The sequence below is a fragment of the Cellulomonas olei genome (assembly GCF_039548315.1).
In the GTDB taxonomy this organism is placed as follows: Bacteria; Actinomycetota; Actinomycetes; order Actinomycetales; family Cellulomonadaceae; genus Cellulomonas.
The window spans coordinates 55,365-102,460 of the sequence record NZ_JBCLVN010000024.1; the positions used below are offsets into that span (position 1 = coordinate 55,365).

At 75.2% G+C, this 47,096-nt stretch carries 36 protein-coding genes and 2 rRNA genes (1 of these 38 only partly in view); 12 read left to right on the plus strand and 26 right to left on the minus strand.

From position 1 onward, the window contains the following. Positions 1 to 1,498, minus strand: partial view of an acetolactate synthase large subunit gene (locus tag AAHH18_RS09195; protein WP_343301417.1) — the 5' portion only. Its footprint begins 383 nt before the window's first position; 1,498 of the gene's 1,881 nt are visible here — the first part of the coding sequence; its start codon is at positions 1,496 to 1,498; the stop codon falls past the left edge of the window. Positions 1,499 to 1,843: 345 nt separating this feature from the next. Between AAHH18_RS09195 and AAHH18_RS09200 the strand changes: the two genes are divergently transcribed. Next, positions 1,844 to 2,485: an AMIN-like domain-containing (lipo)protein gene (locus AAHH18_RS09200; RefSeq protein WP_343301402.1), complete on the plus strand. Its 642-nt coding sequence runs from the start codon at positions 1,844 to 1,846 to the stop codon at positions 2,483 to 2,485. Position 2,486: 1 nt separating this feature from the next. Here AAHH18_RS09200 and AAHH18_RS09205 read toward each other — a convergent pair whose 3' ends face one another. Genes AAHH18_RS09205 through AAHH18_RS09215 form a run of 3 tightly spaced genes read right to left on the minus strand, consistent with a single transcriptional unit; the run spans position 2,487 to position 6,247 of the window. Further along, entirely contained in the window at positions 2,487 to 4,208 is a 1,722-nt protein-coding gene (locus AAHH18_RS09205; RefSeq protein WP_343301403.1) for a glycoside hydrolase family 13 protein, read from the minus strand. Positions 4,209 to 4,241: 33 nt separating this feature from the next. Further along, positions 4,242 to 5,237 (minus strand): ABC transporter permease subunit, encoded by a 996-nt coding sequence (locus AAHH18_RS09210; protein WP_283320969.1) that lies wholly within the window; start codon positions 5,235 to 5,237, stop codon positions 4,242 to 4,244. Beyond that, positions 5,234 to 6,247 (minus strand): ABC transporter ATP-binding protein, encoded by a 1,014-nt coding sequence (locus AAHH18_RS09215; RefSeq protein ID WP_283320970.1) that lies wholly within the window; start codon positions 6,245 to 6,247, stop codon positions 5,234 to 5,236. The genes AAHH18_RS09210 and AAHH18_RS09215 overlap by 4 nt, the downstream gene beginning before the upstream one ends. Before the next feature lie 148 nt (positions 6,248 to 6,395). On the opposite strand from AAHH18_RS09215, the gene AAHH18_RS09220 reads away from it, so the two are divergent. Further along, positions 6,396 to 7,688 (plus strand): S1 family peptidase, encoded by a 1,293-nt coding sequence (locus tag AAHH18_RS09220; RefSeq protein ID WP_343301404.1) that lies wholly within the window; start codon positions 6,396 to 6,398, stop codon positions 7,686 to 7,688. A gap of 49 nt (positions 7,689 to 7,737) precedes the next feature. On the opposite strand, the gene ilvD (AAHH18_RS09225) is transcribed toward AAHH18_RS09220, so the two are convergent. From ilvD (AAHH18_RS09225) to AAHH18_RS09235, 3 genes are all read right to left on the minus strand, one after another. Continuing rightward, positions 7,738 to 9,453 (minus strand): dihydroxy-acid dehydratase, encoded by a 1,716-nt coding sequence (ilvD, locus tag AAHH18_RS09225; protein ID WP_283320972.1) that lies wholly within the window; start codon positions 9,451 to 9,453, stop codon positions 7,738 to 7,740. A 107-nt stretch (positions 9,454 to 9,560) separates the two neighbouring features. Next, positions 9,561 to 11,378 (minus strand): dihydroxy-acid dehydratase, encoded by a 1,818-nt coding sequence (gene ilvD / locus AAHH18_RS09230; protein WP_459349108.1) that lies wholly within the window; start codon positions 11,376 to 11,378, stop codon positions 9,561 to 9,563. Positions 11,379 to 11,590: 212 nt separating this feature from the next. Next, positions 11,591 to 12,316 (minus strand): VOC family protein, encoded by a 726-nt coding sequence (locus tag AAHH18_RS09235; RefSeq protein ID WP_343301406.1) that lies wholly within the window; start codon positions 12,314 to 12,316, stop codon positions 11,591 to 11,593. Positions 12,317 to 12,440: 124 nt separating this feature from the next. Here AAHH18_RS09235 and AAHH18_RS09240 point away from each other — a divergent pair, with 124 nt between their 5' ends. The 4 genes from AAHH18_RS09240 to AAHH18_RS09255 all read left to right on the plus strand — a co-directional run bounded on the left by AAHH18_RS09240 (position 12,441) and on the right by AAHH18_RS09255 (position 16,696). Further along, entirely contained in the window at positions 12,441 to 13,220 is a 780-nt protein-coding gene (locus AAHH18_RS09240; protein ID WP_283320975.1) for a MerR family transcriptional regulator, read from the plus strand. Positions 13,221 to 13,591: 371 nt separating this feature from the next. After that, on the plus strand, positions 13,592 to 14,953 hold the full coding sequence (locus AAHH18_RS09245; protein ID WP_343301407.1) for a cryptochrome/photolyase family protein: 1,362 nt from the start codon (positions 13,592 to 13,594) through the stop codon (positions 14,951 to 14,953). Positions 14,954 to 15,221: 268 nt separating this feature from the next. After that, the gene (locus AAHH18_RS09250; RefSeq protein ID WP_343301408.1) at positions 15,222 to 15,791 is read left to right on the plus strand and encodes a DoxX family protein; all 570 of its coding nucleotides are present in this window, start codon (positions 15,222 to 15,224) and stop codon (positions 15,789 to 15,791) included. A gap of 341 nt (positions 15,792 to 16,132) precedes the next feature. Further along, entirely contained in the window at positions 16,133 to 16,696 is a 564-nt protein-coding gene (locus tag AAHH18_RS09255; protein WP_343301409.1) for a DoxX family protein, read from the plus strand. Between the two features lie 103 nt (positions 16,697 to 16,799). Here AAHH18_RS09255 and AAHH18_RS09260 read toward each other — a convergent pair whose 3' ends face one another. From AAHH18_RS09260 to AAHH18_RS09325, 14 genes are all read right to left on the minus strand, one after another. After that, complete coding sequence (locus AAHH18_RS09260; RefSeq protein ID WP_283320979.1) at positions 16,800 to 17,345, minus strand: GNAT family N-acetyltransferase; 546 nt, start codon at positions 17,343 to 17,345, stop codon at positions 16,800 to 16,802. Positions 17,346 to 17,593: 248 nt separating this feature from the next. Further along, a complete protein-coding gene (gatB, locus tag AAHH18_RS09265; RefSeq protein WP_283320980.1) occupies positions 17,594 to 19,105 on the minus strand; it encodes an Asp-tRNA(Asn)/Glu-tRNA(Gln) amidotransferase subunit GatB in 1,512 nt (503 codons plus the stop codon). Beyond that, on the minus strand, positions 19,102 to 20,616 hold the full coding sequence (gene gatA, locus AAHH18_RS09270; protein ID WP_283320981.1) for an Asp-tRNA(Asn)/Glu-tRNA(Gln) amidotransferase subunit GatA: 1,515 nt from the start codon (positions 20,614 to 20,616) through the stop codon (positions 19,102 to 19,104). Before gatA ends, gatB begins: the two co-directional genes overlap by 4 nt. 1 nt (position 20,617) lies before the next feature. Continuing rightward, positions 20,618 to 20,914: an Asp-tRNA(Asn)/Glu-tRNA(Gln) amidotransferase subunit GatC gene (gatC, locus tag AAHH18_RS09275; RefSeq protein ID WP_283320982.1), complete on the minus strand. Its 297-nt coding sequence runs from the start codon at positions 20,912 to 20,914 to the stop codon at positions 20,618 to 20,620. A gap of 79 nt (positions 20,915 to 20,993) precedes the next feature. Beyond that, complete coding sequence (locus AAHH18_RS09280; protein ID WP_283320983.1) at positions 20,994 to 21,407, minus strand: pilus assembly protein CpaE; 414 nt, start codon at positions 21,405 to 21,407, stop codon at positions 20,994 to 20,996. Positions 21,408 to 21,511: 104 nt separating this feature from the next. Beyond that, positions 21,512 to 22,753, minus strand: a complete 1,242-nt coding sequence (locus AAHH18_RS09285; RefSeq protein ID WP_343301410.1) for a GNAT family N-acetyltransferase — start codon at positions 22,751 to 22,753, stop codon at positions 21,512 to 21,514. Beyond that, complete coding sequence (gene ligA / locus AAHH18_RS09290) at positions 22,750 to 25,251, minus strand: NAD-dependent DNA ligase LigA (RefSeq protein ID WP_459349107.1); 2,502 nt, start codon at positions 25,249 to 25,251, stop codon at positions 22,750 to 22,752. Before ligA ends, AAHH18_RS09285 begins: the two co-directional genes overlap by 4 nt. Further along, complete coding sequence (locus tag AAHH18_RS09295; protein WP_283320985.1) at positions 25,251 to 25,625, minus strand: DUF6907 domain-containing protein; 375 nt, start codon at positions 25,623 to 25,625, stop codon at positions 25,251 to 25,253. The genes ligA and AAHH18_RS09295 overlap by 1 nt, the downstream gene beginning before the upstream one ends. A 114-nt stretch (positions 25,626 to 25,739) precedes the next feature. After that, a complete protein-coding gene (locus tag AAHH18_RS09300) occupies positions 25,740 to 25,961 on the minus strand; it encodes a helix-turn-helix transcriptional regulator (RefSeq protein WP_283320986.1) in 222 nt (73 codons plus the stop codon). A gap of 254 nt (positions 25,962 to 26,215) precedes the next feature. Next, complete coding sequence (locus tag AAHH18_RS09305) at positions 26,216 to 26,440, minus strand: helix-turn-helix domain-containing protein (protein WP_222171732.1); 225 nt, start codon at positions 26,438 to 26,440, stop codon at positions 26,216 to 26,218. 243 nt (positions 26,441 to 26,683) lie between these two features. After that, positions 26,684 to 27,064 carry a hypothetical protein gene (locus AAHH18_RS09310; RefSeq protein WP_343301411.1) on the minus strand — a complete coding sequence of 127 codons (381 nt, stop codon included), beginning with the start codon at positions 27,062 to 27,064 and terminating at the stop codon, positions 26,684 to 26,686. Next, complete coding sequence (locus tag AAHH18_RS09315; RefSeq protein WP_343301412.1) at positions 27,061 to 28,098, minus strand: uroporphyrinogen decarboxylase/cobalamine-independent methonine synthase family protein; 1,038 nt, start codon at positions 28,096 to 28,098, stop codon at positions 27,061 to 27,063. Before AAHH18_RS09315 ends, AAHH18_RS09310 begins: the two co-directional genes overlap by 4 nt. Beyond that, positions 28,095 to 29,222, minus strand: coding sequence for a tRNA 2-thiouridine(34) synthase MnmA (mnmA, locus tag AAHH18_RS09320; protein WP_343301413.1), 1,128 nt, complete (start codon positions 29,220 to 29,222; stop codon positions 28,095 to 28,097). The genes AAHH18_RS09315 and mnmA overlap by 4 nt, the downstream gene beginning before the upstream one ends. Continuing rightward, a complete protein-coding gene (locus tag AAHH18_RS09325; protein ID WP_343301414.1) occupies positions 29,222 to 30,418 on the minus strand; it encodes a cysteine desulfurase family protein in 1,197 nt (398 codons plus the stop codon). Before AAHH18_RS09325 ends, mnmA begins: the two co-directional genes overlap by 1 nt. A gap of 38 nt (positions 30,419 to 30,456) precedes the next feature. Here AAHH18_RS09325 and AAHH18_RS09330 point away from each other — a divergent pair, with 38 nt between their 5' ends. Next, a complete protein-coding gene (locus tag AAHH18_RS09330) occupies positions 30,457 to 31,449 on the plus strand; it encodes a phosphotransferase family protein (RefSeq protein ID WP_343301415.1) in 993 nt (330 codons plus the stop codon). Positions 31,450 to 31,459: 10 nt separating this feature from the next. On the opposite strand, the gene AAHH18_RS09335 is transcribed toward AAHH18_RS09330, so the two are convergent. Further along, the gene (locus AAHH18_RS09335; protein ID WP_283320992.1) at positions 31,460 to 32,452 is read right to left on the minus strand and encodes an electron transfer flavoprotein subunit alpha/FixB family protein; all 993 of its coding nucleotides are present in this window, start codon (positions 32,450 to 32,452) and stop codon (positions 31,460 to 31,462) included. Beyond that, positions 32,452 to 33,276, minus strand: a complete 825-nt coding sequence (locus tag AAHH18_RS09340) for an electron transfer flavoprotein subunit beta/FixA family protein (RefSeq protein WP_283320993.1) — start codon at positions 33,274 to 33,276, stop codon at positions 32,452 to 32,454. The genes AAHH18_RS09335 and AAHH18_RS09340 overlap by 1 nt, the downstream gene beginning before the upstream one ends. A gap of 126 nt (positions 33,277 to 33,402) precedes the next feature. Between AAHH18_RS09340 and glgX the strand changes: the two genes are divergently transcribed. Further along, positions 33,403 to 35,619: a glycogen debranching protein GlgX gene (gene glgX / locus AAHH18_RS09345; protein ID WP_283320994.1), complete on the plus strand. Its 2,217-nt coding sequence runs from the start codon at positions 33,403 to 33,405 to the stop codon at positions 35,617 to 35,619. Between the two features lie 64 nt (positions 35,620 to 35,683). Here glgX and glgP read toward each other — a convergent pair whose 3' ends face one another. Then, positions 35,684 to 38,263: an alpha-glucan family phosphorylase gene (gene glgP / locus AAHH18_RS09350; protein WP_283320995.1), complete on the minus strand. Its 2,580-nt coding sequence runs from the start codon at positions 38,261 to 38,263 to the stop codon at positions 35,684 to 35,686. Positions 38,264 to 38,569: 306 nt separating this feature from the next. Between glgP and AAHH18_RS09355 the strand changes: the two genes are divergently transcribed. From AAHH18_RS09355 to glgB, 4 genes are all read left to right on the plus strand, one after another. Beyond that, on the plus strand, positions 38,570 to 40,579 hold the full coding sequence (locus tag AAHH18_RS09355; protein ID WP_343301419.1) for an alpha-1,4-glucan--maltose-1-phosphate maltosyltransferase: 2,010 nt from the start codon (positions 38,570 to 38,572) through the stop codon (positions 40,577 to 40,579). Positions 40,580 to 40,716: 137 nt separating this feature from the next. Then, on the plus strand, positions 40,717 to 42,387 hold the full coding sequence (gene treS / locus AAHH18_RS09360; RefSeq protein ID WP_343301420.1) for a maltose alpha-D-glucosyltransferase: 1,671 nt from the start codon (positions 40,717 to 40,719) through the stop codon (positions 42,385 to 42,387). Positions 42,388 to 42,398: 11 nt separating this feature from the next. After that, a complete protein-coding gene (locus tag AAHH18_RS09365; RefSeq protein WP_343301416.1) occupies positions 42,399 to 43,772 on the plus strand; it encodes a maltokinase N-terminal cap-like domain-containing protein in 1,374 nt (457 codons plus the stop codon). A gap of 67 nt (positions 43,773 to 43,839) precedes the next feature. Further along, positions 43,840 to 46,026, plus strand: coding sequence for a 1,4-alpha-glucan branching protein GlgB (gene glgB / locus AAHH18_RS09370; RefSeq protein WP_283320997.1), 2,187 nt, complete (start codon positions 43,840 to 43,842; stop codon positions 46,024 to 46,026). A gap of 684 nt (positions 46,027 to 46,710) precedes the next feature. Here the strand turns inward: glgB and rrf are convergent. Together rrf and AAHH18_RS09380 are read right to left on the minus strand one after the other, a co-directional pair. Beyond that, positions 46,711 to 46,827, minus strand: a 5S ribosomal RNA gene (rrf, locus tag AAHH18_RS09375). 102 nt (positions 46,828 to 46,929) lie between these two features. Beyond that, positions 46,930 to 47,096: ribosomal RNA gene (locus AAHH18_RS09380) — 23S ribosomal RNA — on the minus strand; the annotation flags it as partial.

Consider the following 47,096-nt stretch of genomic DNA (forward strand, 5'->3'; position numbering starts at 1 on the left):
GCTCCTGGTTGGTCATCTGGAAGCAGCCGTCGCCGTCGATGGCCCAGACCGTGCGGTCCGGGTCGCCGACCTTCGCCCCCATGGCCGCGGGCACCGAGAAGCCCATGGTCCCGAGCCCGCCGGAGTTCAGCCACGAGTTGGGCCGCTGGTACTTGATGAACTGCGCGGCCCACATCTGGTGCTGCCCGACGCCGGCCACGAAGATCGACTCCGGGCCGGAGATCTCCCCGATGCGGGAGATGACGTGCTGCGGGGCGAGGTGGCCGTCGCTCGGCTCGTCGTAGCCGAGCGGGAACGTCTCGCGCCAGGCGTCGATCTGCCGCCACCACGCCTCGAGGTCCGGCTTGCCGTGGTGCGCCTGCTCCTTGGCGAGCTCCGGCAGCAGGTCGGTGATGACCTCCCGCAGGTCGCCGACGATCGGCACGTCCGCCGCGCGGTTCTTGCCGATCTCCGCGGGGTCGATGTCGGCGTGCACGATGGTCGCGGACGGCGCGAACGAGGAGAGCTTGCCGGTGACGCGGTCGTCGAACCGCGCGCCGAGCGCCACGACGAGGTCGGCCTTCTGCAGCGCCGCGACGGCGGCGACCGTGCCGTGCATGCCGGGCATCCCGAGGTGCTGCGGGTGGGTGTCGGGCAGGGCGCCGCGGGCCATGAGGGTCGTCACGACGGCGGCACCGGAGGCGTCGACCAGTCGACGCAGCTCCGCGGAGGCGCCGGAGCGGATGACGCCGCCGCCGACCATGAGCACCGGGCGGCGGGCGGTGGCCAGCAGGCGGGCGGCCTCGCGGATCTGCTTGCCGTGCGGCTTGGTCACCGGGTGGTAGCCCGGCAGGTCCATCTGCTGCGGCCAGCTGAACGTGGTGTCCGTCTGCATGGCCGACTTGGCGATGTCGACCAGCACCGGTCCCGGGCGGCCGGTCGAGGCGATGTGGAACGCCTCGGCGATGGTGCGCGGGATGTCGGCGGGGTCGGTCACGAGGTAGTTGTGCTTCGTGATCGGCAGCGTGATGCCGACGATGTCGGCCTCCTGGAACGCGTCCGTGCCGATCAGCGAGGCGCCCACCTGGCCGGTGATGGCCACCATGGGGATGGAGTCCATGTTCGCGTCGGCGATCGGCGTGACGAGGTTCGTCGCGCCCGGCCCGGAGGTCGCCATGCAGACGCCGACCCTGCCGGTGGCGTGGGCGTACCCGGCGGCCGCGTGGCCGCCGCCCTGCTCGTGCCGCACGAGGATGTGCCGCAGGCGGGTGGAGTCCATGAGCGGGTCGTAGGTCGGCAGGATCGCGCCGCCGGGGATGCCGAAGACGACCTCGGCGCCGGCCTCCTCGAGCGAGCGGACGATCGACTTCGCGCCGGTCACCTGCTCGGTGACGACGGGACGCGGCCGGATCGCGGTGGGCTCGGCGAGCCGCGCGCCGTCGCGCGGCTCGGGTGCGGCGGCCGCGGGTGCGGACGGGGCCGGCCTGCGGGGAGGTGCCGGGTGGGGGCCCTGGACCATCGGTGTCTCCTGGCGTCGGTGCTGGTGGAGCGTGGTGCGGGTGGTGCGGGTGGTGCCGCCGGTGGCGTCCGTCGGCACGAAAAAACCCCTCGAGCCCCCGGATGGGGCGGGTCGAGGGGTGCGCGCGCTGACGAGGCCTTCCGTGCGTGGCCTCAGCCGGCGCGCCCGGGAAGTACTACGAGGAGGTTCGTCCGCATGTCCGTGACCCTACGCCTGTCGCCGACGGGCTGTCACGCCACCGCGGCGCCGTCTCACATCGTGGTGCACGAGTCCACCTGATGGGCGGTCGCGCCGGGCACCGGCTCCCGCGCGCGCGGACGACCGACGCCCTCCTAGCCTGAGGCGATGATGACGGTCGCCCGAGGTCCTCTGCTCGCCGTCCTCGTCCCGGCGGCGCTGCTGCTGGCCGCGTGCGGCCGGGGCGCCGCGCCCGACGCGGGACCGGACGACGCGTCCGCCCCGCCGTCGGCGAGCGCGCCCGCCGCCACGCCCTCCCCCGGGACGGACCGCCCCGCGCCCGCGCCCTCCGGCACCGCCACCCGGACCCCCGCCGGGGACAGCGGCACCGACGCCGAGCCCTCCGACGACGCGCAGCTCACGGTCACCGGGCTGCGGTCCGGCACCCACCCCGGCTTCGACCGGGTCGTCGTGGACCTCACGGGCACCGGCACCCCGGGATGGCACGTCGAGCGGCAGCACGAGGCCGTGACCGACCCGACCGGCGAGGTGGTCGACCTCACCGGTGACGGCGTGCTCGCGCTCACCGTCACCGGCCTCGGCTACCCGCACGAGACGGGCGCCACCCAGCTCGCGCCCGGCAGCCGCGCCCCGGGCGGCACCGTGGTGACCGGGGCCGAGTTCACCGGCATGTTCGAGGGCCAGGCGCAGGTGTTCCTCGGGCTGACCGACCCGTCGGCGCCGTACGAGGTCTCCCTGCTCGACGACCCGCTGCGGATCGTCGTGGACGTCCAGCGGTCGGTGAGCTGACTCACCGCCGCCGCACCACCCGCGCCTCCCACGGGCGCAGCACCGTCGGCTCCCCCGGCTCGTCGTGGGTGCCGAGCACCAGCTCGCCCCAGGTGCCGTCCGGCGCGGCCGGCCAGTCGTCGCCGAGGTCCACGGACGCGTCCCGCCCCGAGACGTTGACCACCACCAGCAGCGCGTCGTCCCCCAGGGTCCGCGTGAACGCGTAGACCTGCTCGTCCTGCGGCAGCAGCATCGTGAAGTCGCCGAGCGCGACCACGGGGTCGCTGTGCCGCAGCGCGATCAGTCGCCGGTAGTGGTGCAGCACCGACGCGGGGTCGGCGTGCTCGGCGGCGGCGTTGACCTCGACGTGGTTGGGGTTCACCGCCAGCCAGGGCGTGCCGGTCGTGAACCCGGCCTGCGGCGAGGCGTCCCACTGCACGGGCGTGCGCGCGTTGTCCCGGCTCATCGCGGCCAGCCCCGCGAGGAGCTGCTCGTCGGTGGCGGTGCCCAGCGCCCGGGACTGCGCGACGTGGTTCAGCGACTCGATGTCCCGGTACTGGTCGAACCGCGTGAAGTGCGCGTTCGTCATCCCGAGCTCCTCACCCTGGTAGACGTACGGCGTCCCGCGGTGCAGGTGCAGCAGGGTCGCGAGCGCCTTCGCGGACTCCCGCCGGTACCGGCCGTCGTCCCCGAACCGCGACACGACGCGCGGCTGGTCGTGGTTGTCCCAGTACAGGCTGTTCCAGCCGGCGTCCGCGAGCCCGGCCTGCCAGCGCCCGAACGTCGCCTTGAGGTCGGTGAGCCGCAGCGGCCGCGGGTCGAACTTGCCGCCCGGTCCGTGGTCCAGGCCGACGTGCTCGAACTGGAACACCATGTCGACCTCGCGCCGCGCCGGGTCGGTGTACCGCAGCGCCTCCTCCAGCGTGACGCCGGGCGTCTCGCCCACGGTGAGCAGGGCGCCCTCCCGGCCGTCGAACACCTCGCGGTGCATCTCCTGCAGGAACTCGTGCACCCGCGGGCCGTCGGTGTAGTGCGCGCTGCCGTCGCCCCACACGCCCGCCACGACGGGGCCGTCGGGCAGCGAGGTGTCCTTGGAGATGAGGTTGATGACGTCCATGCGGAAGCCGTCGACCCCGCGGTCCAGCCACCACCGCATCATGGCGTACACGGCCTGCCGGACCTCCGGGTTCTCCCAGTTGAGGTCGGGCTGCTTGCGACTGAACAGGTGCAGGTAGTACTCGCCCGACGCCTCGTCGAGCTCCCACGTGGAGCCGGAGAAGAACGAGTGCCAGTTGGTCGGCTCCGCGCCCGGCTGCCCCGGCGCCATTCCCTCGCGGGGCGGGCGCCACCAGTACCAGTCGCGCTTCGGCGAGTCGACGGACGACCGGCTCTCGACGAACCACGGGTGCTCGTCCGACGTGTGGTTCACGACCAGGTCCATGACGAGCCTCATCCCGCGGGCGTGCATCGCCGCGATCAGCTCGTCCAGGTCCGCCAGCGTGCCGAACACCGGGTCGACGTCCTGGTAGTCGCTGATGTCGTACCCGTTGTCGTCCTGCGGCGAGCGATAGATCGGCGACAGCCACACGACGTCGACGCCCAGCGCCTCCAGGTGGTCCAGCCGCGACGCGATGCCGCGGAGGTCGCCGACGCCGTCGCCGTCGGAGTCCTGGAACGAGCGCGGGTAGACCTGGTACACGGTGGCGCGGGTCCACCACGGCGCGTCCTCGACGGTGAAAGCCATGCCGCGACCCTCTCACGCGGGCGGGCGCCGAGGTCAGTCGACGTCGCGCCTGCGCAGCACCACCGCCCCGAGCGCGACCAGCGCCGCGGCCACGACGGCGAGCAGCACCCCGCCGTGCAGCATCGAGAGCGTCCGCTCGACGGTGCACGACCCCGCCTGCGGGGCGCCGTCGAGCGGCGGGCACGGCTCCTCGACCCAGTACGACGTGCCTCCGGCCAGCCACGCCTGGAGGGAGGCGCGCAGCGTCCACGGGGTGAGCGCCGGGACGATGCCGGCCAGCACGCTGTCGACGAGCAGCAGCCAGCCGATGCCCACCCCCAGGGCGCCGGCCGCGCTGCGCACGAGGAAGCCGAGCGCGGCACCGACCGCGCCGAGCACCGCCGCCGCCGCGAGCGTCCGCGCCGCCTGGTCGCCGAGCGCGCGCCACACCTCGGCCGTCGTGCCGCCGAGCGTGTCGTACAGCGCCGCGGCCGCCCACGACCCGGCCACGGTGACCGCGAGCGCCGCCGCGGCCGGCACGAGCGCGCCCACGGCCGCGACGACCACCTTGCTCGCGTAGACGCGGCCGCGCTGCGGCACGAACGTCAACCAGGTGCCCAGCGAGCCGGCCGCGATCTCCGCGGTCACGAACGTCACGCCCGAGGCGAAGGCGAGCAGGAGCACGAGCACCGAGGCCCCCGTGAGCCAGCCGCGGGCGCCGTCCGCGAAGGTCGGCTGCCCCGGCAGGTACTGCTCGAGCCGCGGCTCCAGGCTGTCGCACCCCCAGTCGACGTCCGGGTTCGTGGCGCGCTCCTGCTCCTCGCCGCTGCGGCAGTCCTCGAGGTACTGCTCGCCGTGGGCCTCCCAGTCCTCCTGCGCGAGGGCGAGCTGCTGCTCGGCGCTCGCCACCGCCTCCGCCGACGGCGGCCGGACCGAGACCAGCACGCCCGCGACGACCGCGAGCGCCGCCACCACGGACAGCACCGCGAGCCAGCGGATCGCCGCGCGGTACCGGAACCGCCGCGCCTCGACGCGCACGAGCCCGGTCACGAGCGGGCCCGCCGTCCGTGCGGGGCCGGTCGGCCCTGGTACGGCGCGGGGCCGGCGCCCTGCCCGGGGGCTCCCGGCGCGGCGGCCGTGCCCGTCAGGGCGAGGAACACCTGCTCGAGGTCGGCCCGCGCCGGGACGAGCTCGTGCAGGAACAGCCCCTGCTCGGCGAGCGCCCGCGTGATCTCGGCCGGTGCGGCGCCGCCCACGACGAGCGCGCCGGCGCCGTCCGGACGCACCGACCAGCCCCGGGCGGACAGCACCGCGGCCGCCCGCTCCGGCTCCTCCACACCGACCCGCGCCTCCTGCGTGCCGGCACCGGCGACCAGGTCCTCGACCCGCCCGCTCGCGACCAGCCGGCCCTGCGTGACGATCGAGACGGTGTCCGCCACCTGCTGCACCTCGGCCAGGATGTGGCTCGACACCAGCACGGTGCGGCCGGCGTCCGCGAGCGAGCGCATCGTCTGGCGCACCTCCCGGATGCCCGCCGGGTCCAGCCCGTTGGTCGGCTCGTCGAAGATCACCAGCTCCGGATCCTTCAGCAGCGTCGCCGCGATCGCGAGGCGCTGCTTCATGCCCAGGGAGTAGGTGCGGAACGGGCTGCCGGCGCGGTCGGCCAGCCCCACGTCCGCGAGCACCCGGTCGACCCGCGCCGGCGGGGTGCCGATCGCCGCGGCGAGCAGCTCCAGGTTGCGGCGACCCGAGAACGCCGGGAAGAACCGCGGCGACTCCACGATGGCGCCCACGCGCCGGACGACGTCGGGCAGCGCCGCCGGGACGGGCCGGTCCAGCACGTGCACGCTGCCCGCGTCGGGGCGCACCAGGCCGAGCAGCATCCGGATGGTCGTGGTCTTGCCGGCGCCGTTCGGGCCGAGGAACCCGTGCACGCCGCCGAGCGGCACGTCGAGGTCCAGGCCGCCGACGGCGACGACCCGGCGGCCGCGGTGACGGTACGTCTTGCGCAGGCCGCGGGTGCTGACCGCGGTCGTGCCGGGCGGGGCCAGGTCGGTCATCGTCCTCCGTCGGTGCCGCGGACGCCGCGTGGCCGGTGCCCGCGGCCGACCCTAGCGGCGGCACCGGCCGCCGCGTGGCCGAACCGGCGGACGGCGCGCAGCGGCACGCTCTAGGGTCGGGAGGGACAGGACGAGCGAGGGGGTCGACGTGCGTCGAGCGAGGGCCGCGGTCACCGCGGCGACGGTGCTGGCGGTGCTCGGGGCGGGGCTCGCCGGCCCCGCGTCCGCGACAGCACCGCACGAGGTCCGTCCGACCGGCGACCCGGCGTCCACCGTGGTGCACGGGCGCGGCACGGCGACCCTCACGGCGGCCGAGGAGCAGGACCTGTCCGCCTACCTCGCCGGCGGGGGTGCCGGGGCGACGGAGCAGCAGGTCGCCGCGCTGCGCGCCCAGGGGCGGTTCGCGGAGCTCGTGGCGTCCCTCGCCGCGGAGCACGCCGACGTGTACGCCGGGGCCGCGCTCGAGCCGACGGCGCAGGCCGACGCGTGGATCCTGTTCACCGACCAGCCCTCCCCCGACGTGCTGGAGCAGGTCGCCGGGCTGCCCCTGACCGTCGAGGTGCGGTGGGGCGCCCCGGCGACGCAGGCCGAGCTGGAGGACGTCACGGCGACCGCCCTGCAGGCGGTGACCGCCGCGCAGCCCGACGCGGCCGTCGTCGCGTTCGCCGAGCCCGGCGGCGAGGGCGTCACCGTGCAGTACGGCGACGGCCGCACGGAGGACCCCTCGCTGACCGCGGGGCTCGAGGCGGTCGCGGCCGACGCGGTGGCGGACGAGGCGGCGGGTGGCGTCCTCCCCGTCCCCGTCGAGGTGCAGTTCGACCCCGCCGCCGACTCCGACACCCTCGCCCGGGACATCTTCGGCGGCGCCGTGCTGCGCCTCGCCTCCGACCACCGGCCCGAGTGCACCGCGGGCTTCACCGTGCGGCGCGGGGCCGAGCGGGGCCTCATCACCGCCCGGCACTGCGCGAACAAGCTGCACTTCGGCTCCACCTCGAGCCTCCTGCAGTTCGCGGGCGTCGCGCGCACCACGCCCGCGGGCAACGCCATCGACCTGCAGCTCCACCGCCTGATCGGGACCGCCCGGCCCACCGCGCAGTTCCGCGCGACCGCCGTCTCCGACTTCCGCGTGGCCACGGGCGCGAGCGACCCGGTGGTCGGTCAGAGCGTGTGCAAGTGGGGCATGACGTCCGGCTACACCTGCGACACCGTGTACCTGACGAACGTCTGCTACCAGCCGCTCGGCCTCCTGTACTGCGGGCTGTTCGCCACGCAGACCGACACCGCGCTGCCCGGGGACAGCGGCGGCCCGTGGTTCACCGGGACGGAGGCGAACGGGCTCACCTCGGGCGCCGCCGTGATCGACGGCTCGTGGCGGACGCTCGCCACGAAGATCTCCATGTCGCAGAAGTACCTCGGCGCGCAGGTGCTCACCGGCGGCTGACGGCGCGCGGGCCGACGGCGCGCGGGCCCCGGGTCGGGGTCCGCCCGCGTCAGATCAGCACGGCCCCCGTCGACGCGGACTGGACGAGCTTGGCGTACTTCGCCAGCACGCCGCGGGTGTAGCGGGGCGGCAGCGGCGCCCAACCGACGCGGCGGGCGGCGAGCTCCTCCTCCGGCACCAGCAGGTCGAGCGTGGCGTTCGCGACGTCCAGCCGGATCCGGTCGCCGTCGCGGACGAACGCGATCGGACCGGCATCGACCGCCTCGGGCGCGACGTGGCCGACGCACAGACCCGTCGTGCCGCCGGAGAACCGGCCGTCGGTCAGCAGCAGCACGTCCTTGCCGAGGCCGGCGCCCTTGATGGCCCCGGTGATCGCCAGCATCTCGCGCATGCCCGGACCGCCCTTCGGGCCCTCGTACCGGATGACCACCACGTCGCCGGCCTGGATGGTGCCGTCCTCCAGGGCGTCCAGCGCGGCGCGCTCCCGCTCGAACACCCGGGCGGTGCCCTCGAAGACGTCGGTGTCGAACCCGGCGGACTTCACGACGGCGCCCTCGGGGGCCAGCGAGCCGTCGAGGATCGTGATGCCGCCGGTGTGGTGGATCGGGTTGTCGAGCGCACGCAGGATCTTGCCGTCCGGGTCCGGCGGTGCGACGTCGGCGAGGTTCTCCGCGACGGTCCTGCCGGTGACCGTGAGGCAGTCGCCGTGGATCAGGCCCGCGTCGAGCAGGGCCTTCATGACGACGGGCACGCCGCCGATCCGGTCGACGTCCGCCATGACGTACCTGCCGAACGGCTTCAGGTCGCCCAGGTGCGGCACCCGCGCGGCGACCCGCTTGAAGTCGTCCAGCGTCAGCTCGACCTCGGCCTCGTGCGCGATCGCCAGCAGGTGCAGCACCGCGTTGGTGGAGCCACCGAACGCCATGACCACCGCGATCGCGTTCTCGAACGCCTCCTTGGTCATGATCTGCCGGGCGGTGATGCCCTTGCGGAGCAGCTCGACCACGGCCTCGCCGGACCGCAGCGCGACGTTGTCCCGGCGGCGGTCGGCGCTCGGCGGGGCCGCGGAGCCGGGCAGCGACATGCCCATCGCCTCGGCGACCGACGCCATCGTGTTCGCGGTGTACATGCCGCCGCAGGCGCCCTCGCCCGGGCAGATCGCGCGCTCGATCCGGTCGAGGTCACCCTGCGACATCAGGCCGCGGGCGCACGCGCCGACCGCCTCGAACGCGTCGATCAGCGTGACGTCCTTCTCGGTGCCGTCCTCGAGCTTCACCCAGCCGGGCATGATCGACCCGGCGTACACGAACACGCTCGCCAGGTCGAGCCGCGCGGCCGCCATCAGCATGCCGGGCAGCGACTTGTCGCAGCCCGCCAGCAGCACGGAGCCGTCCAGGCGCTCGGCCTGCATCACGGTCTCGACGCTGTCCGCGATGATGTCGCGGCTCACCAGCGAGAAGTGCATGCCCTCGTGGCCCATGGAGATGCCGTCCGACACCGAGATGGTGCCGAACTCCAGCGGGTAGCCGCCGCCGGCGTGCACGCCGTTCTTCACCGCCTGCGCGAGCCGCTGGAGCGACAGGTTGCAGGGGGTGATCTCGTTCCAGGAGCTCGCGACGCCGATCTGCGGCTTGACCCAGTCGTCGTCGCCCATGCCGACGGCGCGGAGCATGCCGCGCGACGCCGTGGCCTCGATGCCGTCGGTCACCTGCCGGGAGCGCGGCTTGATGTCGATGTCCGGGGTGGTCCCGCCCGTGGTCGTCATGAGCCGACTGTAGGCGCGCGCGGCGCGGCGCGCCCCGGACAGGTCGGGCGTGGCGCGCGTGGCGGGCGGCCGGACCGGGCGTCGTGGCTCCCGGCCCGGCCGGGAGCTCAACCGCGGCGGATGCGGCTCACGTCGCGGACGGCACCGCGGTCCGCGCTGGTCGCCATCGCCGCGTACGCCTGCAGCGCCGGGGACACGTACCGGTCGCGGGCCACCGGCTGCCACGGGTTCTCGCGCGCCTCCATCTTGGCGCGGCGCTCCGCGAGCACCTCGTCGGGGACGTTGACGCGGATCAGCCGGGTCTCGACGTCGATCTCGATCTCGTCGCCGTCCTCGATCAGGCCGATCGTCCCGCCGGCCGCGGCCTCCGGGCTGACGTGGCCGACCGAGATGCCGCTCGACCCGCCGGAGAACCGGCCGTCGGTGATGAGCGCGCAGACCTTGCCGAGACCGCGGCCCTTGATGAAGGACGTCGGGTAGAGCATCTCCTGCATGCCCGGGCCGCCGGCGGGGCCCTCGTAGCGCACGACGACGACGTGCCCCGGCTCGACCTCCTTGCGCAGGATCTTGTCGACCGCCTCGTCCTGCGACTCGCAGACCAGCGCCCGCCCGACGAAGTGGAAGACGTCCGGGTCGATGCCGGCCGTCTTGATGATCGCGCCGTCCTCGGCGAGGTTGCCGCGCAGCACCGCCAGGCCGCCCTCGACCGTGTAGGCGTGTGCGACGTCCCGGATGCAGCCGTTCTCGGCGTCCGTGTCGAGGGACTCCCAGACGTTCGAGGTCGAGAACGCCTGCGTGGTGCGCACGCCGCCCGGCGCCGCGTGGAACAGCGCCTCGGCGCGCTCGGTGGCCTTCCCGCCGCGGATGTCCCAGTCGTCCAGCCACTCCCGCAGCGTGGGGGTGTGCACGCTCGTGACGTCGTGGTCGAGCAGGCCCGCCCGGTCGAGCTCGCCCAGCAGCGCGGGGATGCCGCCCGCGCGGTGCACGTCCTCCATGTGGAAGTCGGGGTGGTTCGGGGCGACCTTCGACAGGCAGGGCACGCGGCGGCTCAGCGCGTCGATGTCGGCGAGCGTGAAGTCGACGCCCGCCTCCTGCGCCGCCGCCAGGATGTGCAGCACCGTGTTGGTGGAGCCGCCCATGGCGACGTCCAGGGTCATGGCGTTGCTGAACGCCGCCCGGGTCGCGATGCCGCGCGGCGCCGCCGTGTCGTCCTCGTCCTCGTAGTAGCGGCGCGCCAGGTCCACGATCGTCCGGCCGGCCTCGAGGAACAGCTCGCGGCGGGCGCTGTGCGTCGCCAGCGTGGAGCCGTTGCCCGGCAGCGACAGGCCCAGCGCCTCGGTCAGGCAGTTCATCGAGTTCGCCGTGAACATGCCGGAGCAGGAGCCGCACGTCGGGCAGGCGTTCTCCTCGACCGTGGCCAGCGCCTGGTCGGAGACGGCGTCGTCCGCGGAGTAGTTGATCGCGTTGATGAGGTTGAGGTGGGTCTTCGCGACGCCGTCCGCGACGACCGCCTTGCCGGCCTCCATCGGGCCGCCGGACACGAAGATCACCGGGATGTTGAGCCGCAGCGCGGCGTTCAGCATGCCGGGGGTGATCTTGTCGCAGTTCGAGATGCACACCAGGGCGTCCGCGCAGTGCGCCTGCACCATGTACTCGACCGAGTCGGCGATGAGGTCGCGGCTGGGCAGCGAGTAGAGCATCCCGGCGTGGCCCATCGCGATGCCGTCGTCGACCGCGATGGTGTTGAACTCCTTCGCGACGCCGCCGGCCTCCTGGATCGCCGAGGCGACGAGGTCGCCCATGTCCTTGAGGTGCACGTGGCCGGGGACGAACTGCGTGTACGAGTTCGCGATGGCGATGATCGGCTTGCCGAAGTCCTCCGAGCCCATGCCGGTGGCCCGCCACAGCGCGCGGGCGCCGGCCATGTTGCGGCCGTGGGTCGAGGTACGGGAGCGCAGGGGACGGCTCACGGGACAGCTCCTTCGGACGTGCAGGGCGTCGCCGCCGCGGTGACGCCCGGACACGGTACGTCCGTGCTGGCCGGGAGCGTGCGGCACGTCCGCCCTGTGATCGACCAGCTGCTGGACGGTCACCGCGCCCGGGCTGCGGCTGGACCGTCGCCGCGCCCGGGCGGCGTTCAGCCCAGCCCGCGCTCCTGCCACGTGCAGACGCACGCCTCGTTCCCCTCCGGGTCGGCGAGCACCCAGAACGCGGGTGCGCGGCTGTCCGACACCAGCCTGCCCCCGGCCGCGAGCGCGGCGGCTACGCGGGCCTCGGCCTGGTCGTGCGGGACGGTCACGTCCACGTGGATGCGGTTGCGCTGGGGCCGCGGGGCGTCCATCTGCTGGAACCAGTAGCCCGGGCCGAGACCGGCGGGGTCGGCGAGCACGTGGTCGTCGGGGTCCGTGCCCGGCTCGGTGCGGTAGCCGAGCACCGCTCGCCAGAACGGCGCGACCGCCGGGATGTCCAGCGCGTCGACCGCCACCTCCTGCGACGTGAGGAGCCCGGGGTCCCCCGCGACGCCCAGCTCGTCCGCCGCGCGGGACACGGCGTCCGCGAGCGCGAGGTCGGTCTCGGTGAGCCCGTGGGCGGACCCGGTGGTCGTGCGCACGTGGACCTGGTCGGGGCGCAGGGTGACGTCCGGCCGCGCACCCAGCCGCTCCGCCTCCGCGGCGACCCGCGCGACGAGCGCCGCACCGGTGGCGAGGTCGCCGGTGCGGAACGCGGCCTGCAGCCACAGCAGCAGCACCCGCCAGTGGCGGGCATCGACGCGGGCCGTGGCCGCGGCGGGGCCGACGACGGGGCGGGCGGCACCCGCGGACGGGCCTGTCGGCTGCGCGGAGCCGGGCGAGGAGGTCTCCATGCGCCGAGCCTGCCACCGGGGTCCGACATCCCCGACGGCCCGGGGCTTGCGGTTGACGCGACGTCAACGCCTACGGTCGGTCGACGACGGCGGACCTCCCGCCGTCGGAGGCGGAGGAGCGACCATGACGAGCACCGGCCCGGGCACCGAGCGGTGGACCACGGCGGAGCTCGTGCGCCTGTCGGGCGTCACGTCGCGCACCCTGCGCCACTACGACGCGATCGGCCTGGTCCGTCCCGTCGGCACCGCGCCGGGTGGCCAGCGCGTGTACGGGCGCCCCGAGCTGCTGCGGCTGCAGCAGGTGCTGGTGCTGCGGGAGCTCGGCGTCGGTCTCGCGGGCATCGCCCGGGTCCTCGACGCACGGGACGACCCCGCCGCGCAGGCCGCACGGCTCCGCGAGCACCACACCTGGCTGCTGGCCGAGCGGGACCGGTTCGACCGGCTCGCCCGCACCGTCGCCTCCACCGTCGAGTCCCTGGAAGGGGGCACCGTCATGTCCGTCGAGCACCTGTACGAGGGCTTCGACCACCGCCGTTACGAGCCGGAGGCGCGCGAGCGCTGGGGGGACGCCGCCGTGGACCGCAGCAACCGGGCCTGGGAGTCGATGTCCGACGAGGAGCGGACCGCCCACCAGGCCGAGGGCCGTGCGCTCAGCGAGGCGCTCGCCGACGCCCTGCGCGCCGGCACGCCCGCGGGCGACCCCGCCGTCCGCGACCTCGTCGCCCGCCACCACGCGTGGGTGTCGCTGTTCTGGACCCCCACGCCGGAGGCCTACCGGGGGCTGGCCGCGACGTACACGGACGACCCGCGGTTCCGGGCGACGTACGACGCCGTCGCGCCGGGGCTCGCCGCGTACCTGCGGGCGGCCGTCGACGCGCACGCCGACGCCGTCGCCGGGGGCTGACCCGCCGGGGGGAAGCACCCGCGGGCGCCGCGAGATCGGGACCATCGGCCCATCCGCGCGGTCGGCGCGCGCGGGACCCTGAACTCGGTGTCGGACCACCGGCCGTCTCTCCCCCGGGGCGGCCACCGGGCCACCAGCCCGCGGTCCAGCCTGGTCACCTGGTGACGACGACCCGTCCCAGGTACCCCCAGTCGAGGCACCATCGGCTCATCGCCCGGGCCGGTGGTGCCTCGACGTCTGCCCGGGGACGTGCGGCCGGGCCGCCCGTGCCGCCGGCTCCCCCGCCCTGCCCGCTCCGCCCCGCGCGGCACGCGCCGGGCGGGACGTCCGCCAGGCTCGCGGGCTCCGGTCGGTGTGGCTACGGTCGGCCGATGACCGCCATCCACTGGTTCCGTCGCGACCTGCGCCTCGGCGACAACCCGGCGCTGCACGCGGCGGCCGACGAGGGCGACGTCGTGGCGCTGTACGTGCTGGACCCGCGCCTCTGGGCGGCCGCGGGGGCTCCGCGCCGCGCGTACCTGGCCCGGAGCCTCGCGGCGCTCGACGAGCAGACCGGCGGGCGGCTTCTCGTGCGGCACGGCGACCCCCGCGACGTCGTGCCGGGCGTGGCCCGCGAGGTGGGGGCCTCCGGGGTCCACGTCGCGGCCTCCGTCGAGCCGTACGGGCGGCGCCGCGACGACGCGCTCGAGCGCCTGCTCGCCGACGACGACGTCCCCCTGGTCCGGACGGGATCGAGCTATGCCGTCACGCCCGGGCGGGTCCGCAACGCCGCGGGCGACCCGTACCAGGTGTTCACCCCGTTCCGGCGGGCGTGGCGCGAGCACGGCTGGCACTCCCCGGCCCCGGACGCGGCGGCGACAGCCCGCCGGGTGGCGTTCGCGGACGCCGGGCGGGGCGAGGCCGTCCCCGACGCCCCGGTGCCGGACGGCCTGGAGCTGCCGCACGCCGGCGAGATCGCCGCGCTCGAGCGCTGGGCCGAGGTGCTGGACGGCGGGGTCGCGCGCTACGCCGACGAGCGCGACCGGCCGGACCTCGACAGCACGTCGCGCCTGTCGGTCCCGCTCAAGTGGGGCGAGATCCACCCGCGCACCGTCCTGGCCGACCTGGCACGCCGGCGCGGAGACGGCGCCGAGACGTTCCGCAGCCAGATCGCCTGGCGCGAGTTCCACGCCGACGTGCTGCTGCACCACCCGCGGGCCGCGCGGGAGTCGCTGACGCCCGTCCTGCCCGAGGACGCGTGGGCGACGGGCACCCGCGAGCAGGAGGCGTTCGACGCCTGGGCCGCAGGACGCACCGGCTACCCCTTCGTCGACGCCGGGATGCGGCAGCTCCGCCACGAGGGCTGGATGCACAACCGCGTGCGGATGGTCGTCGCGTCGTTCCTGGTCAAGGACCTGCACGTGCGGTGGCAGCGCGGCGCGGACCACTTCATGGCCTGGCTGGTGGACGGCGACGTGCCGCAGAACCAGCTCAACTGGCAGTGGGTCGCGGGGACCGGACGTGACGCGGCACCGTACTTCCGGATCTTCAACCCCGTCACGCAGGGCACGAGGTTCGACCCCGACGGTCGCTACGTGCGCCGCTGGGTGCCCGAGCTGCGCGACGTCCCCGGGCGCGCGGTGCACGAGCCCTGGAAGCTGCCGCGCTCCGCCGCCCCCGGCTACCCGGAGCGCGTCGTCGACCACGCGCAGGAGCGTGCGGTCAGCCTCGGCGCGTACCAGTCGATGCGCTGAGCCGGCGCGCCGAGCCGAGCGACGCACCGAACCGGGCGACGGGCCGAGCCGGGCGACGCGCCGAACCGGTCGACGGGCTGCACGGGACGACGCGCTGAGCCTCCCTGACCGGGACCTCGGTCCCGTCGAGGAGCCTCGCCGGCCCCCCGGAACCGGTCGCGCGGGCCGTCCCCGGAGGGCCCGGGACCTTCGACCCGTGCGCGCCCCGGACGGCCGGCGCCAGATTGGGAACGTCGTCACAAAGACGTGAACCCGACCGGAGGCTCTCATGACCGCGACCGTGACACCTCGCAGCAGCTCCACCACCACCACCGCCCTGCCGGCCCAGGAGGAGGTGGTCACCTCCCTCGGCGCGCGCCGCGTGCTGGCCCTGACCCGCCTCGCCACCGGCTTCATCTTCCTGTGGGCGTTCCTCGACAAGACGTTCGGGCTCGGCTACGCCACGCCGTCCGAGCGGGCCTGGGTCAACGGCGGGACGCCGAGCCAGGGCTTCCTCACCAGCCCCGCCGTCGTCGGACCGTTCCAGGGCTTCTTCCAGGGCATCGCCAGCCCGCTGACGGACGTGCTGTTCATGCTCGGCATGCTCGGCGTCGGCGCCGCGGTGATGCTCGGCATCGGGCTGCGCGTCGCCGCGTGGTCCGGCTCGATCATCATGGTGATGATGTGGATGGCCGAGTGGCCGCTCGTCGAGGGCTCCACCAACCCGCTGGTCGACTACCACATCATCTACGCGCTGACCCTCGTCGTGCTGGCGACCTGCCTGGCCGGCGACACGTGGGGGCTGGGGCGCTGGTGGCGCGAGCTGCCGGTGGTCCGCGCGCAGCGCTGGCTGCGCTGATCCACGGCGGGCGGGCGCCGGAACCGCCGGCCCCGTCGCCGCACCGACCCGAGGCGCCCGTCCCGCTGCTGCGGGGCGGGCGCCTCGGCGCGTCGCCCTGGGACCCAGGTCCCGGTCTCGTCGCGTCCGGGCACCGGTCGCTGCGGCCACGGCCGACGTCCACCCTCCTCACGGTGGGCCCAAAGTCCCGGTCCACCCTCACGAAGGGGCCATTTCGGGCCATCCCGACCGCCCTGGGCGGGGACCTGGGACTTTCGGCCAAGGCGTCGGGCCCCACGCGGGTGGAGATTGGGAATGTCATCACAAGGACGACGACCTACCTGAACGGACGTGAGCAGACGATGGCCACGATCACCCCCACCCGGACCAGCGGCACCGCCGAGACCCGCACGCACGACGACGTCATCACGTCGGTCGGCGCGCGCCGGACGCTCGCGGCCCTGCGCCTGGCGACCGGCTTCATCTTCCTCTGGGCCTTCCTCGACAAGACCTTCGGCCTGGGCTACTCGACCCCCTCCGAGAACGCCTGGGTCAACGGCGGCGCGCCCAGCCAGGGCTTCCTCAACAGCCCCGCTGTCATCGGCCCGTTCCAGGGCTTCTTCCAGGGCATCGCCAGCCCGGTCACCGACGTGCTGTTCATGCTCGGCATGCTCGGCGTCGGCGCGGCCGTGATGCTCGGCATCGGCACCCGCGTGGCCGCCGTCGCCGGCACCGCCATCATGCTCATGATGTGGGCCGCCGAGTGGCCGCTGCAGTCGGGCTCGACCAACCCGCTGGTCGACTACCACATCGTCTACGCGCTGGCCCTGATCCTCGTGGCGTTCGCCGCGGGCGGCGACACCTGGGGCCTCGGCCGCTGGTGGAAGAGCCTGCCGCTGGTGCAGAAGAACCGCTGGCTCGTCTGAGCCGCACCGACTCGAGGCGCCGGTCCCCTCCCTCCGGGGGGCCGGCGCCTCGTGCTGTCCCGGGCGGCGGGGACGGCGGCGTGCGTCCTCCGGCGGGCGGGTGTCAGGCGGTGCGCAGCGCGCGGTACTCGTCCTCGAGCATCGCCATCATGATCGCGTCGCACCAGCCGTCCCCGTCGCGGTAGGCGTCACGCAGCCGCCCCTCGACGCGGAACCCGATGTTCTCGTACAGCGAGAACGCGCGGGCGTTGATGCTCAGCACGTCCAGGCCGACGCGGTGCAGCCCGATGCCGTCGAACGCCAGCCCGAGCACCAGCTCGATCGCCTCCGTGCCGTAGCCCCGCCCCCGGTACGCCGGCCGCATGACGAGTCGCAGGTTGGCCGAGCCGACCACCTCGTCGATCTCGTTGAGGACGATCTCGCCGAGGTACTCGTCGGACCCGTTCGCCGTGATCGCCAGGTCGATCCGGCCCGGCTGGCCGGCGACGGTCGCGCACCAGCGCTCGACCTGCTCGCGCGTGAAGACGGTCGTCGTCCCCGTGGTCCGCATCCCCTCCGGGTCGCTGACCATGTCCCACATCGCCGGCGCGTCCTCTGCCCGGATCGGCCGCAGGCGGATCATCTCGCCCTCGAGCGTCGGCTTGTCCATCAGGCCTCCTGTCGTCGCGCCCGAGCCTAGGCAGGCACGGTCACGGGCATGTTTCGGGCGCGCGCAGAGCGTGGGCCCGCACGCGTTCGGGCCGCGGGCTCGGGCTCACCGCGCGTTCGGACCGCGCGGGCTCGGGCCCGGCACGCGTTCGGACCGCGCGGGCTCGGTTCCGGCACGCGTTCGGACCACTCGGGCTCGGGCCCCGCACGGCGGCGGCGCACCCGGGGGGCGCCGCCGCCGCGCTGAGGTCAGCCCTGGGCGACCCGCTCGAGCACGAGCTCGCGCACGCGCCCGGCGTCGGCCTGACCGCGGGTGGCCTTCATGACCGACCCGATGATCGCGCCGACCGGCCCGAGGTTCCCGGAGCGGATCTTCTCGGCGATGTCGGGCTGGGCCGCGAGCGCGGCGTCGATCGCCTCGAGCAGGGGTCCGTCGTCCGACACGACCTCGAGCCCGCGCGCGACGACGACCGCCTCCGGGTCGCCCTCCCCCGCGAGCACGCCCTCGAGCACCTGCCGCGCGAGCTTGTCGTTGATCCGACCCGCGTCGACGAGCTGCTGGAGCTGGCCGATCTGCGTCGGGGTGATCGGGAGCTCGCCGAGCTCGACGTCCTGGGTCTTGGCGGTGCGCGCGAGCTCGCCCATCCACCACTTGCGGGCCGCCGCGGGGCTCGCTCCCGCGGCCACGGTCGCCTCGATCAGCTCGACGGCCCCGGCGTTGACCACGTCACGCATCTCGGCGTCGGCGTAGCCCCACTCGCCCTGCAGCCGGCGCCGCCGCGCGGCGGGGAGCTCGGGCAGCGCGGCGCGGATCTCCTCGACCCACGCGCGGGACGGGGCGACGGGCACCAGATCGGGCTCCGGGAAGTACCGGTAGTCCTCGGCGTCCGACTTCACGCGGCCCGCCGTCGTGACGCCGGTGTCCTCGTGCCAGTGCCGGGTCTCCTGCGTGACCGTCCCCGCGGCGTCGAGGATCGCGGCCTGCCGGCTGATCTCGTACCGGACGGCGCGCTCGACGGACCGGAACGAGTTGACGTTCTTGGTCTCGGTGCGGGTGCCCAGCGGCGAGGTCGGCGTCGGGCGCAGCGACACGTTGACGTCCGCCCGCACGTTGCCGCGCTCCATGCGGGCCTCCGACACCTCGAGGGCGCGGAAGATGTCGCGGAGCGTCTGGACGTACGCCCGGGCCACCTCCGGAGCGCGCTCGCCCGCGCCGGTGATCGGCCGGGTGACGATCTCCACGAGCGGGATGCCCGCGCGGTTGTAGTCGACGAGCGAGTACTCCGCACCGTGGATCCGGCCCGTGGACCCGCCGACGTGGGTGTTCTTGCCCGCGTCCTCCTCCATGTGCGCGCGCTCGATCTCCACGCGGAACACGGTGCCGTCCTCCAGCTCGACGTCGAGGTACCCGTCGTGGGCGATCGGCTCGTCGTACTGCGACGTCTGGAAGTTCTTGGGGACGTCCGGGTAGAAGTAGTTCTTCCGTGCGAACCGGCACGACTCCGCGATCTCGCAGTTCAGCGCCAGGCCGATGCGGATGGCGTACTCCACCGCGGTGCCGTTGACGGCCGGCAGTGCCCCCGGCAGGCCGAGGGACACCGGCGTGACGGCGGTGTTGGGCTCCGCGCCGAACGTCTGCGGGGCGCCGTCGAACATCTTGGTGGCGGTGCCGAGCTCGACGTGCACCTCGATGCCGATCACCGGGTCGAACCGGGACACTGCCTCGTCGTAGTCGACCAGGTCGACGGTCCGGGTGCTCACTCGCCCACCTCCAGCTCAGGAGCCTCGGCGAGCAGCGGGCCGCCCCAGCTCTTCTCCAGCAGCGCCTCGAGCGCGGCGCCCACGCGGTACAGCCGGTCGTCGGCCTTGGCCGGGGCCAGCACCTGGAAGCCGACGGGCAGGCCGTCGTCCGACAGGCCGTTCGGCAGCGACATGCCCGGCACGCCGGCGAGGTTCGCCGGGATGGTGGCCACGTCGTTGAGGTACATCGCCAGCGGGTCGTCGAGCTTCTCGCCGAGCTTGAACGCCGTGGTGGGCGCCGTCGGGGAGACCAGCACGTCGGCCTGCTCGAACGCGGCGGCGAAGTCGCGCTGGATGAGCGTGCGGACCTTCTGCGCCGAGCCGTAGTAGGCGTCGTAGTAGCCCGCCGACAGCGCGTAGGTGCCGAGGATGATGCGGCGCTTGACCTCGTCGCCGAAGCCCGCGCCGCGGGTCGCGGCCATGACGCGCTCGGCGGTCACGGGGCCCTCCGACGGCTCGACCCGCAGGCCGAACCGCATGCCGTCGAACTTGGCCAGGTTGCTGGACGCCTCGGACGGCAGGATCAGGTAGTAGGCGCCGAGGGCGTACTCGAAGTGCGGGCAGGAGACCTCGACGATCTCGGCGCCCGCGCCGCGGAGCAGCTCCAGGGACTCCTCGAACCGCGCGAGCACGCCCGGCTGGTAGCCCTCGCCCTGCAGCTCCCGGATCACGCCGACGCGCACGCCGGTGAGGTCACCGGAGGCGCCCTCGCGGGCCGCGGCGACCAGGCCGGGCAGCGGCTCCGGGATGGACGTCGAGTCGCGAGGGTCGTGGCCGCCGATCAGCTCGTGCAGCAGGGCCGAGTCGAGCACGGTGCGCGTGACCGGGCCGGCCTGGTCCAGGGACGAGGCCAGCGCGATGAGGCCGTAGCGGGAGACCGAGCCGTACGTCGGCTTCACGCCGACGGTGCCGGTGACGGCGCCCGGCTGGCGGATCGAGCCACCGGTGTCGGTTCCGATGGCCAGCGGGGCCTCGTAGGCCGCGACCGCCGCGGCGGACCCGCCGCCGGAGCCGCCGGGGATGCGCTCCAGGTCCCAGGGGTTGTGCGTGTTGCCGTAGGCCGAGTGCTCGGTCGACGACCCCATGGCGAACTCGTCCATGTTGGTCTTGCCGAGGATCGGCAGGCCGGCGGCCTTGATCCGCTCGACCAGGGTCGCGTCGTACGGCGGCACCCAGCCCTCGAGGATCTTCGAGCCGGCGGTGGTCGGCAGGCCCTGGGTGACGACGACGTCCTTGACGGCGATCGGCACGCCCGCGAGCGGGTGCAGGTCCTCGCCCGCGGCGCGGCGCGCGTCGACGTCGGCGGCCGTGGCCAGCGCCTCCTCGGCCGAGACGTGCAGGAACGCGTGCACGGCGGGATCGACGGCGGCGATCCGGTCCAGGTGCGCCTGCGTGACCTCGACGCTGGTGACCTCGCGCGCAGCGAGCCTGTCGGCGATCTCCGCGGCGGAGAGACGGGTCAGGTCGGTCATCTCACTCCTCCCCGAGGATCTGCGGGACGAGGAACTTGCCGTCCTCCGACGCGGGCGCCCCCGACAGGGCCTGCTCCTGCGTCAGCGGCTGCACGGGCACGTCGGGGCGGAACACGTTGGTCATCGGCAGCGGGTGGCTGGTGGCCGGCACGTCGGGCGTGGCGACCTCGCTGACCCGGGCGACCGACTCGACGATCACGTCGAGCTCGCCCGCGAGGCGGTCGAGCTCCTCGGGGGTCAGGTCGATCCGCGCCAGGCCCGCGACGCGCGCGACCTCGTCACGAGAGAGGGAGGACATGGCCGCGAGTCTAGTCGCGGAACGGCCCCCGGCCGGCGTCGTCCACAGGTCCGGTGCGGCCGGGCGGCGGGCGCGGGTCTCAGACGCGCGCCGCCGAGACCAGGGCCAGCACGGCGTCGGCGTAGGCGTCGGCAGCGTCCGCCGCGGCGAACGACCGCTCCGGCTGCCCGGGGAGCTCGGCGACCACGAGGTAGGAGCCGTCGAGGGCACGCGCCAGGCTGCGGAACGTCCCGCCCAGCAGCTCGCGGAGCTGGTCCTCCCGGGGCAGCCACAGGGCGTCGTCCTGGGTCACGGAGTCCAGCGCCCACTCGGTCGTGCCGTTGAAGCCGAGGACGGTGCCCGTGGGGTACGCGTGCGGCTCGATGGTCATCTCGCTGATGGTGAAGACCTCGCCCGCGAGCGCCGGCTGGCGCAGCGCGAACCGGTCGCCCGAGCGGGGCGTCCAGCGCAGCCCCGCCGCCTGCAGCAGCTCCGCCCGCTCGATCGAGATCACCGGTCCAGTATGGTCCGGCGCCGCGAGGGCCGCCCGGCGTCCGGCCGGAGCCGCCGCGCGCCGCCCCGCGCCCGCGCCGCCCCGCGCCCACGTCCCGCCGCGCGTCAGCGCTGCCAGTAGGCGTACCGCTCGGCGGGTCGGAACCCCTCGGCGGCGTAGAGGTCCGCCGCTCCGGCGTTGCTCACCTCCACCTGCAGGAACGCCCGCCGGGCTCCCGCGCCGGCCGCCGCGGCCAGTGCCGCCCGGGTGAGCAGCCGCCCGATGCCCCGACGTCTCGCCTCCGGCGCCACCACCAGGCAGGACAGGCCCACCCAGTCCTCGGCGAACGCCGCCCGCAGCACCCCCAGCGTCCTGCGGTCCTCCCCCACCGCCGCGAGGTAGCGCGCCGGCGTCGCGGCCAGCACCTGCCGGGCGGTGGTCGCGTCGGCGGTCGCGCCACCCGCCTTCACCCCGAGCCAGCCGTCCAGCCACGGGCCGTCGACGTGCTCGGAGACCACCACCCGCACGCCCGGGTGGGGCGGCACCGGGGGCGGGAGCTCGACGTCGCGCACCAGCACGTCCGTGGCGGCGACCGGCGCGTAGCCACGCGAACCCAGCGTCTCCTCCAGGCCCGCGGGCGCCGCCGCGCAGACGCGCACGACCGTCGGCAGGCCGACCGCGTCGTAGCGGGCCTCCACCGCGTCGAGCGTGGCGCCGAGGTCCGCAGGCCGGCCCAGCGGCAGGACGCTGTTGGCGCGCCGCGTGAAGCCGCCGGAGAACCCGAGCCGCCAGCCCTCGACGGTCTCCACGGTCGCCGGCACCCACGTCGCGGACTCGACCATCACCCCCGGCGCGGCGGGCGGTGTCCACGTCAGGACGTGCAGGGCGACTCCCTCGTGGCCCCAGTCGCGCGCTGGGGCGGCCACGAAGCCGAGCCGTTCGTACAGCCGTCGCGCCGTCACCATCGGCTCGAGCGTCGAGAGCACGACGCCCCGGGCCCGCCGGGCGACCGCCTCACGCAGCGCGGCGGTCGTGAGCCGCTCCGCCACGCCCCGGCGTCTGGCCTCCGGCGCGACCGCGAGCATCCGCAGCTCCAGCTCGCCCGGCTCGGCGACCTCCGCGTACGAGGTCCCGGCGGGCGCGAGCGTGACCGTCCCGACCACGACGTCCTGGGCGCCGCCCGCACCCGGGACGGTCGCGACCAGCAGGACCGCCTCCCGCGCGCGCCGGCCGGCGTCACGCAGCTCCGTCGCGTAGCCACCGTCGTCGTCGAGCAGGCCGTCGGCGTGGTACGCCTCCGCGGTCAGGGCGCCGGCCTGGTCCAGGTCCTCCGGGCGGGCGACGCGCACCCGCACCCCGCCGGTCACGCGTCGTCCGACGCGTCCGCCGGGGTCCCCGGGGGTTCCGCTCCCGGGGGCGCGTCGGCGCCGCCAGAGCCGTCGGCGTCGTCGGCGCCCGGCAGGCCCGCGGGTCCCTCGGCCAGCAGCGTGACGAACCCGGCCTCGTCGAGGATGCGCAGACCGAGCTCACGCGCCTTCGCCTCCTTCGACCCCGCGTTGTCCCCCACGACGACGAAGTCCGTCTTCTTGGAGACGCTGCCCGACGCCTTGCCGCCGCGGCTGAGCACGGCCTCCTTCGCCTGGTCCCGGCTGAACCCCTCGAGGCTGCCCGTGACGACGACCGTGAGCCCCTCGAGGGTGCGCGGGACCGACGCGTCCGCCTGGTCGGCCATGACGACACCGGCCGCCCGCCACCGCCGCACGATCTCGGCGTGCCAGTCCTCGGCGAACCAGTCGACGATCGAGTCCGCGATGGTCGGGCCGACGCCCTCGACCGCCGACAGCGTCTCGCGCGCCTGCTCGGCGTCGGCGAGCGCCTCCTCGAGCGCGGCCATCGACCCGAACCGCTGCGCGATCGCGCGCGCAGCCGTCGGACCGACGTTGCGGATGCTCAGCCCGACGAGCACGCGCCAGAACGGCTTGGTCTTGGCGGCGTCCAGCTCGTCCAGCAGCTTCTTGGCCTGCTCGGACGGCACGTCCTCGTGCTCCGGCAGCACCTCCCCGCGCGCCTCGGCCTCGCGCCGGGCCCGCGCGCTGTGCGTCACCCGGCGCCGGAACGGGGTGCGACGACGCACGACGCCGTCGTCGTCGACCCGCGGCTCGCCGGAGTCGGGGTCGCGCACGACCACCTCGACCTGCTTCAGCAGGGCGAAGCTGCGCTCGCGCACCCGTTCGCGCTCGGTCTCCGTGGCATCCGCGGGCCAGGCCACGAGGTCGAAGAGGTCCGCCTCGTTCACGACCGGCGGCGGCGAGGGGACCTCGGGCTGGGTGAGGGCGGCCGCGGTGACCTCGCCGAGCGCCTCGATGTCGAGGGCACCGCGCGAGCCGATGTGCTCGACGCGGCCGCGTACCTGCGCCGGGCAGGTGCGGGCGTTCGGGCAGCGCAGGTCGACGTCCCCCTCCCGCATCGGACGCAGGAGCGAGCCGCACTCGGGGCACCGCGTCGGCATCGTCCAGTCGGTCCGCGGGTACCCGTCGTCCGCGAGCGCGGTCACCGGCCCGACGATCTCGGGGATGACGTCGCCGGCCTTGCGCAGCACGACCACGTCCCCGGGCCGGACGCCCTTCGCGGCGACGACGTCCTTGTTGTGCAGCGTCGCCATCGCGACCGTCGAGCCGGACACGCGGACCGGCTCCATCACCGCGTAGGGCGTGACGCGGCCGGTGCGGCCGACGTTCACCTCGATCGCGAGCAGGCGGGTGTTGACCTCCTCCGGCGGGTACTTGTAGGCGATCGCCCAGCGCGGGGCGCGGCTGGTCGCGCCGAGCCGGCGCTGGAGCGCGAGCTCGTCGACCTTGATGACGATGCCGTCGATCTCGTGCTCGACCTCGTGCCGGTGCTCGCCGTAGTGGTCGATCATCTCCTGCACGCCGGCCAGGCCCTCGACCACCCGGCTGTGCGGCGACACCGGGACGCCCCACCCCGCCAGCAGGTCGTACACCTGCGACTGCCGCTCGAGGCCCGCACCCCTGCCCGTCCCCCACCGCAGGGCGCCGATGCCGTGCGCGTACACCTGCAGCGGCCGGGACGCCGTCACCCGGGGGTCCTTCTGACGCAACGACCCCGCGGCGGCGTTGCGGGGGTTCGCGAACGGGGAGCGGCCGGCCGCGACCTGCGCCGCGTTGAGCCGCTCGAACGCCTCGACGGGCAGGAACACCTCGCCGCGCACCTCGATCTGCTCGGGGTGCGTGGCGGGGTCGCCCGCGAGGGTCTCCGGGATCGCGGCGATGGTGCGGACGTTGAGCGTGACGTCCTCACCGGTGCGCCCGTCGCCGCGCGTCGCCGCCCGCACGAGCCGGGCCGGGCCGTCGCCGGCCCGCTCGTAGAGCAGCGCGATCGCGAGGCCGTCGATCTTGAGCTCCGTCAGGTACTGCAGCCCCGCGTCCGCCGGGATCTCGAGGTCGCGGTGCACGCGCTCGGCCCACGCCGCGACGTCCTCCGCCGAGAACGCGTTGTCGAGCGACAGCATCCGCTCGACGTGGTCGACCGCCCGGAAGTCCGTCGAGAAGGTTCCCCCGACGCGCTGCGTCGGGGAGTCCGGCGTGCGCAAGCCGAGACCCTGGTAGGCGTCCTCGAGCGCCTCGAGGCGCCGCAGGGTCGCGTCGTACTCCGCGTCGCTGGCCAGGGGCTCGTCACGCACGTAGTAGGCGAACTGCAGGTCGCGGACCCGGTCGGCCAGCTCGGACCAGAGGCGGCGGGCCGCCGGCTCGTCCAGGCCGGTGTCGTCGGGCGTCGTCGTCTCGGCTCGTGTCGCGTCCACCGGCACATCATGCCTCCCGGTGCCGACACGCACGCGGGCGGGCATCAGGCCCTCGCGAGGTCGAGGAGTCGGTCCAGCGCCGGCACCAGCCGGTGCCAGGACTCGACCGTCAGCTCGAGGACCTGGTCCGTCCCGTCGCCCGCGTAGAGCCACGTCGTGGGCGCCCCGTCACGCCGGTGGAGGCACACCGCCAGGTCCGTCGTCGCGGTGCGCTCCCCGTGCCCGTCGTCCGGGTCGAGCTCGCCGAACAGCGGAGGGGACTCGTCACCTCCGGCCCGCAGCTCGCGCACCGGCACGGACAGCGAGGCGCTCGCGTGCCGGCGCGTCGCGCCCTCGTCGTCGTCCTCGTGCAGCACCACGCACCACGGCGGGCAGCCGCCCGCCACCGTCCTGCCGGGCCTGTCCTGCGTCGTTCCCACGGCTCCTCCTCCGCTCGTGTCGCGAGGGGTCCGGGACTGCTCCCCCGCGGGTGGTGTCCACCATGGGCGGGGGTACTGACACGGGAGGCCGGTCGTCCACAGGGGACGTCCGGATCACCGCCCGGCGGGGTCCAGCAGGTCGCGCACGTCCACGGCGAGCCGGTCCGCGAGCCGCTCGACGGTCCGCAGGGTGAGGTTGCGCTCGCCCCGCTCGACCGCGCCCAGGTACGTGCGGTGCACGCCGAGCGCGTCGGCGAGCGCCTCCTGGCTCAGACCACGCTCCGCCCGCACGCGACGGACCTGCTCACCCACGACACGCTGCAGCTCGCCTTCCACCCGACCACGGTCCGGGTCTCGCTACTTCTGCGTCTACAGACTCATGAGTAGCACACGGGAGGTCGGGCGGCACCACCCTGGACCGCCGGGACGCACAGTCCGTGGGAGGACGGGGGCGCGGGCGGCGGTCGCGGCCGATGCGAGGCCGGGCACGGGGGCAGTGGCAGCCGGCGAGAGACCGGTGTCGGCCGGCCCGTGCCCGGTGCAGGACCGGGCCCGAGGGCGGCGCCAGTCCCGGCGAACCGGCCCCGGGGTCAGCGAGGAGCCGGGTCGCGGAGCAGCTCGGACGGCACGACACCGAGCCCGGCGGCGAGCCGCTCGACCGTGCGGAGCGTGAGGTTGCGCTCGCCCCGCTCGACGGCGCCCATGTACGTGCGGTGCACGTCCAGCTCGACGGCGAGCGCCTCCTGGCTCACGCCCCGCTGGGACCGGATCCTGCGGACGTTGCGTCCGACCACGCGCTGCAGCTCGCCTTCCACCCGACCGACGCTCCCGGGGGCACCCGCCGCCCGTCCACACACCGATGCGTAGCGCCCGCACGATCCCGCCCACCCCTGGTCCCCGCGCACCCCCACGCCGCTCCCGTCGGAGGCTCCCACGAGGGGACGGAGGGCTCCGCAGACCACCTCGACGGCACGCGGGCACCACCGATCCACGTGCGGAGCCTCCGACGGGAGGGCACGCACGGCCGCCGGGCAGGCGGGCGGCACGCACCTCGCCCGTCAGGCGGGCGGCACGCCCCGCCGCCGGCGTGCCAGCGCCACGCCGGCGGTCCCGAGCACCAGCGTCACCCCCACCGCCGTCGCCACGACCGCCGCGGTCACCGCGGGGGCCGAGCCCTCCGCCAGCACGGTCTCCTGCTGGCGCCCGCCGACGGTCCAGGTGCACGCGGAGCGCGGCGGCAGCAGCGACGTGGTGATCTCGGCGCCGTCCTCGCCGGCGGTGGCCGCGGCGACGCACGACCCCTCGTCCGCGAGCCCCGTCCGCAGCGTCCCGGTGACGAGCGCGATCCCCTGCACCAGCAGCACGACGAGGCCGACGACCGCCAGCGCCGCCCCGCCCGCGAGGAGCGCGGCCCTCGCCGTGCTCGTGCGGCGCCTCACGACTCGGCCCGCTCGGCGACGACGGCGGCGGCCCGCGCCACGGCGGCGAGCGTCGCCCGCGCGGCCGCGGGGTGGACGACGGCCTCGCGGCCCGGCACGGCCGGCCCGGCGGGGGCGAGCAGCACGACGTCGCGCAGCCCGGCGCGGTCGAGCCCGACCCGCTGCCAGCCGTGCAGCACCGCGTCCGCGACGCCCTGCACGTCGGGCCCGGCGCACTGCGACGTCGCGGGCTGCGGGACGCCCGCCCACAGGGACACGCCGGCCTCGACGTTCTCGGCGACGGCCTCCCACGACCGGTCGTCGAGGGCGGTCGTCTCGATCCCCAGGCCGTCCGCCCCCGCGCCGCGCGCCGCCCCGAGCACCGCCGCGCCGGGGCCGACGTGCACGACGACGCGGTCGGCGCCGGCCGCGCGCAGGACCCCCACGACGCGGGACAGCCGCTCGGAGACCACCGGCGCGGGCACCGCACGCAGCCGGGAGTACCCGGAGAACGACGGCAGGACCCCGGCGACCACGGGGGCGAGCAGCGGCTCGTGCAGCAGCACCGTGGGTCGCGCGCCGGGGACGGCCCGCACCACCGCCGCGAGGTGCTCCGCCGTGCCGGCGGCGAGCGACTCGGCGATCTCCTCGAGGGCGCCGTGGTCGCCGACCGCCCGGTCGCCGCGCGCGAGGTAGACGGAGGCCGCCAGCGTGAGCGGTCCGCACACGGGGACGACCAGCGGGCCGGACCAGCCGTGGGCGGCGACCGCGAGCGCGTCGAGGTCCTCACGGCGGGCGGCGGCGAGCCGGGTCGCGTCGGCCCCGGGACGGTCGGCGAGCCGCCAGCCGTGCGGCCCGAGGTCGGCGGGCAGGTCGACCAGCAGCCCGAGCGCCTGCGCGGCCGCGGTCCCGTAGGGCCCCCGCTCGCCGAGCCGCACGGTCCACGGCAGGCCCGTGACGCCGTCCGGCAGGTCCGCGAGGTCGCCGAGGACGGTCTGCTGCGCCTCGAGGGGGTCGGTCCCGGGCCACGCACCGGTGCTGCTGACCGCCGTCACGCGCGCCCCCCGGCCGGGACCGCGCGTGCCGGGACCGCGCGGTGCGCCCGGTCGACGGTCGCCTGCCCGAGCACCCGGTCGCCGTCCGCGCCGCCGTAGAGCACCGCGGACTGCCCGGGCGCGACACCGCGCAGCGTCCCCTCGACCTGCACCTGCGCGCCCCCGTCCACCGCCCGCACCCGCGCGGGCACACCCTCGCCGTGCGCGCGGACCTGCAGCGTGCACGCCGTCCACGCCGCGGGGGCGTCGCCGAACCAGACCGCGTCGACCGCGTCGAGCGCGGCGACGGACAGGTCCTCGGCCCCGCCGACGACCACGCGGTTGCTCACCGGCTCGATCGCCAGGACGTACCGCGGCCGGCCGTCGGGGGCGGGCCGCCCGAGCCGCAGTCCCTTGCGCTGGCCGACCGTGTACCCGTACGCCCCGTCGTGCTGCCCGAGCACGGCACCGTCCACGTCGACGACCTCCCCAGGGCGCGACCCGAGCCGGGACCGCAGGAACCCCTGGGTGTCGCCGTCCGCGACGAAGCAGATGTCGTAGGAGTCGGGCTTGGCCGACATGCCCAGGCCGCGCGCGGCCGCCTCGGCGCGCACCGCGTCCTTCGACGGCGCGTCCCCGAGCGGGAACAGCGCGCGGGACAGGCGCTGCGGCCCCATGACGGCCAGCACGTACGACTGGTCCTTCGCCCGGTCGGCCGCGCGCCGCAGCACCGGCGTGCCGTCCCCGTCACGCTCCGCGCGGGCGTAGTGGCCGGTGCAGACCGCGTCGAAGCCGAGCGCGAGCGCCTTGTCGAGCAGCGCGTCGAACTTGATGTGCTCGTTGCACCGCACGCACGGGTTCGGCGTCCGCCCGGCCTCGTACTCGGCGAGGAAGTCCGCCACGACCGTGTCCTCGAACCGCTCGGACAGGTCCCACACGTAGTACGGGATGCCCAGGACGTCGGCGGCGCGCCGGGCGTCGCCCGCGTCCTCGATCGAGCAGCAGCCGCGCGATCCGCTGCGCAGCTGCGCGCGGTCACGGGAGAGCGCCATGTGGACGCCGACGACCTCGTGGCCGGCGTCGACCGCGCGCGCCGCGGCCACCGCCGAGTCCACACCGCCGGAGAGCGCGGCGAGCACCCGCATCAGGCGACCCCCGCCCGCGGCCGGCCCGCCAGGCCCGCGGCCTGCGCCCGCTCGACCGCGCCCGGCAGCGCCGCGAGCAGCGCGTCCACGTCGGCGCGGGTCGACGGCCACCCGAGGCTGAACCGCAGGGCCCCGCGGGCGTCGCCCTCCTCCAGGCCCATCGCCAGCAGGACGTGGCTCGGCTGCGGCACGCCGGCCTGGCACGCCGAGCCGGTGGAGCACTCGACGCCCGCGCTGTCGAGCAGGTAGAGCAGCGAGTCGCCCTCGCAGCCCGGGAAGGTGAAGTGCGCGTTCGCGGGCAGCCGTCCGGCGGCGTCGACCGGACCGCGCAGCACCGCGCCGGGCACGGCCTCGCGCACACCGGCGACGAGCGCGTCGCGCAGCGCTCCGAGACGCGCGGCCGTCTCCGGCCGCGCGGCCACCGCGCGCTCCACCGCGACCGCGAACGCGGCGATGGCGGGGACGTCGAGCGACCCGGACCGCACGCCGCGCTCCTGCCCGCCGCCGTGCAGCACCGGCACGAGACCCAGGTCCCGGCGGGCGAGCAGGGCGCCGACGCCCACCGGGCCCCCGACCTTGTGACCCGAGACGGTCAGGGCGTCGAGGCCCGACGCCGCGAAGTCCACCGGCACCTGGCCGACGGCCTGCACGGCGTCCGCGTGCACCGGCACGCCGTGGGCGTGCGCCAGCGCGACCACGTCGGCGAGCGGCTGCAGCGTCCCGACCTCGTTGTTCGCCCACATCACCGAGACCAGCGCGGTCGCGTCGCCGTGCTCGGCGAGATCGTCGCGCAGCACGTCGAGCCGCACGCGTCCCTCGTCGTCCACGGGCAGCAGCACGATCTCCGCACCCGCGTGCTCGGCGAGCCAGAACGCGGGGTCGAGCACCGCGTGGTGCTCCACGGCCGACACCAGCACCCGACGCCGCGCGGGGTCCTGCGCGGTGCGCGCCCAGAACACCCCCTTGACGGCGAGGTTGTCCGCCTCGGTGCCGCCACCTGTCAGCAGCACCTCGCTCGGCCGGGCCCCCAGGGCCGCGGCGAGGCGCTCGCGGGACTCCTCGACGACGCGGCGCGCCGCCCGCCCGGCGGCGTGCAGCGACGACGGGTTGCCGGTGCGGGACAGGTGCTCGACCAGGACGGCGGCCGCCTCCGGGAGCACGGGCGTCGTGGCCGCGTGGTCCAGATACGCGCTCACCCGCACGAGTCTACGAACCCCTTTGGCAGGATGTGCGCGTGAGTCACGACGCGACGACGCCTCCACTGGCCTTCAGCGGCCAGCGCCTGGACTGGCGCGACCTCCCCCGGGGGGTCCGCAGCCGCATCCAGGAGCTCGCCGGCGCCCAGGTCACCGCCGAGACCAGTGCGACCACCGGCTTCAGCCCGGGGTTCGCCGCGGTGCTGGAGCTGGCCGACGGCCGGGGGGTGTTCGTCAAGGCGGTCTCGCCCGAGCAGAACCCCGAGTCGCCGGAGCTGGCGCGGGCGGAGGTGCGGGCCGCCGCCGCGCTGCCGCCGCACGTCCCCGCGCCCCGGCTGCTGTGGTCCGGCGACGACGGCGAGTGGGTGCTGCTGGGCTTCGAGGTCGCGCCGGGGCGGCCGCCGCTGCTGCCGTGGCGGTCCGACGAGCTCGAGGTCGTGCTGCGGGCGCTCGACACGCTGGCGGAGTGCGAGCCGCTGCCGGGTCACGAGCTGCGCCCGACCGCCGAGATGCTCGCGGGCGACTTCACCGGCTGGGAGCGGATCGCCGAGCGCCCGGCGGACGAGCTGGACCGGCTCGTCGCGACGGCCGGCGAGGCGGGGCCGTGGCTGCTCGGGCACCTGGACCTGCTCGTCGCGTGGGAGCGGGACGCCCTGGCGGCGTGCGCCGGGAGCGCCCTGGTGCACGGCGACCTGCGCGCGGACAACGTCCTGGTCGACCACGACCACGACGGCGGACGGGTCTCGCTCATCGACTGGCCGCACGCCGGCACGGGGGCACCGTGGCTGGACCTGGCGTTCATGCTCCCGAGCGTCGCGATGCAGGGCGGCGGGTCGCCCCAGGAGATCTTCTGGTCGCGCCCCGTGGCGGCCGGGGTCGACCCGGAGCGGCTGCGCGCCGTGGTCGCCGGGCTGTCCGGCTACTTCGCGCACTCCGCGCTCCAGCCGGCCCCGGTCGGCATCCCCAACCTGCGGCGGTTCCAGGGCGCCCAGGCCCGCGCGGCCGTGGAGTGGCTGCGCGCGCTGGCGTAGGCCCCCGGCCTCAGCCCCGGCGGAGCCGGCGCAGCTCCTCGGTGAGCTGCGGCACCACCTGGAACAGGTCCCCGACGACGCCGTAGTCGGCGATCTCGAAGATCGGCGCCTCCGGGTCCTCGTTGACGGCCACGACCGTGCCGGACGCCTGCATGCCGCCGCGGTGGTGGACGGCTCCGGACACCCCGAAGCCGAGGTACAGCCGCGGGGAGACCGTGACGCCGGTCTGCCCGATCTGCGCCTCGTGCCCGATCCAGCCCTCGTCCGTGGCGACGCGCGTGGCGCCGACCGCCGCGCCGACCTCGTCCGCCAGCGCCTCCAGCGGGCCGAAGTCCCCGCCCGTCCCCCGCCCGCCCACGACGACGACGTCCGCGGACGACAGGTCGGGGCGGTCGGAGGGTGCCTGCGCGGTGCGCTCGACGACGCGCACGCGGGTGGCGCGGTCGGTCACCGCCACGCTGCGGGGGCGGACCTCGGGCGCGAGCGGCGCCTCGTCCTCGACGTGCGAGGAGACGACCGCGCCGGCCTTGAGCAGCACGACGGCCACCTCGGTGAGCACGGCGCAGCGCGTCGTCCACGTCCCGGCCAGCACGGTCTTCGCCGCGACGACGCGACCGGCGGCGTCCCGCTCGACCGCCGCGGCGTCCGTCACGACGCCCGCTCCGGTCGCGAGGGCGACGCGGGCGGCGGCCTCCTTGTTCTCGAACGTCGAGAGCGCGAGCAGCACCGTCGCGCCGGCCGCTCGGACGACGTCCGCGACGGCCTCGGCGAGCACAGGCGTGAGCAGCGGGTCGGCGTCGCCCGTGGTGACGGCGTGCACCACCGACACCCCGTGCCGGCCGAGCACCGGCAGGGCGGGGTCGAGCGGCTCGTCCCCGACCCACACGCCGTGCACGGCCCCGCCCGGGCCGGCGAGCTCCCGCGCCGCCGTCGCGAGCTCCAGCACGCTGCCCCGCAGCGCGCCCGTGTCCGCGTGGTCGAGCAGCACCAGCACCGTGGCCATCAGAGGACCTCCCCCGTCGCGGGCGTCGTGCGGACCAGGTCGCGCTCCAGCAGCCAGGCGGCCAGGTGCCGGCCGGCCTCGCCGTCGTCCGTCACCAGGACGCGGTCCGTGCGGGGCGGCCGGGGCGCGGCCTCGACGACCTCCGTGCGGGCGCCGGCGGACCCGACCGTCGCGGGGTCGACCCCCAGGTCGGCGAGGGTCAGCACCGTCACCGGCTTCTTGCGGGCGGCCATGATCGCCTGGAAGTTCGGGTAGCGGGGCTCGTTCGCCCGGTCGGTGACCGACACCAGCGCCGGCAGGGGCGCCTCGAGCACCTCCGTGGCGTGGTCCAGGTCCCGGCGCACCGTGACGGTGCCGTCCGCGAGCGCCACCGACGACGCGAGCGTGAGCTGCGGGAGGTCCAGCAGGTCCGCCAGCGCTGCCGGCAGCAGCGAGGTGAGACCGTCGAGGCCCGCCATGCCGGTGACGACCAGGTCGGCCTCCCCGAGGTGACGGACGGCCGCGGCCAGCACGGTCGCGGTGCCGATCGCGTCCGACCCGGCGACCGCGTCGTCCAGGACGTGCACCGCGGCGTCCGCCCCGAGCTGGAGGCCGCGTCGCACGGCGTCCTCGGCGTCGTCCGGGCCGGCGGTCACGACGACGACCTCGGCGTCCCCGCCGGCGTCGCGCGCCTGCTCCGCCAGGACGACGGCGGCCTCGACCGCGTTCTCGTCCAGCTCGTTCAGCGTGCCGTCACCGCCGTCGCGCACGAGCCGGCCGTCGGGGCCGAGGGCTCGCTCGGACTGGATGTCGGGCACGTGCTTGACGCACACCACGATTCTCACCTCCGGAACGTTACCCGCCCGGCGCGGGCCGCGGCGCAGGGGCACGGCCCGCGGCGACGGCGCCCGCGCGGCCACCTCACCCGGCGGCTGCGCAGGTCCGCGGCCCGGGCGCGCCACAATGGGGACGTGGTGCACTCCCCCGACCGCCCGACAGCCGGCCCGCCGCCGCGTCTCGGCGTGCACGTCACGGACGACGGCGCCGACGTGGCGGTGCTCGCACCCCACGCCGAGGCGGTGGAGCTCTGCCTCCTCGACCCCGACCCGTCGTCGCCGTCGGGCTGGGCGGAGCGGCGCGTCCCCCTGACGGGCCCGGACCTCGGCGTCTTCTCCGCCCGGGTGCCCGGCCTGCGTCCCGGGCAGCGCTACGGCCTGCGCGCGCACGGTCCGTGGGACCCGGAGGCGGGGCTCCGGTACAACCCCGCGAAGCTGCTGGTGGACCCGTACGCCACCGGGCTGGCCGGGGAGGTCGACCACGGCCCGGCCACGTACGGCCACGAGGTCGACGACGCCCTGCGCGGCGACCCGTACGGCCCCGCCGACCCCCGCGACTCCGTCGCCCACGTCCCGCACGGCGTCGTGCTGGACCGCCGGCCCGGCCACCGCGGGGCCGGCGACGCCGTCGACCCGGCGGCCAACCGCCCGTACACGCCGTGGGCGGACACCGTGGTCTACGAGGCGCACGTGCGCGGGCTGACGCTGCGGCACCCGGACCTGCCGCCGCACCTGCGCGGCACGTACGCCGCGCTCGGGCACCCGGCGGTCGTGGGGCACCTGCGGGCGCTCGGCGTCACGGCGCTGGAGCTGCTGCCGGTGCACGCGTCCTCCTCCGAGCCGCACCTGGTCGACAAGGGCCTGACGAACTACTGGGGCTACAGCACGCTGGGCTTCTTCGCCCCGCACGCCCCGTACGCCACCGCCGCGGCGCGGGCGGCGGGTCCCGCCGCGGTGCTCGACGAGCTGCGCGGCGCCGTGCACGCCCTGCACGAGGCGGGCATCGAGGTGCTGCTCGACGTCGTGTACAACCACACCTGCGAGGGCGGGCTCACCGGCCAGCACCTGTCGCTGCGCGGCCTGGACTCCGCGGTCTACTACCTGCACGACGGCGGCCGGCCGGCGGCCCTGGCGGACGTGACGGGCACCGGCAACACGCTCGACTTCCGCCGCCCCGAGGTGATCCGGCTGACGCTGGACTCGCTGCGGTACTGGGCGCAGGAGGTCGGGGTCGACGGCTTCCGGTTCGACCTGGCGGTCACGCTCGGTCGCGGGCACGGCGGCTTCGACCCGGACCACCCGTTCCTCGTGGCGGCCGCCACCGACCCGGCGCTGCACGGCCTCAAGCTCGTCGCCGAGCCCTGGGACGTCGGCCCCGGCGGCTGGCGCACCGGGCAGTTCCCGCCGCCTTTCGCCGAGTGGAACGACAAGTTCCGCAACTCCGTGCGCTCGTTCTGGCTCGCGGACCCGGCGCGCGCCGCGCACGGCCTGCCGGAGCACCGGGTGCGGGACCTCGCCACGCGGCTCGCGGGCTCCGTCGACCTGTTCGGCCACACCGACCCGCCGCTGGTGCGCGGGCCGCAGGCGTCGGTCAACTACGTGACCGCCCACGACGGCTTCACGCTCGCCGACCTCGTCGCCTACGAGCACAAGCACAACGAGGCGAACGGCGAGCAGAACCGCGACGGCTCGGACGACAACCGGTCGTGGAACCACGGGGTCGAGGGCCGCGTCGGCCCCGACTCCGTGGCCTCCGACATCGTGCCGCTGCGCCGGCGCTCGCTGCGCAACCTGCTGGCGACGCTGCTGCTCGCCGCGGGGACGCCGATGATCACCGCGGGCGACGAGATGGGCCGGACGCAGCGCGGCAACAACAACGCGTACTGCCAGGACTCGGACCTGTCCTGGGTGTCCTGGGACCTCGCCCCCTGGCGACGCGACCTCCTGGCGACCGCGCGCCACCTGACGGCGCTGCGGCACGCGCACCCGGCGCTGCGCAGCACCCGGTTCTTCACCGGGCGGGCACCCTCGGGCGCCCGCCCGGACCTCACGTGGTTCGACCCGGGCGGGGTGGCGTTCACCCACGAGCGGTGGCACGACGGCGACCTGCGCACGCTGCAGATGCTGCGGGCGGCGGAGGGCGACACCGTGCTCGTGGTGGTGAACGGCTCGCTCGACCCGGTCGACGTGGTGCTCGCCGACGACCGGCCCACGCTGTGGGAGCTCGCCTGGGACTCGACCTGGGAGCACCCCGACGAGGTCCGGACCGCCGCGGTCGACGGCGTCCTGCACCGCGAGTCGGGGACGCGGGTGGTCGTCGAGCCGCTCAGCCTGCGGGTCTACGTGGCCTGACGCCCGGGGAGCCCCCCGCCCGGTCCTGCGGGCGGGGGCTCCTCGGCGGTGCGGGCCGGTCGCGTCAGCCGGCGTTCGCGACCAGGCCGACCTCGGCGACGGACGCGAGGCCCGGGTGCCGCGGGACGACGCGCACGCTGTACCCGAACGGGCCGGACGCGTCGAGCAGCACGTCGCCCGCGAACGCGTACCGCCCGCCCTCGTACCTCTCCGCGAGCGCGAGCGGGTCGACCGTGAAGCCGTGCAGCTCGTCCGACTCCGTGACCTTGCCGTGCACGACCTGCACCTCGACGTCCTCGGGCGCGAGGTCGCCGAGCGACACGTACGCCTTGACGTGCAGGGCGTCGCCGACCTGCGGCACCTCGCCGACGCCGCCGGACTCGACGTGGTCGACGCGGACGTGCTGCCAGCCGGCCCGCACGCGGCCCTTCCAGGCGGCCAGCTCGCGGGCCCCCGTGAACGCGGCGTCGCCGGCGAGCTCGCGCCCGGCCACCGTCGCCGGGGCGTAGAGGCGCTCGACGTAGTCCGCCACCATGCGCGTCGCCTGGACCTTCGGGCCGAGCGTGGCGAGCGTGTGCCGGACCATCTCCAGCCAGCGCAGCGGCAGCCCCCGCTCGTCCCGGTCGTAGAACCGCGGCGCCACCTGGTGCTCGATGAGCTCGTACAGGGCGGCGGCCTCGAGGTCGTCGCGGCGGTCCGGGTCCTCGACGCCGTCGGCCGTCGGGATCGCCCAGCCGTTCTCGCCGTCGTACCACTCGTCCCACCACCCGTCGAGGATGGACAGGTTGAGGCCGCCGTTGAGCGCCGCCTTCATGCCGGAGGTGCCGCACGCCTCGAGCGGGCGCAGCGGGTTGTTCAGCCACACGTCGCAGCCCGGGTACAGCGTCTGCGCCATCGCGATGTCGTAGTTCGGCAGGAACACGATGCGGTGGCGGACGCCGGCCTCGTCGGCGAACCGGACGAGCTGCTGGATGAGGCGCTTGCCCTGGTCGTCGGCGGGGTGCGACTTGCCGGCGATGACGAGCTGCACCGGGCGCTCCGGGTGCGTGAGCAGGGCGCGCAGCCGCTCGGGGTCGCGCAGCATGAGCGTGAGGCGCTTGTACGTCGGCACGCGCCGCGCGAACCCGATGGTCAGCACGTCGGGCGACAGCACGTCGTCGACCCAGCCCAGCTCGGCCGGGGACGCGCCCCGCCGGGCCCACGACCCGCGCACCCGGCGCCGGGCGTCCGCGACCAGCGAGGCCCGCAGCGTGCGCCGCAGCTCCCACAGCTCGGCGTCGCCGATCGCGTCGGTGAGCCACCCGGTGCCCGACGCGATCTCGTCGCCGGTGAGCCTCTCGGCCGCGAGGTCGGACAGCCGGCGGTCCACCCAGGTCGGCGCGTGGACGCCGTTGGTCACGGAGGTGATCGGCACCTCCACGTCGTCGAAGCCCGGCCACAGGCCGTTGAACATGCCGCGGGAGACCTCGCCGTGCAGCAGCGAGACGCCGTTGGCGCGCCCGCCGAGGCGCAGGCCCATCACGGCCATGTTGAACATGAGCGGGTCGCCGCCGGGGTAGTCCTCGGCGCCCAGCGCCAGCACCCGCTCCACCGGGACGCCCGGCGCCTCGTTCGCCCCGCCGAAGTACTGCTCCACGAGGGACGCCTGGAACCGGTCGATCCCGGCGGGCACGGGGGTGTGCGTGGTGAACACGGTGGCGGCCCGCACGGCCTCCAGCGCCTCGTCGAAGCCCAGGCCAGCGCCGCCGACGAGCTCCCGGATCCGCTCGACCCCGAGGAACCCGGCGTGCCCCTCGTTGGTGTGGTAGACCTCCGGCTCCGGAGCGCCGGTCAGCCGGGACCACAGCCGCAGCGCGCGCACGCCGCCGACGCCGAGCAGCAGCTCCTGCTGCAGCCGGTGCTCGCCGCCCCCGCCGTACAGCCGGTCGGTGACCTTGCGAGCGGCCTCGTCGTTCTCGGGCACGTCGGAGTCGAGCAGCAGCAGCGGCACCCGGCCGACGGTCGCCGTCCAGACGTGCGCGTGCAGCGTCCGGCCGCCCGGCAGCGGGATGGTGACGACGGCGGGCGTGCCGTCGTGCTCGCGCACCAGGGTCAGCGGCATGCCGTCCGGGTCGAGCAGCGGGTAGGTCTCGACCTGCCAGCCGTCGCGCGTCAGCGCCTGCTTGAAGTAGCCCGCGCCGTACAGCAGGCCCACCCCGACGATCGGCACGCCCAGGTCGGACGCGCTCTTCAGGTGGTCCCCGGCGAGGATGCCGAGACCGCCCGAGTACTGCGGCAGCACCGCGGTGATGCCGAACTCCGGCGAGAAGTAGGCGATGGCCGCGGGCAGCGAGGGGTCGGAGGCCTGGCGGCGCTGGTACCAGCGCGGCGCCTCGAGGTACTCGTGCAGGTCCGCCGTGGCGGCGCGGACGGCCGCCACCACGTCCGGGTCCGCGGCGAGCTCCGCGAGCCGCTCGGGACGCAGCGCGCCGAGCAGGGCCACGGGGTCCCCGTGCACCTCGTCCCAGAGCGCCGGGTCGATGCGGGCGAACAGGTCGCGGGTCGGCGCGTGCCAGGACCAGCGCAGGTTGTGGGCGAGCTCGTCCAGGTCGGCGAGCTCGGCAGGCAGCGACGTGCGGACGGTGAATCGGCGGATGGCTCTCACGGTGCACGAGCGTACGCAGGGGCGGGGCCGTCGGAACAGCACCTCGGTCCCACCAGCTGCGGATGGCGGCACGTCGGGCCGTCCGGATGCCGGGCGGCCACCCCAGTGGATAGGTTCGGAACCGTGACGTCGACTCCCCCGCCGCGCCGGCCCGCGCCGCGCCGCGCCCGCGCGCGCCAGACCCCCGCCCAGGCCGAGCTGGTGCCCGCCGAGCAGCCCGGGACCGCGGCGCACGCCGCCCCGGCGACCGCCACCACCGCGGCGGCCCACGCCGCGCCGGCGGCCCCGGTCACGACGGCCGACCCGGTGCACGCGCCGGTGGGTCGGATCCCCGTCGTCGACGTGTCCCCCGTCGCGGAGGCCGGGCGCTGGCCCGCGAAGGCCGTCGTCGGCGAGGCCGTCCCCGTCCGGGCCACGGTGTTCCGCGAGGGCCACGACGCGTGCGCGGCCACCGCCGTGCTGGTCGGGCCCGACGGCCGGGACCGCGCACGGGCGACGATGGTCGACATCGCCCCGGGGCTGGACCGCTACGAGGCCCGCCTCGTGCCCGACGAGCCGGGCGCCTGGGGGTTCCGGGTCGAGGGCTGGTCGGACCCGTACGGCACGTGGCTGCACGACGCGCCGCTGAAGGTCGGCGCCGGCGTGGACGTCGAGCTGGTGCTCGAGGAGGGCGCGCGGCTGCTGGAGCGCGCGGCGTCCCGGGCGTCCGACGACGCGGGCGCCGCGCTCCCCACGGACGACGTGGCGCTGCTGCGGGACGCCGTGACCGCGCTGCGCGACGAGACCCGGCCCGCGGCGGCCCGGCTCGCCGCGGGGACCGCGCAGGAGGTCCGGTCCGCGCTCGCCGCCCACCCGCTGCGCGAGCTCGTGAGCCCGTCCCCGACCTACCCGCTCGTCGTCGACCGCCCCCTGGCGCTGGCCGGCGCGTGGTACGAGATCTTCCCCCGCTCGATCGGCGCGACGTACGACGAGGCGACCGGGACGTGGAGCACGGGGACGCTGCGCACCGCCGCGGAGGACCTGCCGCGCATCGCCGACCTGGGCTTCGACGTCGTGTACCTGACGCCGATCCACCCGATCGGCACGACGCACCGCAAGGGCCGCAACAACACCCTCGACGCGCGCCCGGGCGATCCCGGCTCGCCGTACGCGATCGGCTCCCCGGACGGCGGGCACGACGCGATCGACCCCTCGCTCGGCACGTTCGACGACTTCGACGCCTTCGTCGCCCGCGCCCGGGAGCTGGGGCTGGAGGTCGCGCTCGACCTCGCGCTGCAGTGCTCCCCCGACCACCCGTGGGTCACCGAGCACCCCGAGTGGTTCACCACGCGCATCGACGGGACCATCGCGTACGCCGAGAACCCGCCCAAGAAGTACCAGGACATCTACCCCCTGAACTTCGACAACGACCCGGAGGGCATCTACGCCGAGATCCGCCGGGTGCTGCAGGTCTGGATCGACCACGGGGTGACGGCGTTCCGCGTGGACAACCCGCACACCAAGCCGCTGTCGTTCTGGCAGCGGATCCTCGCGGACGTGCGCGCGTCGCACCCGGAGGTCGTGTTCCTGTCGGAGGCGTTCACGCGGCCGGCGATGATGCTCAACCTCGCGCGCGTCGGGTTCCACCAGTCGTACACGTACTTCACCTGGCGGAACACCAAGGAGGAGGTCGCCGAGTACCTCGCGGAGGTCTCCGGCGAGCAGGGATCGTGGATGCGGCCGTCGTTCTGGCCCACCACGCACGACATCCTCACGCCGTACATGCAGACGGGCGGCGCGGCCGGGTTCGCCGTGCGGGCGGTCCTCGCGGCGCTCGGCTCCCCCACCTGGGGCATCTACTCCGGCTACGAGCTGGTCGAGGACGTGCCGCGGCCGGGCGTCGAGGAGCAGATCGACAACGAGAAGTACGAGTTCAAGCCCCGTGACTGGGCCGCGGCCGAGCCGCTCGGCATCGCGCGCCTGCTGCGGTCCCTCAACGCGATCCGCCGCGCGCACCCCGCGCTGCTGCAGCTGCGCAACCTCACGGTGCACCCGACGTCGGACCCGGCGCTCGTCGCGTTCTCGCGGCACCTGCCGGCGGAGCTGTCGCCGACGGGGGCGGCCGACACCGTCCTGGTCGTCGTGAACCTCGACCCGCGCTCCGCGCACGACGGCGTGGTGGACCTCGACCTGGCCGCGCTCGGCCTCGAGCCGGACGCGCGCTTCGTCGCCCACGACGTGCTGTCCCAGGAGGTCTACGCCTGGGACGCCCACCCGTGGGTCCGGCTCGACCCGTACAGCCGCGTGGCGCACGTCGTCCGGGTGGAGCGGGTGTGACCCCGGCCGGGCCGACCGGGGCCGTCCCCACGGCGGTCGCCGCCACCGGGTCCGCGACGCCCGGGCCGACCGCCGGCCACGCGCCGCCCACCGGGCAGATCGCCGCGACCGCGCTGCCCCCGCGCCGTCAGCCCGCCGTGCCGCCCACGGAGGGCGGCGGCCTGCGACCCGACCCCGAGTGGTACCGCACCGCGGTGTTCTACGAGGTCATGATCCGGTCGTTCTCCGACTCCGACGGCACGGGCAGCGGGGACCTGCGCGGGCTCATCCAGCGGCTCGACTACCTGCAGTGGCTCGGCGTCGACTGCCTGTGGCTGCCGCCGTTCTACCCGTCACCGCTGCGCGACGGCGGCTACGACGTGTCCGACTACACCGCGGTCGCCCCGCAGTACGGCTCGATCGAGGACTTCACGGACCTGGTCGCGGCGGCGCACGAGCGCGGGATGCGGGTGATCGTCGACCTCGTCATGAACCACTCGTCCGACCAGCACCCGTGGTTCCAGGCCTCGCGCTCCGACCCGGACGGGCCCTACGGCGACTTCTACGTCTGGTCCGACGACCCCACCCGGTACCAGGACGCGCGGATCATCTTCGTCGACACCGAGACGTCCAACTGGACGTTCGACCCCGTGCGGCGGCAGTACTTCTGGCACCGGTTCTTCAGCCACCAGCCCGACCTGAACTTCGACAACCCGCGTGTGGTCGAGGCCATGCACGACGTCGCGCGGTTCTGGCTGCGGCTCGGCGTGGACGGGTTCCGGCTCGACGCGGTCCCGTACCTGTACGAGCGGGACGGCACGAACTGCGAGAACCTGCCCGAGACGCACCGGTTCCTGCGGGACCTGCGCGCGATGATCGACCGCGAGTTCCCCGGCCGGATCATGCTCGCCGAGGCCAACCAGTGGCCCGAGGACGTCGTGCACTACTTCGGCACCGAGGAGGAGCCGGAGTGCCACATGTGCTTCCACTTCCCGGTGATGCCCCGGATCTTCTACTCGATGCGGGACCAGCGGGCGACGCCCGTCGTCGACATCCTGGCCGACACCCCGCCGATCCCCGGCGCCGGCCAGTGGAGCACGTTCCTGCGCAACCACGACGAGCTCACGCTCGAGATGGTCTCCACCGAGGAGCGCGCGTCCATGTACGGCTGGTACGCCCCGGACTCCCGGATGCGCGCCAACATCGGCATCCGCCGCCGCCTGGCGCCGCTGCTCGACGACTCCCGCAAGGAGATCGAGCTCGCGCACGCCCTGCTGCTGTCCCTGCCGGGCAGCCCGTGCCTCTACTACGGCGACGAGATCGGCATGGGCGACAACATCTGGCTGCCCGACCGCGACGCCGTGCGCACGCCGATGCAGTGGACGCCCGACCGCAACTCCGGCTTCTCGACGGCCGACCCCGGCAAGCTGTACCTGCCGGTCATCCAGTCGCTCGTCCACCACTACAACAACGTCAACGTCGAGGCGCAGCTCGCGCAGACGACGTCGCTGCTGCACTGGGTCCGGGGCATGCTGGCCGTCCGCCGGCAGCACCCCGCCCTGGGCCTCGGGACGTTCGAGGTGGTGGGCGGCGACAACGACGCCGTCCTGGCGTTCCTGCGCCGCACGCCGACCGAGACCCTGCTGGTCGTGGCGAACCTCGCCGCGACCGCCCGGGCCACGACCCTGCACCTGCCCGCGTCGCTCGCCGGCGCGGGGCTGCGCGACGTCTTCGGGGGCGCCGCGTTCCCCGGCGTCGGCGCGGACGGGACCACGACCTTCACGCTCGGATCCCGCGACTTCTACTGGCTGGCGGTGACGGAGCAGTGACCGACCGACGGGTGACCCACGAACCCCGCGACGACGCGCTGGCCGCACTGCTCGCGCCCTGGCTGCCGGGGCGGCGCTGGTTCCCCGTGAAGGGGGCGGACGCGCGGGTGTCGGCGGTCGGCGGGCTGAGCCTGCGCGACCCCGAGGACGCCGCCGGGAGCGTCGAGGTGCGGCTGCTGCTGCTGCGCGCCGAGGGCGGCGGCTCGGGCGCGGTGCTGCAGGTGCCGGTGGTGCTGCGGCCCGGCACGGCGGCCGGCGACGGCCCCGGGCGCCCGGACGGCCGAGGGGACGACCCCGCCGTGGTGGGGCACCTGCCGGACGGCACGGCCGTGCTCGACGCCGCGGGGCTGCCCGAGTTCGAGCGCGCGTGGCTCGCCGCGGCCGACCGGCCGGCGGACGTCGACGCGGTGCCGGCGGCGGCACTCGGGGTGCCGCGCGTCATCTCCGGCGAGCAGTCCAACACCTCGGTGATCCTGCCCGGCGCCGGTCCGGGCGGCACCACCGCCATGCTCAAGGTGTTCCGCGGGCTGTCCGACGGCGACAACCCGGACGTCGACGTGCCGCGCGCCCTCGCGGCCTCGGGCTGGCCGCACGTGCCCCGCCCCCTCGCCTGGATGGGCGCCGAGTGGCAGGACGGCGACCGCACGGCGCACGGGCACCTGGGGGTGCTCAGTGCGTTCGTGCCCGGCGCGACGGACGGCTTCGAGCTCGCGTGCGCGATGGCGCGGCGCGGCGAGTCGTTCGGACCGCTCGCCGAGGAGCTCGGCGTGGTGGTCGGCCAGATGCACCGTGCGCTCGCCCGGGCGCTGCCCGCCCCGGCCCCGGACCTGGACGCCGCCACGGCCGGTGCCGCCGCCACGGCCGGGGCCGCCGTCGCGGACGCCCTCGTCGAGCGCTACGGCTGGGCGCGCGGCGTCGTGCCGCAGCTGGACGCGTTCGAGACGCAGGTCGAGGCGCTCGCCGGGCGCACCCGGCTGCTGGCCGAGGTGCCGCCGCGGCAGCGCGTCCACGGCGACCTGCACCTCGGGCAGGTGCTGCGGGGCGACGGCACCTGGTACGTGCTCGACTTCGAGGGCGAGCCGCTCGCCCCCGTCGCCCAGCGCACCCGCCCCGACCTGGCGCTGCGGGACGCCGCCGGCATGCTCCGGTCGTTCGACTACGCCGCCGCCGTCGGGGGCGGGCCGCAGGCGTGGACGGAGGTCGCGCGCACCGCGTTCCTCGCGGGCTACTCGAGCCAGACGCAGGACCTCGACCCCGGCACGCGCGCGCACCTGCTGCGCGTCCTCGAGCTCGACAAGGCGCTCTACGAGGCCGTGTACGAGGCCCGAAACCGCCCCGACTGGCTGCCGATCCCGCTGCACGCCGTCGAGCGGCTCATCGGCTGACGACGGCGCGTCCCCGCGGGCACGAGGTCTCCCTGCGGGAACGCCCCGGGGGTGGTTGGGTAGGCACATGGAACGTCCGGCTGCTGACACGTCGCCCGTCACCGTCGACCCCGGCACGCTGCACGCCGTGGCCTCCGGGACCCACCACGACCCGCACGCCGTGCTCGGCGCGCACCTCACGCCGAGCGGCCTGGTGGTGCGGACGCTGCGCCCGCTCGCCGACGCCGTCGTCGTCGTCACCGCGACGGGCAGCACGCCCGCCGAGCACGAGCAGGACGGCATCTGGGTGGCGGTGCTGCCGGAGTCCGACGTCGTCGACTACCGCGTCGACGTGACCTACGGCGACCGCACCACGCGCGTCGACGACCCGTACCGCTACCTGCCGACCGTCCAGGAGCTCGACCGCCACCTCATCCGCGAGGGCCGGCACGAGCAGCTGTGGACCGTCCTCGGCGCGAACGTGCACCGCTACCCCGGCGCGCTGGGCGACGTGGAGGGCACCGCCTTCGCCGTCTGGGCGCCGAACGCGCGCGCCGTCCGCGTCATCGGCGACTTCAACCACTGGCAGGGCGCCACGCACGCGATGCGCTCGCTCGGTGAGTCCGGCGTGTGGGAGATCTTCGTGCCGGGCGTCGGAGCGGGCGCGCGCTACAAGTTCGAGATCCTCGGCGCCGACGGCGGCTGGCGGCAGAAGGCCGACCCGCTCGCCAAGGGCACGGAGGTCCCGCCCGCGACCGCCTCCGTCGTCGTCGAGTCGGCGTTCGCCTGGCGCGACGAGGACTGGCTGGGCGCCCGGGGCTCCCGCGACCCGCACAACGGGCCCATGAGCATCTACGAGGTGCACCTGGGCTCGTGGCGGCAGGGCCTGTCGTACCGCGACCTCGCCGCCCAGCTCACCGAGTACGTGCTGGAGCTCGGCTTCACCCACGTCGAGTTCCTCCCGGTGTCCGAGCACCCGTTCGGAGGCTCCTGGGGCTACCAGGTGTCCTCCTACTACGCCCCCACCTCCCGCTTCGGCCACCCCGACGACTTCCGGTACCTCGTCGACACGCTGCACCGCGCCGGCGTCGGCGTGATCCTCGACTGGGTGCCCGCCCACTTCCCCAAGGACGAGTGGGCGCTCGCGCGCTTCGACGGCACACCCCTGTACGAGCACCCCGACCCGATGCGCGGCGAGCAGCCCGACTGGGGCACCTACGTCTTCGACTTCGGACGCAACGAGGTCCGCAACTTCCTCGTCGCCAACGCCACGTACTGGCTCGAGGAGTTCCACGTCGACGGCCTGCGGGTCGACGCCGTCGCCTCCATGCTCTACCTCGACTACTCCCGCGAGCCCGGCCAGTGGCGCCCGAACGTGCACGGCGGCCGCGAGAACCTCGAGGCCATCGCGTTCCTCCAGGAGGCCAACGCCACCGCCTACCGCCGCACCCCCGGGGTCGTCATGATCGCCGAGGAGTCCACCGCGTGGCCCGGCGTCACCACGCCCACGTCCGGCGGTGGGCTCGGGTTCGGCCTGAAGTGGAACATGGGCTGGATGAACGACACGCTCCGCTACCTCGCCGAGCTGCCGATCAACCGTCGCTACCACCACCACGAGGCGACGTTCTCGCTCGTGTATGCGTTCTCCGAGCAGTTCGTCCTGCCGATCAGCCACGACGAGGTGGTGCACGGCAAGGGCTCCGTCATGCGCAAGATGCCCGGTGACGACTGGCAGCAGCGCGCCGGCGTCCGCGCCCTCCTGGGCTACCAGTGGTCCCACCCCGGCAAGCAGCTCGTGTTCATGGGCACCGAGTTCGCGCAGGGCACCGAGTGGGCCGAGTCGCGCTCGCTCGACTGGTACCTGCTCGACCACGCTCCGCACCGCGGCGTCCAGGCGTGCGTGCGGGACCTCAACGCGTTCTACCGGTCCCACCCGGCGATGTGGGCGCTCGACCACTCCCCGCAGGGGTTCGAGTGGATCGACGCCAACGACGCGGACCGCAACGTGCTGGCCTACCTGCGCCGCGACGACCGCGGCGGCGTCGTCGCCGTCGTCGTGAACTTCGCCGGCGTCCCGCACGAGGACTACCGCCTCGCGCTGCCCCAGGGCGGCACGTGGGTCGAGGCCATCAACACCGACGCCGAGGAGTACGGCGGCTCCGGGGTGGGCAACCTCGGGCAGGTGCAGGCGCGTCCGGAACCGCACCACGGGCGGGCGTTCTCGGCGACCCTGCGGGTCCCGCCGCTCGGGGTGCTCTACCTCGTCCCCGCCTGAACCGCCGGCGCCCCTGGGCCGGCTGACCGACCCCACGCGGGCCCGAGCCGCGACAAGCACTCCGTAGGACGCAGCGGAATCAGCTCGCGCGACCGCGCCCACGCCCACGCCAGCATCCCCCTGCCTGCGATCAGTGCGAGCCTGTCCGGCAACAGGCCCGGCCAGCGTCCACCGCAGGACCCCGCGCTCGCGAGCCGGGGCCGCCCGTCGAGGTTGCTGCAACTGCGGGGTTGCGAGTCGTGAACCCCACGACAACTGCAATGTCGAGACGGCACGTGCGAGGACCGCGAGCGATCCGCCGGGCGCGCCGGACTTGCGACGCGGGAGTGCGGAGCTGCTGGCTCGAGCGGACCACAGTGCCCACTACCGGACCTGCCGGGTCCAGACGGACCTGCGCGCCCAGGACGAGCCGATGGGCGACGGCGCAGACCTGCGCACGACCGAGGGACCCTGGGCACTCAATCGGACATGCCGGCGCGAGCGGACCTGAGAGCGACAACGGTCCTGCGTGTGACGGACCGGCCTGCGGGCTCTCGCCGTGCGGTGCGTGCGCGGATCAGGAACGCGCGGTCCCACGATTGCGCGCGGGTGCGCGTGCGTTCGCGTCGCCTCACGCGGGCGTTCATGTCGGGTGGGGAAACAGAAGAAGCCACCCCAGCGATGGGGTGGCTTCTTCTGAATGATGTCCGGCGGCGTCCTACTCTCCCACACCCTGGCGAGTGCAGTACCATCGGCGCTGAAGGGCTTAGCTTCCGGGTTCGGAATGGGACCGGGCGTTTCCCCTTCGCTATGACCGCCGTAACTCTGTCGAACTGTCAACACGGGACACCCCACCGGCAAGACCCGGGTGGGTGCGTGTTCGTGGTTCGAGAACCGCACAGTGGACGCGTAGCACAAGTATGAGTGGTGAAGTTGTCGGCTTATTAGTACCGGTCAGCTGCGAGGGTCTTGCGTCCCCTCTTCCACATCCGGCCTATCTACCCGGTGGTCTAGCCGGGAGCCTCTCAGGTCCGAAGACCCGTGGAAACCTCATCTTGAAGCAGGCTTCCCGCTTAGATGCTTTCAGCGGT

Coding starts and splice junctions, on each gene's coding strand:
- AAHH18_RS09250 (WP_343301408.1), top strand. CDS start 15,222: ATGACCGCGACCGTGACACCTCGCAGCAGCTCCACCACCACCACCGCC.
- AAHH18_RS09245 (WP_343301407.1), top strand. CDS start 13,592: ATGACCGCCATCCACTGGTTCCGTCGCGACCTGCGCCTCGGCGACAAC.
- ilvD (WP_459349108.1), bottom strand. CDS start 11,378: ATGGCCGGCGCCCGCGCGCTGTGGCGGGCCACCGGCATGGGCTCGGAG.
- AAHH18_RS09215 (WP_283320970.1), bottom strand. CDS start 6,247: ATGACCGACCTGGCCCCGCCCGGCACGACCGCGGTCAGCACCCGCGGC.
- gatC (WP_283320982.1), bottom strand. CDS start 20,914: ATGTCCTCCCTCTCTCGTGACGAGGTCGCGCGCGTCGCGGGCCTGGCG.
- mnmA (WP_343301413.1), bottom strand. CDS start 29,222: ATGCGGGTGCTCGCCGCGCTCTCCGGCGGTGTGGACTCGGCGGTGGCC.
- AAHH18_RS09255 (WP_343301409.1), top strand. CDS start 16,133: ATGGCCACGATCACCCCCACCCGGACCAGCGGCACCGCCGAGACCCGC.
- ilvD (WP_283320972.1), bottom strand. CDS start 9,453: ATGACGACCACGGGCGGGACCACCCCGGACATCGACATCAAGCCGCGC.
- AAHH18_RS09235 (WP_343301406.1), bottom strand. CDS start 12,316: ATGGAGACCTCCTCGCCCGGCTCCGCGCAGCCGACAGGCCCGTCCGCG.
- ligA (WP_459349107.1), bottom strand. CDS start 25,251: ATGCCCGCCCGCGTGCGTGTCGGCACCGGGAGGCATGATGTGCCGGTG.
- AAHH18_RS09200 (WP_343301402.1), top strand. CDS start 1,844: ATGATGACGGTCGCCCGAGGTCCTCTGCTCGCCGTCCTCGTCCCGGCG.
- AAHH18_RS09205 (WP_343301403.1), bottom strand. CDS start 4,208: ATGGCTTTCACCGTCGAGGACGCGCCGTGGTGGACCCGCGCCACCGTG.
- glgB (WP_283320997.1), top strand. CDS start 43,840: ATGGAACGTCCGGCTGCTGACACGTCGCCCGTCACCGTCGACCCCGGC.
- AAHH18_RS09260 (WP_283320979.1), bottom strand. CDS start 17,345: ATGGACAAGCCGACGCTCGAGGGCGAGATGATCCGCCTGCGGCCGATC.
- AAHH18_RS09240 (WP_283320975.1), top strand. CDS start 12,441: ATGACGAGCACCGGCCCGGGCACCGAGCGGTGGACCACGGCGGAGCTC.
- AAHH18_RS09335 (WP_283320992.1), bottom strand. CDS start 32,452: ATGGCCACGGTGCTGGTGCTGCTCGACCACGCGGACACGGGCGCGCTG.
- gatA (WP_283320981.1), bottom strand. CDS start 20,616: ATGACCGACCTGACCCGTCTCTCCGCCGCGGAGATCGCCGACAGGCTC.